The following is a 57,671-nucleotide window of genomic DNA, read 5'->3' on the forward strand; positions in this document are numbered from 1 at the left end:
AAAGCCGCTGGGCTCGGCCTCAGCCAGCTTGCTCACCGGCGCCACCAGCAAAACCCCGGCCGCATAGGCCGGCTCCACACCCACCAATTGCATCGGCTGGGATACCGCGGGCGCACCGCTTTTTTGCGCACGCTCAAGAACCGAGCGGCGAAGCGGCTGGGCCAACAGGTCGAAACCGAGCGGCGAGCCCAGCAGGCTTTGGGTTTGGCTATACAACACCGGCACGTATTCATCGCGCTCGGCGGCAGGCGCCAACTCCCCTGACGAATTCAGTTCACGGATGGCAAAGGGCGTGCCGCGCTGGCGCGAGATCTCCTGTTCAAACGGCTTGCGCTGATCGCGAAAAATCCGCGGTGCCCAGGCATAGGCGCGGGCGCGCAACAGCAAGGGTTGAGCAAACCCATCGAACTCGGCGCGGGACACATCATTTGAGTTGACGAAGAAGCGCTGCAGGCTGGCCAGGCGTTGCTCCTGGTCTTCGAAGCGCTCCTGCAGGCGGCTGTAGCGTTCATTGACCAGCAGCTGAAAACGCTGGCGAACCTGTTGCTGATAGAGATCGGCAGCGGCCCAGGCAACAATCACCGTCAGCGCGCAACCTGCCAATAACACCACCAATGCCACCAGCCAAGCCGACGCCTGCTCACTGATAAAGCCTAGGATTTTTGGGCGTACGGCATGCATCGGCATAGGCAACACTCACAACGCCAGCGTGCGGGGCTGTCACTTTGGCTAGGGCTTAAGTTATAGCCATGAGGCCACTGTTTGACCAGCGCAAAAAAGCCGCAAGCCCGGAATACGCCAGGCTTGCGGCTTTTTTGTTCCAACTGTGTGCAGCAATCAGCGCGCGGTGATTTTCCACGCCCGGTGAATCTTCGCGTTACGTGCAAAATCCGGGTCGAGGGTCTTGTCGCTGATTTCCTCGACCGCATAGCGTTCGCTGAGGTTGTCCTCGAGCACAAACTTGCGGAAGTTGTTCGAGAAGTACAACACGCCGCCCGGTGCCAGACGCGCCATGGCCAGGTCGAGCAACTGCACGTGGTCACGTTGCACGTCGAAGATGCCTTCCATGCGCTTGGAGTTGGAGAAGGTCGGCGGATCAATGAAGATCAAGTCGAACTCATCGCGGCTGGCTTCCAGCCACGCCATCACGTCGCCCTGCTCCAGACGGTTCTTGTCGGAGAAACCGTTGAGCGAGAAGTTGCGACGTGCCCAGTCCAGGTAGGTCTTGGACAAGTCAACGCTGGTGGTGCTGCGCGCGCCACCCTTGGCCGCGTGCACACTGGCGGTAGCGGTGTAGCAATACAGGTTGAGGAAGCGCTTGCCGGCCGCCTCCTTCTGGATGCGCATGCGCATCGGGCGGTGGTCGAGGAACAGGCCGGTGTCCAGGTAATCGGTGAGGTTGACCAGCAGCTTCACGCCGCCTTCGTTGACCTCGGTAAACTTGCCCTGGGCACTCTGGCGCTCGTACTGCTTGGTGCCGCTTTGACGCTCGCGGCGCTTGACCACCACGCGGCTCTTGTCGACGTTCAGCGCCTGGGGAATCGCGGCCAGGGCGTCAAACATCCGTGCGGAAGCTTTTTCCGGGTCGATGGATTTCGGCGCGGCGTATTCCTGCACGTGCACCCAGTCGTGGTAGAGGTCGATGGCCATGGAGTATTCCGGCATATCGGCGTCGTACACACGGTAGCAATCCACGCCTTCGCGCTTGGCCCACTTGCCCAGCTGCTTGAGGTTTTTCTGCAGGCGGTTGGCGAACATTTGCCCGCCTTCGCTCAGGCGCGCCTGCTCAACTACCGGGGCCGGGGCTGGCTTGATCGGGTTACCGTTCTTGTTGTACTGGCGTTCGACCGGCTCGGTCGGGGCCTGATCGTAAGCAGCTTGCTCACGTTCGGCCTGACGCTGCTCCGGGGTGCGGCGCTCGCCAGTGACGAACTGGTCCGGGTTGACCTTGATCAGCAGCAGTTTGCACGGCAAGGCGCCGTTCCAGAACGAATACTGTTTGTGGCTGCGGATGCCCATGCGCTTGCCCAGGTCCGGCGCGCCGGTGAACACCGCCGCTTCCCAACCCATGCAGGCCTGACGCAGACGCTCGCCGAGGTTCTGGTAGAGATACAACAGACTGGCTTCGTCACCCAAACGCTCGCCGTACGGCGGGTTGCAGATCACCAGGCCTTTCTGGTTCTGGTCCGGGCGCGGCTCGAAAGTGCCGACTTCGCCCTGGTACACCTTGATCCAGTGGCTCAAGCCGGCGCGCTCGATGTTATTGCGCGCAGGTTGAATCAAGCGTGGGTCGGCTTCATAGCCTCGCACCCACAACGGCGGCTTGTTCATGCCGATGGCAGCCCGCTCGGTCGCTTCGGTGTGCAGCTTCTTCCACAGCGCCGGAACGTGGCCGAGCCACGTGGTGAAGCCCCACAGTTCGCGATTGAGGTTGGGGGCCATGTCGGCGGCGATCATCGCGCCTTCGACCAGGAAGGTACCCACGCCACACATCGGGTCCGTCAGCGCGCCGCCTTCGGCCGCAATGCGCGGCCAGCCGGCGCGAATCAAAATCGCCGCCGCCAGGTTTTCCTTCAACGGTGCCGCGCCCTGCTGCAGGCGGTAACCGCGCTGGTGCAGGCTGTGGCCCGACAGGTCGAGCGAAAGGATCGCTTCGCCGCGGTCCAGACGCAGATGAATACGCAGGTCCGGGTTGATCTTGTCGATGGAGGGGCGTTCGCCGGTCGGGGTGCGCAGTTTGTCGACAATCGCATCCTTGACCTTCAGCGCGCCGAAGTGAGTGTTGTCGATGCCCGAACCGTGGCCGCTGAATTCCACCGCCAGGGTGCCATCCGGGACCATGTGGTCGGCCCATTCGATGTCCAGCACGCCATGGTAAAGGTCTTCAGCGTCCTTCATCGGGAAGCGCTTGAGCACCAGCAACACGCGGTTGGCCAGGCGCGACCAGAGGCACAAGCGGTAGGCGGTTTCCATGTCGGCCATGCCGCGCACGGCCGAGGTGTGCTCGCGTGCGTCCTCAAGGCCAAGCCCGACGGCTTCCTCGATCAGCAGGCCTTCGAGGCCCTTGGGGCAAGTGAGGAAGAGTTCAAAACGGTCCGACATGGGGCATTCCAGGCTTTTCAGCAATAAATGAACAGGCGACGCATCGCCGGCTCGGTTTTTAATCAAGCACTTTTCTCGAAGAGTGCTCGCGTGGCACGAATGTGCCGTCCCACCCCGGCTGCCGGGCCTTTGGGCCAGAATTTCCGGGGCAGAGAAATAATTGATTGCAACAAAAAGAAATATTCCGACCCTTCGTCGAATAATAAACGACTGCAACGGGCGGACATTCTCACTAAAGGATTAAACCCATCCTCTATGCAGGGCACATCATAGCTGGCTTTGCCCAATAAAAGGGGCGAAAAGCCATCCCAGCTTATGGCTATAGCATCGTTATCGTTACGTGCTTATGACAAAACGATCATTGAATCCATGTGACCTATTGGTTAGAACTCAACACAGGTTGGCGCCGTAACGACGCCGACACGTTGGCTCGCCACGCCGGCAGCGAGCCCACCAACGGCAGAAAAACTCTGCCCGGCCTCAGACGAGGCCGAAGGATATCAAGACAGTCAACAAGTGAGGGAAACACCCTATGAGAAGACTTAAGCGTGATCCGTTGGAAAGAGCATTTTTACGCGGATATCAATATGGCGTTCATGGCAAATCCCGTGAGCTTTGCCCATTTACTCTACCGTCGGTACGCCAAGCCTGGATCAATGGCTGGCGAGAAGGACGCGGCGACAACTGGGACGGTATGACTGGCACTGCGGGAATCCACAGACTCAACGAACTTCACGCCGTCGGCTAACACAGGGCACTTAATCCGACACACCACCTTGAATATGTAACGACTTAACCACGCACGCCCCATCAGGGCGGCGGGCTTCGGCCCAGGGGCTCCTTTAGGGAGCCCTTTTTATTGCTCCGACGGCGACATGGCCTACACACTCACAGGTGTACTTTTGGCCTGCCATCGCCAACAAGCCGGGCCTACCTTTTTGGCAAAGCCGCAATCGCATCCACCGACTCGCGAATCAGCGAAGGCCCCTTATAGATAAAACCGGAATACAACTGCACCAGGCTTGCACCGGCGGCGATTTTCTCGGCCGCGTGCTTGCCTTCGGTGATGCCGCCCACGGCGATGATCGGCAAGCGCCCGGCCAACTCAGCCGCCAGCACCTTGACGATGTGAGTGCTTTTGTCGCGCACTGGTGCGCCCGACAGCCCACCCGCTTCATCACCATGCGCCAGCCCTTCGACACCCACACGGCTGAGGGTGGTGTTGGTGGCGATCACCGCATCCATGCCCGAATCCACCAGCGCCTGAGCGACCAGCACGGTTTCTTCATCGCTCATGTCCGGCGCAATCTTGATGGCCAACGGCACACGTTTGCCATGACGTACGGCCAGGTCTTCCTGGCGCTGACGCAAGGCTTCGAGCAGTTGCTTGAGCGAATCACCGAACTGCAGGCTACGCAGACCCGGCGTATTCGGCGAGCTGACGTTGACGGTGACGTAGCTGGCGTGGGCGTAGACCTTGTCCAGGCAAATCAGGTAATCATCGACGGCGCGCTCTACGGGCGTGTCGAAGTTCTTGCCGATATTGATGCCGAGGATGCCCTTGTATTTCGCGGCTTGAACCCGTGACAGCAGATGATCGACGCCCAGGTTGTTAAAGCCCATGCGATTGATGATCGCCTCGGCTTCCGGCAGGCGGAAGATCCGGGGTTTTGGGTTGCCCGGTTGCGGGCGTGGCGTCACGGTGCCAATTTCGACAAAACCGAAACCCAGTTGCGCAAACCCGTCGATGGCCGCGCCGTTCTTGTCGAGGCCGGCAGCCAGCCCGACCGGGTTGGGGAAGTCGAGTCCCATCACCGATACCGGCATTTTTGCCGGTGCCTTGCATACCAGGCCATTGAGCCCCAGACGACCACCGGCACCGATCAGGTCCAGGGACAGATCGTGGGAGGTTTCCGGAGAGAGTTTGAACAACAGCTGGCGGGCCAGGGTATACATGGGCGGGCTAGACTCGGATGGCGGCGAAAGGTGGCGCCGATTATAGCCGGGGTGGCGCGCCAGGTGCGAGGTGCGCCGTCCAATCGTCAATGACGTTGTGCCACCAACGCCTCATACCGCGCCCATATTTTTTCTGCGTAACGCAAACGCAACGCTTCACGCTCAGGTGCTGCGCCGGCGTTGTAGGAGCCCACGGCTGTCCAGTTGTAACCGAAACGCTGGACAAACCCGGCAAGAATCGAAGCGCCCACCTCGACCGACAAACAGGGCTCACTCAACAACCTCTCTTCGGTAATGCCCTGCTTGGCCAGGCGAGGCAAGTGCATGCTGTTGATCTGCATCAGGCCAATATCCCGAGAGCCATCGCTGTTGAGCGCGTTCACGGCGTGCGCACGGTAACCCGATTCCACGGCGGCGATGGCCTGTAAAAGCTCAGGTTCGAGGTCATAGCGGCTAGCCACCTCTTCCCAGCAATCGGCCCAGGCCTGATGGCTGCCCATCAACAGGCTAAACACCAACGCTTTGCCCAATCGACTAATCATGTGTCACCTGCCCACAAGCCGAGCAGATGCGTTGCACGCGCCCTGGCCCCGTCTGGAGAATTGCGCGCTGCTCGGCTTTCACGGCACAGGTAAAGCGATACCCCCTGCCGTAAATTGTTTTGATAAAGCCCTTGTCCTTCTTAAGCTGCTTGCGCAATGCGTAGATACAGCGCGTCAGCGATTCCTCTGCCACCTCCCCTCGGGGCCAGACCAACTCAAGCAGACGATCCTTGGTCATCAATGCTCCGTCAGACGCCAACAGCAGCCGCAGCACGTGCCACTCCTTGGGCGGCAACTGAATATCCGCGCCTTCGCCGATCAATCGGCCATCGCCCTGCAAGGTCCACCCGGCAAACACCCAGGCAGCCGTCAGCCCATCATTCACGAGGGTCATGCACACCTCTGCACCCGACTACTGACATTGAATTCCTTGTTTCCAGAAACGGCCGATACGCCAACATCACGACTATAAAAACCTGAGCCGCGAACAACGTTAGGAAAAAGCCCATGTAATCGAGGCTTTCGGCGGGCGCCACGTAGGACTTTTCGCAGTCGCCGCCCACAAGCGTTTCAGGGCTCTGACCAACGGGTTATGTCACTCAAGGACTTCACGGCTTTCGCGCACAAACGCACGCTGTACGCGCTCATATTGGCTAGGGGTCAGCGGCGGCGGGCCGACAGCGCCGGCCAACATCCGCGGCTCACTGCCGACCGCCCGCGCCTGGATCACAAAGAGCCGTACCTGCGCGCGTCGACCATGGCGGGGCGCCTCGCCCTCACGGTGGAAACCACCCAGCCACAAGCGTCTGCCTTGAGGTACACGCACCACAGAGCTGACGGCCATTCGCCCCACCGCCCCTGCCGAGCCTGGCTTGAATTGGCTGTCCATCTGACGGCCATCCTCGAGGTTCACCAGCATCTCGATCTGATGCGCTCCGGCAAAGCGCGGGAGCACACTGGCTTCAACGCCATAACGCACGGGCTGCCAATCACCCTTATCGTCGCCAGGCCGTGGCAGGTAAAACGTATGGTTATCCTGGAAAACCGCAGGCACGTTTTCCTGGGTAAGGATGATGGGAAAGGCGACGACCCTGGCCTTGCGCCGGCGCTCCAGCACACCGAGCTGTGCCATCAAGCGGTTGTCTTCCAAAGGTTCCAGTACGCGCGTCACGAAAGCCCCGGTATCGGTTTCCTGAGCCCAGGCTGCGCCCATCTTGGCGAATTCACTGCGCTCCACATCCACTTGCCACAGCGACACCTCAATCGGCCGCTTGGGCTTGTCGAGCTCCGCCACCAGTTCCTCGAGCACCTTCACCTGGGCAGGTTTGCCCTTGATCAACAGGCTGTTTGAATCCGGATAGGCCATCACCACCAGGCTCTTGTCGGCCAGTAAACCCGGGGGGCGTTGCGTGTCGTTCTTTTGCTCGCTGGCCAGCACGGCTTCGATCATTGAGGCCATACCCGGAACGTTGACCTGGTCGTCGCCCATCGAATACGTGCGATCCGCCACGTGGGTGTTGAACACCTGCACCACGCCGAAGGTTTGTGCGCCGACGCGTACCTCAGTGCGCTGCTTGTCCATCAGTTGAGTCAGGTGCAATACCTGGTCGACATAGTTAGGTGGCCCGGACACATAGAACATTCGCCCGCCGCTTTCCCTCAGGGGAAAACGCGATTCATCGAGCCCGGAACGGCGCATGAACCCGCGCAACCTGTCGACCGAGATATGCCGCAGCGCTACTGCCGAGCTTTTTGCTTCACCGGCGTCGTACAGGTACAGCACCTGCCCGTCGCTATACCAGATCAGGCCTTGCTGCTCGGCGACAGTTTCCAGCGTGTGCTGCGCCGCCCCCAGGTCGAATTGGCCGGTGATGGTTTTACGCGCCACCTCGCGGCTGACAACGACAGGCAAGCCCAAGGGCACCGACAGCGCGGTAAAAAAGGTATGCAGGCTTTCATCCCGCGCCTGATAGCTATCCCCCAGGGCGCACGCGTTTGCCAACAGCAATGCACCGCACACCAGCCAACGGCATAACCTGCGGTAACGGCTGATGGTTGGGGAATTGATAGACACCGTGGATGTTCCTCGCCGCCTGGCGCAAAGAGGCGGCCATACTGGAAGGCGGCTGAGTTTCAATCTTGATGGAAAGCTGACGGCGGACTGCGCCTGGATCTCCGTGGCATGTGCCTTGCTACGGGCTCTGTATCAAAGCCTGCACCAACGTCGGAGCAGGCTTACGGACAATGGCGTCGTTTCCCTGCAATGGCTTGCGCTGCCACCCGCGCAACCCTCAAGGGTTACGACGCTTTTTTTTGAGCAAAGGTGAGTGTTGATGAACGATTCGGTCGGCAACAACCCGGTGAACCATTCGCTGGCCTGGGTAAACGGCAGTGACGCCCCGGAAAAGAGCAGCCTCGACCTGGGCTTCATGGCGCTGACCGATTGCGCCTCGCTGGTGGTCGCCGCCACCCAGGGTTTCGCGCAACCCTACGGCCTGACGCTGAACCTCAAGCGCCAATCGTCCTGGGCCAACCTGCGCGACAAACTGGTCAGCGGCGAACTGGATGCCGCCCATAGCCTCTATGGGCTGATCTATGCCGTGCACCTGGGCATCGGTGGCGTAGCGCCGACCGACATGGCCGTTCTGATGGGGCTCAACCAGAACGGGCAGAGCATCAACCTGTCCCACGGCCTGCAACAGCAAGGCGTGATCACTCCTGAGGCACTGGACCGCCACGTGCACCAAAGCCGCACAAAACTGACCTTTGCACAGACATTTCCCACAGGCACTCACGCCATGTGGCTGTATTACTGGCTGGCGAGCCAAGGCATTCATCCGTTGCACGACGTCGACAGCGTGGTGGTACCGCCGCCGCAGATGGTCGCGCACCTGCAAGCCGGGCGCATCGACGGGTTCTGTGTCGGCGAGCCCTGGTGTGCCAGCGCGGTCAAGCAAAACCAGGGGTTCACCCTGGCGACCACCCAGGCCATCTGGCCGAATCATCCGGAAAAGGTTCTAGGTTGCACCCAGGCGTTTGTCGATCAATATCCGAACACTGCGCGCATCCTGGTGATGGCGATTCTCGAGGCAAGCCGCTTTATCGAGCAAAGCCAGGAAAACCGCCGCTCCACCGCACAATTACTCAGTGCTCGCGACTACCTCGATGCGCCGCTCGACTGCATCGAGCCACGCCTGCTGGGTGCTTATGACGACGGCCTCGGCCACCAGTGGCAAGACCCACATGCCCTGCGGTTTTTCGGCGATGGCGAGGTGAACCTGCCGTACCTTTGCGACGGCATGTGGTTCATGACCCAGTTTCGGCGCTGGGGCTTGCTGCGCGAAGATCCGGACTACCTGGGCGTGGCCCGCCACGTGCAGCAACTGGCTTTATACCGTCAGGCCGCTGCCGCCGTCGGCGTCAATGCAAACGCAGCGGACATGCGCAGCAGCCAACTGATCGACGGCAAAATCTGGGACGGCTCCGACCCCGCCGCCTACGCGCGCAGCTTTCGACTGCACGCCATGGCAGACCACTCCAGCCACCAGGCGCAGCGCTGACAGGACGACCTTTATGTTACGCATCCTGTTGATCAACGATACGCCGCGCAAGGTCGGGCGCCTCAAGGCCGCATTGATCGAAGCCGGGTTCGAGGTGATCGATGAGTCCGGCCTGACCATCGACCTGCCCGCGCGCGTCGAAACGGTGCGCCCGGACGTGATCCTGATCGATACCGAGTCACCTGGCCGAGATGTAATGGAGCAGGTGGTACTGGTCAGCCGCGATCAGCCCCGGCCGATCGTGATGTTTACCGACGAGCACGACCCGAACGTGATGCGCCAGGCCATCAAATCCGGGGTCAGCGCTTATATCGTCGAAGGCATTCAGGCCCAGCGCCTGCAGCCGATCCTGGACGTGGCCATGGCCCGTTTTGAAAGCGATCAGGCCTTGCGCGCCCAGCTCCAGGCGCGCGACCAGCAACTGGCCGAGCGTAAACGCATCGAGCTGGCCAAAGGCATGCTGATGAAAATGAAGCACTGCAACGAAGAAGAGGCCTACACCCTGATGCGCCGCCAAGCCATGAGCCGCCAACAGAAACTGATCCAGGTGGCGGAGCAGATTATCGCCATGAGCGAGTTGCTCGGCTGATCTGGCGCAGCTCTTGCTAAGCATTCACCACAGGTAACCAACGGCGGTTGCCCCTTCCACGACAAAGACGTCGCACATCCGGTTTGCCCTCGCGAGCCCGGTGGCGGCGTTTTTTCGTTTTGGCCCCAGAGCCTGGGGCCGGTGGGGTGGCCTTTAGCCGGCGGCCCCATCACTTGGCCTTCTTACAAGACCCCAACCGTTGAGGTGCGTGATGAAATCAAGCTTCTGGAAATCCGGGCACACCCCGACACTGTTTGCCGCGTTCCTGTATTTCGACCTGAGCTTCATGGTCTGGTACCTGTTGGGACCGCTGGCGGTGCAGATCGCCGCCGACCTGCACTTGACCACTCAACAGCGCGGACTGGTAGTGGCCACGCCGATCCTGGCCGGCGCGGTGCTGCGTTTTCTGATGGGCATGCTGGCCGACAAACTGTCGCCTAAAACCGCCGGGCTGATCGGCCAGGTCATTGTGATTGCCGCACTGTTCGGCGCCTGGCAACTGGGCATTCACAGTTACGAGCAGGCCCTGTTGCTGGGCATGTTCCTGGGCATGGCGGGCGCCTCGTTTGCGGTCGCCCTGCCGCTGGCCTCTCAGTGGTATCCCGCTGAACACCAGGGCAAGGCCATGGGCATCGCCGGTGCTGGCAACTCCGGCACCGTGTTTGCTGCATTGCTGGCACCGGTACTCGCCGCCGCGTTTGGCTGGAGCAATGTGTTCGGCTTCGCGCTGATTCCATTGGTCATCACGTTGGTTGTCTTCGCCTGGCTTGCGCGCAATGCCCCGGAACGCCCGAAGGCCAAATCCATGGCCGACTACTTTAAAGCCCTGGGCGACCGCGACAGCTGGTGGTTCATGTTCTTTTACAGCGTGACGTTCGGCGGCTTTATCGGCCTGGCCAGCGCCCTGCCCGGCTACTTTAACGACCAATACGGCTTGAGCCCGGTGACCGCGGGCTACTACACCGCGGCCTGTGTGTTTGGCGGCAGCCTGATGCGCCCGTTGGGTGGCGCCCTGGCGGACCGTTTCGGCGGGATTCGCACCCTGCTCGGCATGTACAGCGTGGCGGCGATCTGCATCGCAGCGGTGGGTTTCAACCTGCCAAGTTCTTACGCTGCGTTGGCACTTTTCGTCTGCACCATGCTCGGCCTCGGCGCAGGTAATGGTGCAGTGTTTCAACTGGTGCCCCAGCGTTTTCGCCGCGAGATCGGCGTGATGACCGGCCTGATCGGCATGGCCGGCGGGATCGGCGGCTTTGCCCTCGCGGCAGGCATGGGCGCGATCAAGCAAAGCACCGGCAGTTATCAAATGGCCCTGTGGCTGTTCGCCAGCCTCGGCGTGCTGGCCTGGTTCGGCCTGCACGGGGTCAAACGTCGCTGGAGAACCACCTGGGGTTCGGCTGCCGTGACCGCCGCACGCGTCTGATGGGCTTGCAACTGAGTGTCGCGCAGGCCAGCGCCATTGGCCCTCGCGCCGAAAACCAGGACGCCCTGCGCGTCGTCACCCCCGTGGCGGAGCTGGCGGCGAGTAAAGGTTACCTGTGCGCCATCGCCGATGGCGTCAGCCAATGCGCCGATGGCGGCCTGGCGGCGCGCTCGACCTTGCAGGCGCTGGCGCTGGACTACTACGCCACGCCGCAAACCTGGGGCGTGGCCCAGGCGCTCGAGCGTCTGTTGCTGGCGCAGAATCGCTGGTTGCAGGCCAACGGCGGCGGCCAGCCGCTGCTGACCACCTTGAGTGCACTGGTGTTTCGCGGCCAACGTTTCACCCTCGCGCACGTCGGCGATTGCCGGGTGTATCGCTGGCTGGAAGGCGAGTTGCAGCGCATCAGCGAAGACCATGTGTGGGAACAGCCGGGCATGCAGCACGTGCTCAAGCGCGCGCTCGGTCTGGACCAGCACCTGGTGCTGGATTTTCTCGACGGTGAACTGCGCGCAGGCGAATGTTTTTTATTGCTCAGCGATGGTGTGTGGGCCGCCTTGGGTGAGCACAGCATCAGTGCGATCCTGCGCGAGCAAACTGACCTCGATGTGGCGGTCAACACGCTGGTCAACGCCGCGCACCTGGCCGCCAGTCAGGACAATGCCAGCGCCCTGCTGGTGCGCATCGACCAGCTCGGCGCCGCCACCCTTGGCGATGCGCTGGTGCAGTTGCAGCAATGGCCGCTGCCACCGCCGCTCAAACCTGGGCAACGCTTTGAAGGCTGGCAGGTTGAAAGCCTACTGGCGCAGAGTCGACAGTCGTTGCTGTACCGGGTACGTGATGCCCAGCAGCAACCCTGGCTGCTGAAAACCTTGCCGCTCAACCGCGACGATGACAGCGATGCCGGCCAAGCGCTGCTATCTGAAGAGTGGTTTTTGCGGCGGGTTGCCGGGCGCGCGTTTCCTGAAGTTCACGCGGCCAGTGGGCGCCAGCACCTGTACTACGTGATGCGCGAATACCCGGGGCAAACCCTTGCTGAACTGTTCCGACAACAGGGCCCATTGCCCCTGGCGCAGTGGCAGTTCATCGCCGAGCGGCTGCTGCGGGCGATGGGCCTGCTGCATCGGCGACAAATCCTGCACCGCGATATCAAGCCGGAAAACCTGCTGCTGGGTGACGATGGCGAACTGCGCGTGCTGGATTTCGGCCTGGCCTATTGCCCGGGGCTCTCCGAAGACCGCGCTCATTTGCTGCCCGGCACGCCAAGTTTTATCGCACCCGAAGCGTTCAGCGGCGAGCGGCCTACGCCGCAGCAGGATTTATACAGTGTTGGCGTTACCTTGTATTACCTGCTGACCGGGCATTATCCCTACGGCGAAATCGAAGCTTTCCAACGGCCGCGTTTCGCCCAGCCCGTGAGCGCCAGCCGCTACCGTCCCGACCTGCCTGACGGGTTGCCACTGAATCTGGAACGCGCCGTGGCGGCCTCACCCGCGCAACGTTATGAAACCGCCGAAGAATGGCTGCTGGTGCTGGAGCAGGCCGACCGCCGTGAATTGAGCGTGCGACCACGGCCCTTGCTGGAGCGCGAACCGCTCAAGGTCTGGCAAAGCCTGGCCGCCGTGTCGCTGCTGGTCAATCTGGTGCTGCTGTACTGGCTGTTGCACCACTAGAGGGCAAATCCCCAGGCGGCGTTGACTCAAAGCCCCAATAAACCCGCAGGCTGGCCAACTTGGCACAGCCACTGCATTAGCTTCCCCAACAACACACATACAGCCGCCCCTTCAACGTCGAAGGGCGAGCTTCCCGAGAGAACGGGACCAGGACAAAGGCGTCCTCGCTAGATCACTAGCGGGGACGCCTTTTTTTGTTTGCGCGTAATTGGTCGAGCCATTGCGGAGAACGACATGAAAAAAATCAAATTGGTGATGATCGGCAACGGCATGGCCGGGGTTCGCACCCTTGAAGAATTGCTCAAACTGAGCAGCGACCTGTACGACATCACCGTGTTCGGCGCCGAGCCCCACACCAACTACAACCGCATTCTGCTGTCGCCGGTGCTGGCCGGCGAGCAAACGTTCGAAGAGATCGTGCTCAACGATCTCGACTGGTACCTGGATAACCACATCAAGCTGTTGCTCAACCGCAAAGTGGTGCAGATCGACCGTGTCAAACGCCTGGTCATCGCCGAAGACGGCACCACAGCCGAATACGATCGCCTGCTGATCGCCACCGGTTCGACGCCGTTTATCCTGCCGATCCCCGGTAACACCTTGCAGGGCGTGATCGGCTACCGCGACATCGCCGACACTCAGGCCATGATCGACACCGCCAAGACCCACACGCATGCTGTTGTGATCGGCGGTGGCCTGCTCGGCCTGGAGGCCGCCAACGGCCTGATGCTGCGCGGCATGCACGTGACCGTGGTGCATATCGGCGAATGGCTGTTGGAGCGGCAACTGGACAAGACCAGCGGCCAATTGCTGCAAACCGAACTGGAAAGCCGTGGCCTGGTGTTCCGTCTGCGTGAACAGACCCAGGCACTGCACGACGCCGGCAACGGCCGTGTCGGCTCGGTGCAATTCAAGAATGGCGACGTCATCCCCGCTGACCTGGTGGTGATGGCTGCCGGCATTCGCCCCAACACCGAACTCGCAGAAAAATCCGGCATCCCGTGCAACCGCGGGATTCTGGTCAACGACACCTTGCAGACCTACGACCCACGCATTTATGCCATCGGCGAATGCGCCAGCCATCGTGGCATCGCCTATGGCCTGGTTGCGCCACTGTTCGAGCAAGCCAAAGTCTGCGCCAATCACCTGGCGCAGCTGGGCTTTGCCACCTACAAGGGCTCGGTCACCTCAACCAAATTGAAGGTCACCGGTATCGACCTGTTCTCCGCCGGCGACTTTATGGGCGGCGAAGGCACCGAAACCATCACCCTCAGCGACCCAATTGGCGGCGTGTACAAAAAACTGGTGATCAAGGACGACATCCTGGTCGGTGCCTGCCTGTACGGCGATACCGCTGACGGCGGTTGGTATTTCCGTCAGATCCGTGAGAACCATGCGATAGGCGAGATCCGCGACCACCTGATGTTCGGCGAAAACGCATTAGGCGATGTCGGCCATCAAGGCCAGGACAAGGCCATGAGCATGGCCGACAACGCCGAAGTCTGCGGTTGCAACGGCGTATGCAAGGGCACCATCGTCAAGGCCATCCAGGCACACGGGCTGTTCAGCGTTGACGAGGTCAAGAAGCACACCAAGGCCGCCAGCTCCTGTGGCTCCTGCGCCGGGCTGGTGGAACAGATCCTGATCAATACCGTTGGCGGTGCCGCGGACGTCAAACCGAAGAGCGAAAAAGCGATCTGCGGTTGCAGCGACCTCAACCACGGGCAAATCCGCCAGGCCATCCGCGATCAGCACTTGCTGACCATCACCGGCACCATGAGCTACTTGAACTGGCGCACGCCCAACGGCTGCGCCACCTGCCGCCCGGCCCTCAACTACTACCTGATTTCCACCTGGCCGGGCGAAGCCAGGGATGATCCGCAATCGCGCCTGATCAACGAACGTGCCCACGCCAATATTCAGAAAGACGGCACCTACTCCGTAGTACCGAGGATGTGGGGCGGTGTGACCAATCCGTCAGAGCTGCGGCGTATTGCCGACGTGGCCGACAAGTACAACGTGCCGATGGTCAAGGTCACCGGCGGTCAACGCATCGACCTGCTGGGTATCAAGAAACAGGACCTGCCAGGGGTTTGGAAGGACCTCGACATGCCTTCCGGTCACGCCTATGGCAAATCCATCCGCACCGTGAAGACCTGCGTCGGCAGTGAGTTCTGCCGTTTTGGCACACAGAATTCGACGCAGCTGGGCATTGAGCTGGAGCATGACCTGTTCAATATGTGGTCGCCGCACAAGGTCAAGTTGGCGGTGTCCGGTTGCCCACGCAATTGCTCGGAAGCCGGCATCAAGGACGTGGGCATCATCGGCGTGGACTCCGGCTGGGAGATGTACATCGGCGGCAACGGCGGGATCAAAACCGAAGTCGCGGAGTTCTTCGTCAAGCTGAAAACCGCCGAAGAAGTCCGTGAATACAACGGCGCCTTCCTACAGCTTTACCGCGAAGAAGCCTTCTACCTCGAGCGCACCGTGCACTACCTGCAACGCGTGGGCATGGAGCACATCAAGAAGGCCGTACTGGAAGACCCGGCTCGCCGCCAATCCCTCAACGAGCGTCTGCAGTTTTCGCTGTCGTTCGAACAAGACCCTTGGAAAGAACGCCTGGAACAGCCGCTGCTGAAAAAGGAATTCGAGGTCATCCCCGTCAAACAGCTGGAGGTGTCGGTATGAACTGGCTGGATATCTGCGCACTCGATGAAATCAACGCCCTGGGCTCGCGCATCATCAATGGGCCCAAAGGTGATATCGCGATTTTTCGCACCAGTGATGACGAAGTGTTCGCCCTCGATGACCGCTGCCCGCACAAGGGCGGTCCGTTATCCCAAGGCCTGATCTACGGCAAGCGCGTGGCCTGCCCGCTGCACAACTGGCAGATTGATCTGGCATCCGGCGAAGCCCAGGCACCGGACATCGGCTGCGCGCACCATCACCCCGCCCGCGTGGAAAACGGCCGGGTCATGTTGGCCCTGCGGGACGCGGGTTGATGAACCGCCAGGTCACCGCGTCCACCTGCTGTTATTGCGGGGTGGGTTGCGGCGTGCTGATCGAGCACGACGGCGCGCAGATCCTCGGTGTACAAGGCGACCCGAACCACCCGGCGAACTTCGGCAAGTTGTGCAGCAAAGGCTCAAGTCTGCACCTGACCGGCGACCTGGCGGCCCGCGCGTTGTACCCGGAGCTGCGTCTGGGCAAAGGCTTGGCGCGAGCACGCACCGACTGGGAAACCGCACTGGAGCACGCGGCCAACGTGTTCGCCGAGACCATCAGCGAACACGGGCCGGACAGCGTGGCATTCTACATTTCCGGGCAATTGCTGACCGAGGACTACTACAGCTTCAACAAGCTCGCGCGCGCGCTGGTCGGCACCAACAACATCGACAGCAACTCGCGGCTGTGCATGTCCTCGGCAGTGGTGGGCTACAAGCGCAGCCTGGGCGCCGATGCGCCGCCGTGCAGTTATGAAGACCTGGAGTGCAGCGACTGCGTAATGATCGTCGGCAGCAACATGGCCTACGCCCACCCGGTATTGTTCCGACGCCTTGAGGAAGCCAAAACGCGGCGCCCGCAGATGAAAGTGCTGGTGATCGACCCACGCCGCACGGACACCTGCGATTTGGCTGACCTGCACCTGGCCATCCTGCCTGGGACGGACGTGGCGTTATTCCACGGGATTTTGCATCTGTTGCTGTGGGAAGACTGGATCGACCGAGACTTCATCCAGGCGCATACCGATGGGCTGGCCGAGCTGAAACGGCTGGTGCATGACTACACGCCGCAAATGGTCACGCAGCTGTGCGGAATCAGCGTCGAACAGCTGCGCCTGTGCGCCGAATGGGTCGGCACCTCCAGCAGTTTTCTGTCGCTGTGGTGCATGGGGCTCAACCAATCCACCGCCGGCAGCGCCAAGAACAGCGCACTGATCAATTTGCACCTGGCCACCGGCACGCTTGGCCGAGCAGGATGCGGGCCGTTTTCCCTGACGGGCCAGCCGAATGCGATGGGTGGGCGCGAGACCGGCAGTTTGTCGAATTTGCTGCCCGGCCATCGCGAGGCGGCCAACCCGGACCATCGGGCCGAAGTGGCCGCGTATTGGGGTGTTGAACAACTGCCAGCCAGCACCGGGCTGACAGCCATCGAACTGTTTGAACAGGTACAGGCCGGCAAGATCAAGGCCTTGTGGATCGCCTGCACCAACCCGGCCCAATCCTTGCCCGACCAGAACACCGTGCGCATGGCCTTGGAGACGTGCCCTTTCGTGGTGCTACAGGAGGCTTTTCGTACAACCGAGACAGCCCGTTTCGCTGACCTGCTGTTGCCAGCGGCCAGTTGGGGCGAGAAAGAAGGCACGGTGACCAACTCTGAACGGCGCATTTCCCACGTGCGACGGGCAATCGCCCCACCAGGGGAGGCGCGTCCGGATTGGGCAATCACTGTGGATTTTGCCCAGCGCCTGGAGCGACGTCTTTGTCCCGGAAAACCGGGTCTTTTCGCCTTTGAACACCCCTCGCAGATCTTTGATGAGTACAAACTGCTGACCCGCAACCGCGACCTTGACCTGACGGGCATCAGCCATACCCTGCTCGATCAGATAGGTCCGCAGCAATGGCCATTTCCCACAGGCGCGCAATCTGGAACTGCGCGCCTGTACACCGACGGCGTGTTCCCCACCGAGAGCGGCCGCGCGCACTTTGTTGCCGACCCCTACCGCGCCGCCAAAGAGCAGCGCGACGCACGCTTCCCGCTGACGCTGATCACCGGCCGTCTGCGTGATCAATGGCACGGCATGAGTCGCACAGGTACTGCAGCCCAGTTGTTTGGGCATGTGAACGAAGCACTGCTGAGCCTGCACCCGGATGAGTTGCGCCGCCATCGCTTCAAGGACGGTGACCTGGTCAACCTCAAGAGCCGTCGCGGCAGCGTGATTGTTGCCATCAACAGTGATGACAGCGTGCGCCCCGGGCAAGCGTTCCTGCCAATGCATTGGGGTGACCGTTTTCTCAAGGGGGGCGTAAATACGTTGACCCAGCCAGCCTTCGACCCTTTGTCGAAACAGCCGGAACTCAAACACAGCGGTGTGCGACTGGAGGCTGTGCAGCTGCCGTGGCAGCTGTTTGCGTTGATCGAAGGCGATGTGCAGCAACACGTCGAGGCACTGCGCCCACTGTGCGAGGGCTTTACCTACGTGAGCCTGAGCCTGGCCGGGCGCGAACGGCCGGCACTGGTGGTGCGCGCGGCACATACCGAGGCGCCCGACCTGCAACTGCTGACGCGTATCGACGCCTTGCTGGGGCTCAACGACGGTCCTGTGATGGCGTATGACGACCCGCGCCGCTCGATCGGTAAACGCGTAAAAATCGAACAAGGCCGGATTACCGCGTTGCGCCTGGCCGGCGAAACCCTGGCTCGGCATTGGCTGCAAAGCCTTTGGCTGGAAGGCCGCACTGACGATCAATTGCGACGCTGGCTGCTGGCACCGCTCAGCGCGCCACCGGGCGGTGCGGCAGCCAGCGGCAAGATTGTGTGCAACTGCAAGAACGTCAGCGAAAACTCCGTGTGCGCAGGCATCACTCGCGGCCTGGACCTTAACGGGCTCAAACAGGCGCTGGGCTGCGGCACGCAATGCGGCTCGTGCGTACCGGAAATCAAACGTCTTTTGGCCAGCAACCCGCGGCCAATCGCAATCAGTGTGTGAGGAAAAAACATGAGCGCAAAAGTCTGGCTGGTGGGTGCAGGGCCCGGTGATCCTGAACTGCTGACCCTGAAGGCGGTGCGGGCGCTCCATGAGGCCGACGTGGTGTTGATTGATGACCTGGTCAACCCGGCTGTGCTGGAACACTGCCTTGACGCGCGGATTATCAGCGTAGGCAAACGCGGTGGCTGCCGTTCGACGCCACAGGATTTTATCCATCGCCTGATGCTGCGTTATGCCCGGCAAGGCAAATGCGTGGTGCGATTAAAAGGTGGTGACCCGTGCATTTTCGGGCGTGGCGGCGAAGAAGCGATGTGGTTGCGCGAACGTGGCGTGGCCGTGGAGTTGGTCAACGGGATCACGGCGGGCCTGGCCGGTGCGACAAACTGCGATATCCCGCTGACGTTGCGCGGGGTCAGTCGCGGTGTAACGCTCATTACGGCGCATACCCAGGACAACAGCAGCCTGAACTGGCGTGCACTGGCCGAAAGCGGGACGACGTTGGTGGTGTACATGGGCGTGGCGAAGCTGGAGGAGATCCGTCAGCAGCTGCTGGAAGGCGCCATGGCAGAGGATATGCCGGTGGCGATGATCGAAAACGCATCGCTGCCTCAACAGCGAGAATGCCGTAGCACGTTGGGGCAGATGCACAAGGATGCGCAGACGTTCGCCTTGAAGAGCCCGGCAATCCTGGTCATCGGCAGTGTCGCCGCGGCGGCACAGGCGGCATGCGTGGCCGTATCCGCCAGCGCTTGAAGTAAACGCCAGACGAAAAAAAGCCCGGCCTAAGCCGGGCTTTTTTTTACCACTCAGTAATTACTGAGCAGCTTGAGCTTCTACCGAGGCTTCTACGCGACGGTTGATAGCACGGCCAGCTTCAGTTGCGTTGTCAGCAACTGGGCGGGATTTGCCATAACCAACCGAGCTTACACGGTTAGGAGCAATACCGTCTTTGACCAGAACTTGCTTGACCGCGTCAGCACGACGCTGGGACAGCTTCTGGTTGTAAGCGTCAGGACCGACGGAGTCAGTGTGACCTTCAACAACGGTGGTGGTTTGTGGGTACTGTTTCATGAAGTCAGCGAGGTTTTTCACGTCGCCGTAGCTGTTAGGCTTAACAACCGCCTTGTCGAAGTCGAACTTCACGTCCAGCTCAACACGAACAACCTGAGCAACTGGAGCTTCTGGCTCTGGAGTTGGCTCTGGAGCTGGTGCTGGGGTAGGAGCTGGAGCTACTGCGCCAGCGTTACCGCCGAAGTTTACGCCCAGGCCAACCAGTGCGGAGTAATCCCACTTGCCGTTGTCCAGGTTGTAGTCAGACTCAACACCGGCACGTGCGAACAGGTTGTTGGTGAAGTAGTACTTCACACCAGCGCCAGCGATAGCCAGAGTGGACTGGTCGCGACCTTTGTGGCCGTCAACTTCAACGTTGGTACGGCTCTGGTGACCGAAACCACCTTCAACGTATGGACGCAAGGAGTCAACACCAGCCTGACCGAAGTGGTACTGAGCAGTCACGCTGCCAGTGTCACCTTTGATCTTCTGGCTGCCAGTACCGTCGTTCGAACGGGTGTGGTTGGTGGTGTCGTAGTTCAGGTTGATCGACACGTCGTCGGTCAAGAAGTAACCGATGCTTGCGCCAGGGTTGAAGCCGTCTTCGATGTGCTTAACGCTATCGTTGTACTGCTTCTTGTAGAACAGCTGGCCTTCAACTGCGCCTTGGCCTTGTGCCAGAGCGCCGAAAGAAGTGGCAGCAATAAGAGAACCAATGGCAAAGCCCAAGGTGTTTTTCAGTTTCATCCGTTAAATCCCCATCTGGTGATTGTAAAGCAGTCCCACAAACCGGGGGACAACTCGGCGACAAGTCTAACAGAACTTGCCTACACGTAAGAGATATTTGCCACGCACTAAGTTTCAGTCTCGCCCGCAAATTTCTCACGTAATTTATCAAGAGCACGCTTGTAACGCATTTTTGTAGCACTCAAACCCATGTGCATGATGTCAGCAATTTCCTGAAACTCCAGCTCTGCGACAAATCGTAGCACCAAAATTTCGCGGTCAATTGGATTCACATGCACCAACCAGCGATCAAGTCCGCCCTTTTCCTCGGGTGCTGGCGCCTTTTCTTCAGACGCTTCCTCAAGGGGGTCCAGACTCAAAGCGTCCATCAACCGACGCTTTCGCCGCTCCTTACGATACTGCGTGATGCACTCGTTGTACGTGATGCTGTAGAGCCATGTCTTGAACTTCGATTTGCCCTCGAAGTTCTTCAGGCCATACAGCACCTTGAGCATCACTTCCTGACAGACATCGTCCGCATCTCTATCGTTCCCTAAATACCTTGAACAAACGTTGAACAGAGTGCGTTGATATCTGCGCATCAATTCTTCGTACGCGCGTGTTACGTGAAACAGCTCCGTGTGTGCGCGCGCGACCAACTCCTCATCAGAGAGCTCACGGGGGTCATAGCGCGTGGACAGCGTTTGGGCTTTATTCAAAACAAGTCGTGCCGGCAGTCAGGTCAATGTCCGCTGCAGCCCGGTTACCCGGGTTTGCGGCGGCGTACATTAGCAGGGTTTGCCGGATTAGCGGCTACTGACCTGCTGCTCCAGAAGAATCCGATTGGACAGCGATACCAGCTCACCGTCATCGGTCAGCACGGTCGTCTTGACTGTGCCGATCTCCTCGATTTGCCCTTCGACCTCGCCCACACGCACCTGTTGCCCCACCTGATACAGCTCACGCACATAGATTCCCGCAAGAATCTGACCGGCAATTTCCCGGCTTCCCAGCCCCATGGCCAGCGCAACGGCCAGACCAACGGTAATCAAAACAATCACAATCACATGGTTGAGCAGGTCAGTTTTGACCTCGAGCTGGCTGATCGCAACGGAAATACTGATGATGATCACCAGCCCCTGAGCGATCCGCCCCAGGCCCGCAGCATAGTCCAGCCCCACGCCTTCAGCGGCTCCGCGCACCAGCCCATTGGCCAGTTGTGCCAGTAAAACGCCTACGAGCAGCACCAGCGCGCCACCGAAAACTTTCGGCAAATACAGCGCCAGCATGTCGAGCGTAGCTGAAACTCGCTCAAGTCCAAGGGATTGAGCAGCAGAAACCAGAAAAATAAGTAAAACGAACCAATAAACGATCTTCCCGATGAGGGTCGAGATCGGTACTTGCAGCCCGGCACGACCCAACAGCTTGGTCAGGCCCGTGCCTGCCATCAAGCGGTCCAGGCCCAGTTTTGCAAGCAATTTGGACAGCAGGGTGTCGAGCAGCTTGGCCACGACAAAGCCCAGCAAGACCAAAACCAGAGCACCAAACAGGTTGGGAATGAAATTCGCCACCTTGGTCCACAATGCAGTCATCGCAGTGACCAGGCTCTGGGTCCAGAGATCAAGTTCCATATTCAATCAGCCTTATCAGCAGTGCGAGCAAGAGGTTTACGACGGGAAACCGGCGATACATGGGCCGAACCGTTGTTCAAAGCCATCATCAGCGCCGGCAGCCAGCGACCGAGCAGCCCGAACAGATCTCCCGCACCGACCTGACGGTTGGCGGTTTTCAACACGCGACCCAGGCAAGCGTCGTCGTCACGGTTGGACGGCGAAGCATTAAGCATGTCACGCAAAGACTGTTCGAACGGATCGTGCATAAAGACCTCTCGCAAGTGATTTAAAAGACGAGGGTTAAATTCCCGGGGTCACATATACCCCCTACTACGTTCAGGTCATATTCAGGTCAAACCCAACGCAATCGTCGAAACAGCCACCATTGTCCCAACGCGACGGCCACCATCATCAGGCACGCAATCATGAATCCGTAGGGGCTGGCGGAGAACGGAATACCGCCCACATTTATGCCCAGCAAACCGGTGAGAAAACTCATCGGCAAAAAAATCCCGGTGATGATACCGAAGCGGTACATGGTGCGGTTCATCCGCAGGCTCAATCGCCGGTCTTCGGTCTCAAGCACAAGCCCCACGCGCTCTCGAGCCAATTCGAGCTCTTCCAGGTAACGCGTCAGGCTGTTGTGTAATTCGTTCCAGTAGTCAGCATCGTCATCACAAAACCACGGCAATTTGGTTCGCGTCAGTTGGGCAAAAATATCTCGCTGAGGGGCGAGAAAACGTTTGAGCCCTGCCGCGCGCCGACGGATCTGCAGGACGCTGCCATGTTCCGGAGTATACCGTTCGTCGGCATCCAGTTTTTCTTCTTCGATATCGACAACTTCAGACAGGTCGGTAACCAGATCCTGCACTTTGTTGGTCAGGTACTGCGCCATATAAAGGATGAGTTCCGAAGCGGTTTTCGGTCCTTTCCCCTCCGCCAGTTGCACCAGCAACTCATCCGTGGCGCGCAGTGGACGCAGGCGCAAGGAAATCACGCGATCGGCCGCTGCGAAGATACGCACCGACACCATGTCTTCCGGTTCGGCGCCCGGGTTCAGGTTGACCCCGCGCAGAAACAGCAGCAATTGGGCTTCGGGCAGCGGCAACAGGCGCGGACGGGTATTTTCCTCCAGCAGCAAGTCGCAGGCAAACTCGCTCAAGCCGCTGGATTTACGCAGCCAGGTCTGGGTCTGCGGATGGCTGCGATCCCAATGCAGCCACAGGCTTTCCTGAGGCTGCAGTTGCAAGTCGTCGAGCTCAGTCCGGGCAATCGAACGCGCACCGCCTTTACCGTCCAGCACTAGGGCATGCACCAGCCCCCATTGCGCGTTTTCTTCCTCGAACATCCTCACCCCTATCGGCTACAGCAGTTTATTCAGGCATTGTCAGCGGGCTGGGCGAGACGATCACGCCGTTATTGTCCGCATAGATGTACTCACCGGGGCGGAACGTCACGCCGGCGAAGGTCACTGCCACGTTCAGGTCGCCAATGCCGCGCTTGTCGGTCTTCATCGGGTGAGTTGCCAGCGCCTGCACGCCCAGATCGGTTTGGGCAATGACATCGACATCCCGGATGCAGCCGTAGATCACCAGCCCTTCCCACCCGTTCTTTGCGGCTTTCTCGGCAATCATGTCACCGAGCAACGCGCGACGCAGCGAACCACCACCGTCGACCACCAGCACCTTGCCGGCGCCCGGCTGATCGGCCTGTTCCTTGACCAGGGAGTTGTCCTCGAAGCATTTGATGGTGACGATCTCGCCGCCAAAGGAATCCCGGCCACCGAAATTACTGAACATCGGCTCAACCACCTGCACCAGCTCCGGGTAGGCATCGCACAGATCGGGCGTCACGTAATGGTTCATCGAGAAACTCCTGTCATCAAATAAGAGGTCGAACATCCCACGGTGTACATCAGAAAAACGTGTCGCAACAGGCAATCTTTAACGGTTCACCGGTTGGCGGCGGCCATGATCGGACTCACTTCGTCGCAACGCAATAGCGACTGCGCGACTGAATATGACCAGAAGCGTTTAACGCGTCATATCTTAGCCGCAACCACACACGAGTGAAACGCCCTTGGCAGAGCGCTTGATCAAACAGCTGCCAGTACCTGCGGGTGCGCACCGGCCAAGGGTGTCAATGGATCGTTCAACCACCGCGCTACCATTGGCCATACCTCGGCTTGAGCGGCTTTGCTGACCAGCATCTCGACATGCCCGAAATCCCCGCTGAAGCCCTGCTGGCGCCCCAGACACAAGTATTGGCGGTGCTCGGAGCCGACTTGCTCGAACAACTTGCGGCACGCCCAATCCGGGTCCTGCTGGTCACCGGCGGCACTCACCGCCAACAACGGCACATCGACTTCCGCGAGGCCCTTCCACCAATCCTGTTTCCCATCGCCAAAGCGACCGAACAGGCCGTTCCAACGCATGGCTTCGATCATCACGCCCGCAGGCTCATCCTCCGGACCACGCTTAAGCCGCGCGCCGGACACCTCGCCAAAACGTTTCAGGAGCAAACGAGCGGTCCACTCCACCGGGGGAATTTTCAACGGCCAGTGGGTACGGCTGACCTGGCAACCAAACAACGCCACCGAGGCCACCGCTGGCGCCCCCAGGTACTGCCCGCCGAGGGCTGCAGCCAGTGCGGTACCGCCCAGGGAATGCCCGATCCAGTGCGGGATTTGTGCACTTTGCTCACGCACAAACGCGCCGATGGCCGGCAAATCGTAACGCGCGTAGTCGGCAACGCGATTGCTCGCGTAGTCATGGTTGCGCTTGGACAAGCCATGCCCGCGCATTTCCGCAATCCACACATCAAAGCCCTGGCGCGCCAGATAGGCGCCCAAACCGATGCCTTTGGGCGAGTACCAGAAACGCCGGTTGGAAAAACTACCGTGCAATAAAATTACCGGCGTGCCCCGGTTTTCCGGGACATCGGCCAGGCCCAAACGCGTTACGGCCAGCTCGACGGTGCCGTCGGGGCTGTTGCCGGGTTTGAGGCGGTACACGTCTTCACTCAGGTCGCCGCGACGTTCAGCACTGATCAGGGCGACGGGAAACAGGTTGCTGCTGCTTTGCATAATGCTCTTGCACAAAAAAGGGCGGCGTCCGGAAGGAGTTCCGCCCTGCACAGATAAGAATGCCGGTCACCCTTGAGGAGTGACCGGCACTTTTTAAGTCACGACCTTAGGCGGACGCTTGCCCTTCCGCCAGGAAGAACCAGGTTTCCAACACGGAATCGGGGTTCAGCGAGACGCTCTCGATACCCTGTTCCATCAGCCATTTGGCCAGGTCCGGGTGGTCGGAAGGGCCCTGGCCGCAGATGCCGATGTACTTGCCGGCCTTGTTACAGGCCTGGATGGCGTTGGCCAGCAGCTTCTTGACCGCAGGGTTACGCTCATCGAACAGGTGGGCGATGATCCCCGAGTCACGGTCCAGGCCCAGGGTCAGCTGAGTCAGGTCGTTGGAGCCAATGGAGAAACCGTCGAAGAACTCCAGGAACTCTTCGGCCAAAATGGCGTTGGACGGCAGCTCGCACATCATGATGACGCGCAGGCCGTTTTCACCACGGCTCAGGCCGTTTTCTGCGAGCAGGTCGACCACTTGGCTCGCTTCGCCCAAGGTACGCACGAACGGCACCATGATCTCGACGTTGGTCAGGCCCATCTCATTGCGCACGCGCTTGAGAGCACGGCACTCAAGCTCGAAGCAATCGCGGAAGGCCTCGCTGATGTAACGCGAGGCACCACGGAAGCCCAGCATCGGGTTTTCTTCTTCCGGCTCGTAGAGCTTGCCGCCGATCAGGTTGGCGTATTCGTTGGACTTGAAGTCCGACAGCCGCACGATGACCTTTTTCGGGTAGAACGCCGCCGCCAGGGTGCTGATGCCTTCCACCAGCTTCTCGACGTAGAAGCCCACCGGATCGTTGTAGCCGGCGATGCGCTTGTCGACGCTTTCCTTGATGTCCAGCGGCAGGCCGTCGTAGTTCAGCAGAGCCTTGGGGTGCACGCCGATCATGCGGTTGATGATGAACTCCAGGCGGGCCAGGCCCACACCGGCGTTCGGCAACTGCGCAAAATCAAAGGCGCGGTCCGGGTTGCCGACGTTCATCATGATCTTGAACGGCAGGTCCGGCATGGCATCGATGGAGTTTTGCTTGATGTCGAAGCCCAGCTCACCTTCAAAGATGAAACCAGTGTCGCCTTCAGCGCAGGATACGGTCACGCCCTGGCCGTCCTTCAACAGTTGGGTCGCGTTGCCGCAGCCCACCACTGCCGGAATACCCAGCTCGCGGGCGATGATCGCCGCATGGCAGGTGCGCCCGCCACGGTTGGTGACGATGGCGCTGGCGCGCTTCATCACCGGCTCCCAGTCCGGGTCGGTCATGTCGGACACCAGCACGTCGCCCGGCTGGACTTTGTCCATCTCGGACACGTCCTTGATGATCCGCACCTTGCCGGCGCCGATGCGCTGGCCGATGGCACGACCTTCCACCAGCACGGTGCCGGTTTCTTTCAGCAGATAGCGTTCCATAACGTTGGCAGAGGTGCGGCTTTTCACGGTTTCAGGACGCGCCTGCACGATGTACAGCTTGCCGTCATCACCGTCCTTGGCCCACTCGATGTCCATCGGGCACTTGTAGTGCTTTTCGATGATCATCGCTTGTTTGGCCAACTCGCTGACCTCAGCGTCGGTCAGGCAGAAACGCGCGCGCTCGGCCTTGTCGACTTCAACGGTCTTTACCGAGCGACCGGCCTTGGCCTCGTCGCCGTAGATCATCTTGATGGCCTTGCTGCCCAGGTTGCGGCGCAGGATCGCCGGGCGACCGGCCTCAAGCGTGTGTTTGTGTACGTAAAATTCGTCCGGGTTCACAGCGCCCTGTACCACGGTTTCGCCCAGGCCGTAGGCGCCGGTGATGAACACCACGTCACGGAAACCGGATTCGGTGTCCAGGGTGAACATCACGCCGGCGGTGCCGGTTTCCGAACGCACCATGCGCTGCACACCGGCAGACAGGGCCACCAGCTTGTGGTCGAAACCCTGGTGTACGCGGTAGGAAATGGCGCGATCGTTAAAGAGGGAGGCAAATACTTCCTTGGCCGCGCGGATCACGTTTTCGACGCCGCGGATATTCAGGAAGGTTTCCTGCTGACCGGCAAAGGAGGCGTCTGGCAAATCTTCGGCGGTGGCCGAAGAGCGCACGGCGACGGCCATGTCCGGGTTGCCGGCCGACAATGTAGCGAAGGCGGTACGGATTTCTTCGTTGAGCTTCTCGGGGAACTCGGCGTCCATGATCCATTGACGGATCTGGGCACCGGTCTTGGCCAGGGCGTTGACGTCATCGACGTCCAGGGCGTCCAGCGCGGCGTGGATCTGGGCGTTGAGGCCGCTCAGCTCGAGGAAGTCGCGGTAAGCCTGGGCCGTGGTGGCGAAACCACCGGGCACCGAGACACCAGCGCCTGCAAGATTACTGATCATCTCGCCGAGGGATGCGTTCTTGCCCCCCACATGCTCTACATCATGGACGCCGAGCTTATCGAGGGAAACTACGTACTCTACCAAGGTGATCTCTCCACTTTCTGTGTTGGAAAAGCTCAGGACGCCGGCGGCTCAGTAGGAGCAAACGCCAGCGCTTGTGGCCTGGACCTGGAAAATAAGTGAGAATGCGGCCCACTGCGGGACGGCAAAATCGCGCCTATCATATCCAAGATTCGCCATCAGCTTAAGGCCCAGGGCTCAAATGAAACGATCTGCTTTCTTTATCTCCGACGGCACCGGCATCACAGCCGAAACATTGGGTCAGAGCCTGCTCGCGCAGTTCGAAAACATTACCTTCGCCAAATTCACGCGGCCCTATATCGACAGCGTGGATAAAGCGCGGGCCATGGTACAACAAATCAATCTGGCGGCTGAAAAAGACGGTTTTCGCCCGATCATTTTCGACACCATCGTCAATCAAGACATCCGTGAGATCCTCGCCACCTCCAATGGTTTCATGATCGACATCTTCTCCACGTTCCTGGCGCCCCTGGAACAGGAGTTGAGTGAACACTCCTCCTATTCAGTAGGAAAGTCCCATTCCATTGGCCACAACTCCAACTATATGGAGCGTATCGAGGCGGTAAACTTTGCCCTCGACAACGATGACGGCGCCCGCACTCATTATTATGACAAGGCCGATTTGATCCTGGTGGGTGTGTCCCGCTGCGGTAAAACCCCGACGTGCCTGTATATGGCCATGCAGTTCGGTATCCGCGCGGCCAATTACCCGCTGACCGAAGACGACATGGAACACCTGACGCTGCCGGCCGCCCTGCGCGCGCACCAGCATAAGCTGTTCGGTCTAACCATCGACCCGGACCGCCTCACGGCGATTCGTAACGAACGCAAGCCCAATAGCCGCTATTCCAGCTACGCACAGTGCGAGTTCGAAGTGCGCGAGGTGGAAAATCTGTTCCGTCGCGAGAATATTGCGCACATCAATTCCACGCATTTTTCGGTGGAAGAGATTTCGGCGAAGATTCTGGTGGAAAAAGGCGTGGAGCGCCGATTCAAATAACTGCGGTGCCTGGGCCGGCCCCTTCGCAGGCAAGCCAGCTCCCACATTTGAATGCATTCCCGTGTGGGGGCTGGCTTGCCTGCGATGAACGTTAACGCGGTAAACCGGCCTACAGGTGAAACCGCCCCCCCCCCTGCCCCAACGCCGTGGCCAGCGCATCAAACCCCGCCCGCAACAATTGATCGTCACCCGACGTATTACAGATACTCGCCCGAATAAACTGCGGCACCGCCGTTTGCCCTACGGCAAAGGCCTCGGCCGTGGCGATCAGGTAATTATTCTGCTTGAGTTCCGCTTCGATTTCCGACGCGCGCCATGGCTCCGGCACTTCAATCCAAAAATGCGGACTGTTGAGGTGGGTGCGGTACTCAAGGCCGGTCAGCAGGTCGCGCACCAGGGCTTTGCGGCGGCTGATCTCGTTGATCTGCTGACGTAGCAGGTATTCCGCCGTGCCGTTTTCGATCCACTGGGTCGCCAGCTCCAGGGTGACTGGCGTGGCCATCCAGCACGTCGAGCGCAAGGCCGCCGAAATACGGCTGACCAGCGCCGGTGGCGCGTGCACATAGCCCACCCGCAAACCTGCGGACACCGCCTTGCTCAGGCTACTGATCAAAATCGTACGTTCAGGCGCGAAATGGCTGAGGGGCGGCGGCCGATCTTCTACCAATACGCCGTGGGCTTCGTCTTCCAGAATCAGCAGATTGTGCTCGCGACACACCTTGACCAACGCTTCCCGGCGCGCGACCGACAATACCGCCGTGGTCGGGTTCTGGATGGTGGGCGTGCAATACAACGCCGAAACCCGGTGATTACGACAGACTTCATCCAGCGCGCCCGGCAGCACGCCTTCTTCATCCATCTCCAGGCCGATCAGGCGCACGCCGAGCATGCGCGCGGCCGTGATCAGCCCTGGATAGGTCAGCTGTTCGGTAACCACCGTATCGCCCGCCCGCAGCAATGCCATCATCGCGCACAGCAGGCCATGCTGACCGCCGTTGACGCAGATGACCTGTTCGGGAATCGGATGAAAATCACGCTGCACCAGCCACTGCGCCCCGGCCTCACGGTAGCGCGGCAAACCGGCATCCGGAGTGTAGGCGCTGATGTCCTGGAGAAACTTGGCGTTGGTCGACAACGTTTGAAAGCTCTGGGCCAGAAACACCGTCTCCTGACCAGGAATATGCATGTTACGGCTCATGTCGAAGTAATGGCGCGGCTCCTCGCTGACGTTGCGAAAACCTTCATCACGCTGGCGCTCCATCCCACGCTTGCGCACGAAAGTGCCGTCACCCACTCGCGCCACCACCAACCCAAGGCGTTCCAGTTCGCCGTAGGCTCGGCTGATAGTGCCGATGGTCACACCCAGATTGTCGGAAAGCACCCGATGGGGCGGCAGTTTTCGTCCGGGTTCAATCAAGCCTTCAAGGATGCCCCGTTCCATCACATCGGACAGGCGCTTGTACTTCACGCCCTGACCGCTGGACAACCCCTCACGCATAATTGACACCATGTCAATATTTGTTTTGACAGCCATCATTCGCCCTAATAGTGTGCTTTTACGGGTTCAATCACCGGATGAAACAACTTAATACACAGTCAATATAGAGTTCAATTCCGGCTCAGGGAAGCAATAAACGATGCCAATGTCCGCCGTTCTTGAAAACACAACAAAAACAAAAACTCAGAAACAGTGGTTGGCCGGCCTGGTAACCAGCGTGATGTTTCTTATCGTGTGCCTGAGTTGGGGCACTACATGGCTGGGGATTAAGATCGCCGTCGAAAGCGTGCCACCGCTGACCTCCGCGGGCCTGCGCTTCCTGATCGCCTTCCCGCTGTTCCTGTGTTTCGCCCTGGTGCGCCGCGAGCCCATCCTGTTCCCGCGTGAAAGCCGCTGGTTCTTCGTATTCGTGACGCTGTCCTACTTCAGCGTTCCCTATTACCTGCTCAACTACGGCGAGATGCATGTTTCTTCAGGCCTCACCGCGCTGCTGTTCAGCTGCATGCCGGTGTTTATCCTGATTTTTTCCGCGCTGTTTCTGCGCGAGCGCATCTATTTTTCCCAGGTGGTCGGCATCGGCATCGGTTTCGGCAGCCTCTACATGATCATCAAGAGCCAGGGCCTGCACCTGGACCACGCCGAGTTCTTCGGGGTGCTGGCGATTCTGACCGCCGCGATCATGCATGCCTTGTGCTACGTCATTACCAAGCAAAAAGGCAGCGCCATCAGCGTGATCACCTACAACACACTGCCCATCGGCATTGCCGGGTTGATGCTGTTCGTGGCCGGCCTGTGGTTTGAAACTCCAACCTTTGAAACCATCACGCTGCGTTCCTGGAGCGCGCTGTTCTACCTGGGGCTGGTGGCGTCGGTGGGCGGGTTTATCGTGTATTTCATGCTGCTCAAGCGCTTGAGTCCGATCATTCTGTCGTTCGTGTTCATCATCTTCCCGGTATTCGCGGTGATCATCGGCGCCTGGTACGAAGGCGTGGAAATTTCCCGTGACCTGATGCTGTATTCCGCCATCCTGCTGGCTGGTTTTGCGATCACCAAGCTGCCTGTCGAAAAACTCCTGGCCAAGAAAAATTGAGCCTCCTGACCCACCCCTATCAGCAACGCGAGAGAAACATGGACGTCCTCCGCCCCAATGCCCTGGAGCAGATCTATGCCCACGCCAGCCGCAGCTACCCAGAGGAATGCTGTGGTTTTGTCTTCGCCGACGGCAGCGTGTACCTGGGCAGCAATATCCAGAACGAATTGCACCGCAAGAACCCCCAGATGTACTCGCGCAGCGCGGCCAACGGCTACACCTTCTCGGTGGCCGACACCCTGTTGATGAACAAGGCGTTGCGCAGTGATAACCCGGTGGTGGTGATCTATCACTCGCACCCGGATGTCGGCGCCTATTTCAGTGACGAAGACCAGGACAAGGCGCTGTTCCTGGGTGAGCCGATCTACCCCGTGAGCTACCTGGTGGTGGATGTACGCCAGGGCAAGGCCCTGGGCTCAAAGCTGTTTGCCTGGGACGGCAAGCATTTCGCCCCTCAACCCTTCAACGACCTGCACACGGAGTTGTCCATGAACGCTGTCTCTTTCCCCGACATTCTGGTTCGCGTGGCCAAGCTGCCGGAATCGACCCTCGAGGGCACCGGATCGACATTGCGCGAAGTCATTGAAAACCTCTGCAGCAGCCATCCGCAGCTGCGCCCGCACCTGTTTCACGAGCAGAACAATCAGCTCAAGGAACACTTCCTGTTCACGGCCGAGGAAGAACTGATCGACGCCGACGAACCCTTGCCGGAAAAAGCCAGAATCGAAGTGCTGCTCGCCACCTCGGGCGGCATGGACGTGGAGGCTTTAAGCAATGAAGAAGTGCAGCGCTACGTGCGCCATATCACTCTGCCTGGCGTCGGGCGCGAAGGTCAGTTGAACCTGAAAAAGGCCAAGGTATTGATCATCGGCACCGGCGGCCTCGGCTCGCCCATCAGCCTGTACCTGGCGGCGGCCGGCATTGGCACCCTGGGCCTGGTGGACTTCGATGTGGTGGAAAGCAGCAACCTGCAACGCCAGATCGTTCACGGCAACAGCACACTGGGCATGCCCAAGGTCGAGTCGGCCAAGCAGCGCCTGCAGGATCTGAACCGGCACATCCAGATCAACGCGCACGACACCGCCCTCAACGCCGACAACGCCCTGGAGCTGGTAGGCGCCTACGACCTGGTGATCGATGGCACCGATAATTTCGACACGCGTTACCTGGTCAACGACGCCTGCGTGCAGCTGGGTAAGCCGCTGGTCTACGGCGCCATCTACCGCTTCGACGGGCAGATCAGTGTGCTCAACTATAAAGGTGGGCCGTGCTACCGCTGCCTGTTTCCCTCTGCACCGCCTGCCGAGCTGGCACCCAACTGCAGCGCCGGCGGCGTAATCGGCGTCTTGCCGGGGGTGGTCGGCATGATTCAAGCCACCGAGGCCATCAAGTTGCTGATCGGCATTGGCGAGCCGCTGTCCGGTCGGTTGATGCGCTTCGATGCGCTGGCGATGAAATTCAGCGAAATCCGCTTCAAGCGTCGCGCCGACTGCCCGTGCTGCTCGGCGCTGCGTCGCAGCGAACCCGTGGCGCCGACAGTGTGTGCCGATGCCGTGCCCAGCCAACCGTCACTGGCCGAAGAACGCTACATCAAGCCGCGAGTACTCAAGCAAGTGCTTGAACACCACCGCAGCGCCGATGTGCTGCTGGACGTGCGTGACGCCACTGAACTGGAGGTGTGCAAACTGCCAGGCGTGGTGCATATCCCCCTGGCCGAACTGGATGAGCAACTGCATAGCCTCAGCCGCGACAACACCCATTACCTGATCTGCTACGCCGGCTCCCGCGCCGAGCAAGCCGCCAGCACCTTGCTGGCCGCCGGTTTCGCCAACACCAAAGTCCTGCAGGGCGGCATGAAACACTGGGTTCGCGACGTCGAACCCGACATGCCTTTGTACTGATCCGGGGGCTGACCGATGTTGCATAACTCCATTCTTGACGTGATCGGCCACACGCCGATCGTGCGTCTGGCGCAGTTTTCCGAAGACCTTGGCATCGAGGTCTACGCCAAGCTGGAATCCCTCAACCCAGGTGGCAGCCACAAGGCACGCATCGCCCTGGGCATGATCCTCGACGCCGAGCGCCGCGGTGTGCTGATGCGTGATTCCGGGCAGACCATCATCGAGCCCAGCGGCGGCAACACCGGCATTGGGCTGGTGATGGCCGGCAACGTGTTGGGTTACAAAGTGGTGCTGGTGATCCCGGACAACTACAGCCCCGAAAAACAGAAACTGCTGCGCCTGTACGGTGCCAGGGTGGTGCTGTCGGACAGCCGTCTGGGGAACAACTCCCACGGCGAAAAGTGCATGGAGCTGCAGCTGGAAAACCCCAGCTACGTGATGCTCAACCAGCAGCGTAACGGCGCCAATCCGCAAACCCACCGCGACACCACCGCCCCGGAAATCCTTCGCGTGTTCGGTGAACGGCGCGTGGATTATTTCGTCAGCGGCATCGGCACCGGCGGCCACCTCACGGGCATCGGCGAAACGCTCAAGGCCGCCTGGCCTGCACTGCGGGTCATGGGCGTGGAACCGGAGGAATGCGACCTGCTGAAAAACCAGCACGCGCCGCACCATATCCAGGGCCTGTCGATTGGCTTGATCCCGAGCATTCTCAACCTGGACGTGATCGACGGCATGCTCAAGGTGTCGCACCAGGCCTGCATCGACATGATCAAACGCATCATGCGCACCGACGCCATCAGCCTGGGCTTGTCCTCGGCCGCCAACATGGTCGCCATCGCCCAACTCGCCCCCGAACTGCCGCCCGAAACGGTGGTGTTGACCATGGTCTACGACAATGCTGACAGCTACCTGCCCAGTTTCGAATAACCGGTTTCCCAACCATCCAGAACGCGGGGGTGCCTCCATGGGGGGCTTTATCGACATGCAACAGCTGCACGATGAGTTGCTCACCCACCTCATCAAGACCTTGACGCCTGCGCAGATCAAGCAGCTGGAACCGCACCTGGCGCCGCTGATCCAGAACGCCGCCCAGGCGGTGGCCGAAGACTTGATCGCCTATGCCTACCGCGACCCGGCGTCACGCGGGCGCGGCGAGTTGATTCTGGAATCCTATGCCTCGTTCAAGGCCGTGCTGTTTTACCGCCTTGCGCACCTGGTATGGCATTTCCCCGATCAAACCAATGGCGAGTTTTCGCGCATGGCTCTCAAGCTCAGCAACCAGGGCAAAATCCTCTCTGGAGCCGAGATCCATCCCGCTGCGCGCATAGGCCGGCGCTTCGTGCTGGACCACGGTTACGGCACAGTGATCGGCGAAACCTGCGAGATCGGCAACGACTGCTACATCCTCTGCGGCGTGACACTGGGCGCCCGCGGGATCGCCAACAACCCGGATGGCAAACGCCACCCGCGCCTGGGCAACAACGTCGAGGTCGGCGCCGGCGCCCGCGTGTTGGGTTATGTGCTGATCGGCGACAACGTGTTTATCAGCCCTTCGTGCGTCATCACCCAGGACGTGCCTGCAGGGACCAAGGTCAAGGTGGTTAATCAGGTTCAACTGCAGAAAAACGATGAGTCAGACCACAGCAACTACCTCGGGGCGTTTGCCCTGGACGAGCGTTTGCATGTGGTCGGTGAAGTGAATGCCAGCCACAAGGTCACGGTGCTCGACGCCGACTTTCACCCGTTGCAGGGGCTGATGCTGGAGCCCACGGTGAAAGAGCGTCATCACCTGCAGTTTCGCCTGCGCCGCCTCGACGTCGGCGAGCAGCTGCCACGCTTGCCGCTGAACCTGAAAATCTGCGGGCCGGAATTTGAAATCACCCTGCTCTCCCCCCCTGGCTTGAGTGCGATGGTGCGCCACCTGTTGCAAGCCAGCCCACTGATTGTCGGAGGTTGAACATGTCTGTGCACACCATGGAAACCCTGGCGCTGTTCGACAGCGCGCCCTATCAGAATGCCTTCAGCGCGCGGGTAATTGCTGTCAGCGAACACGGCATTGCCCTGGAGCACACGCTGTTCTACCCCACCGGCGGCGGCCAGCCGGGCGACACCGGGCACCTGACACTGGCCGATGGCACGCGCGTCGAGGTGATCGGCACTGTACGCGACCCGGTGCTGCGTTCGATCATCTGGCATCAAGTCGAAGAGTGTCCGCCGCAGTTGACTGCCGGGGTCCAGGTGGACGCGGGTCTGGACTGGGAGCGCCGCTACCAGCATATGAAGATGCACACCTGCCTGCATTTGCTGTGCTCGATCATTGATGCCCCCGTCACCGGTTGCAGCATCAGCGCAGACAAAGGCCGGCTGGATTTCGACTTGCCGGAAATGACCCTCGATAAAGACAGCATCACCCGCGACCTCAACGCCCTGATCGAGCAGGCCCACGTGGTAAAAACCCTGTCGATGCCCGCCTCGGAGTACTCAACCCTGCTGCAGATCACCCGTACCCAGGCGGTAGCGCCGCCGGTGATTCAGGGTTCGGTGAGGGTAATTGAAATCGCCGGCATCGATATCCAGCCATGCGGTGGCACCCATGTGATCAACACCGAGGAAATCGGCCGGGTGTTCTGCGAGAAAATCGAGAAGAAGAGCAAGCACAACCGCCGGGTGATCCTGCGGTTCGAGGGATAGATCAACCCTGACGCGGCCCGTATGGGGTGCCCCCATACACGGCCGACGCGGTGCAGCCCTTATTGCTTTTGCTCGCTGATTTTCTTGCTCAAGGCTTCGATCTGCGCCTGAAGCTGCGCAACCACGGCCTTGAACTGCGCTTCCATCTGATCAAGCCCAGCCTGGAGCTGGGCGTTTTCGCTCATGAGTGCTTCGACGCCACGCGCAGAAGTCGCGTCTGGCTCATCGCTCGGGACCGGCGTTGAGTCACTCGCGGGCGCAGTTGCGTCGGGTGACGGACCCGTCTCAGCGGAATTGTCCGGCTCAGAAGGCACCGCGTTCTGAGGCGTGCCAATCGCGTCAATGCGTTGAGCCAAGCCCTGAATTTGCTCTTGCAGTTGCTGAATCACCGTCTTGAGCTCCCCGAAAAACGCTAACACTTCCTGACGAAACGCTTTGCTCTCACGGTTCAACGCTTCAAGGCTTTGAGCCTGGCCCGGCTCAGTTCCCGATGGGTCCTGTGTAACCGGCGTAGCCTGCGACGGCGCAGTGTGCTGCTCACCTGCAGAACGGTTCTGCGGCGCAGCCTCAGGCTCATTCGAGGAGGGTCGAGTGGTATTGAGTTGCTGAGTCAGGTCGACGACTTGCTGTTGGAGGCTCTGGATCTGCGGCCCAACCTCGGCGGCAAACCCCTGGAACTTGGCACGAAGCGCTATATTTTTTTGCGTCAGTTCTGCCAGCAAGTCCGTTGCCTCCGAGCCCTGTGACGTTGGCGGGTTCACGATGGCGCTATGACTTGAGAACTGGCCGCGCTGCTCGGGCGTCATCGCGGGACGCAGCGGCGCCGAATCGGGCGGGGTACTGGTGCGTTCGGATGCGTGGGCGCTGTCCTGGTAGCTGATGGGCGACGGCTTTTGAGGCTGTTCATAGCCAACCGTGTAGGGTGCTGGTCGAGTGTTTACGCTAGTCATAGGGACCTTCCCGGATTCAGATAGTGGAGGGGTGATTGCCGATTCGAAGGCCTGCGTTCGCACGCCGTCTGGTTACCTGATTGGCGTTTCTCTGAAAGAGGGTTCCGGAACCGTAGGGCGGGTAAGTGGCTATTTGTATCTCAGGCAAAAAACAGTGGTGTCTTGCGGTTGTGTCAGGGCGCACGCCCGGTGCACCACCACATAAGCCGCAGTTCGTACAGGAAACTGACAGCAAATTTATGTGCTTGTAACATTCAGAAACGTACAATCCCGCCAGCAACGCCTCGTTGCCCCTGACTCACGAAAACAGCGCCCGCCCTTCTCGGTGGGTCATTCGTGCAGCAGCTAAGCTCACTCCCATCACGCCCCTGAACGCTGCAGGACTGACTGCCTATGAACAGAGTGTTTCGTCACTATTTACCGGCGTCCACGCTGCGCTTGCTGCCCAATCGCTGGGATTTGGTCGCCTTGCCGTTGGTGATCGGCTTTTTATTGTTTTTCTCCATTACGGCGCGGGAAACCTGGGCACCGATCGCCACGTTGCAAAGTGAAGTCATCTCCCTCGACCCGGCCAACCTGCCGGAATACGCCATGCGCACCACCCTGCGCATGCTGGCGGCGATGGTCGCCGCGCTGGTCTTCACCCTGTTGTACGGCACCCTGGCCGCCAAAAGTCGGCGTGCCGAGAAACTGCTGGTGCCGGTGCTCGACATCCTGCAATCGGTGCCGGTGCTCGGCTATATCTCGTTTACCGTGACGTTTTTCCTGTTGCTGTTTCCCGGGCGTGTACTGGGCGCCGAGTTCGCCGCGATCTTTGCGATTTTCACCAGCCAGGCCTGGAACATGACGTTCAGTTTCTACCAGTCGCTGCGCATGCTGCCCCACGACCTGGTTGAAGTGTCGACCAACCTGCGGCTCTCCGGCTGGCAGAAGTTCTGGAAGCTCGACGTGCCCTTCGCCATGCCCGGGCTGGTCTGGAACATGATGATGAGCATGTCCGGCGGCTGGTTTTTTGTGGTCGCCTCCGAAGCCATTACCGTCGGCGACAAGACCATCACCCTGCCGGGCGTGGGTTCTTACCTGGCCCTGGCCATTGCCCAGAAAGACCTGCACGCCGTGGGTTACGTGATCCTGGCGATGATTGTGGTCATCTTGATGTATGACCAGTTCCTGTTCCGCCCGCTGGTGGCCTGGGCCGACAAGTTCCGCATGGAGACCACGGCCTCTCAGGGCGCCGCGCCGCAATCCTGGCTATTGAACCTGATCCAGCGTACGCGCGTGGTTCAGCGCATCCTGCGCCCGATCACCCGTGCCATCAGCCGTATCGGTAACAAGCGTTTCAGCCTTGCGGGCGGTGCGCTCAAGGCATTGCCGGCAGAAACACCGAAGGCGTCAAAAGTGATCGATTGGGTGTGGGGCACACTCATAGCGCTGCTGGCCGCGTATGCGCTGTATCACATCGTGCAGTACGTCGGCACCGAAGTGACCTTTGCCGAGGTCGGCCATGTGTTCGTGTTGGGCCTGATCACGCTGCTGCGGGTAACCGGGCTGATCCTGATCGCATCACTCATCTGGGTGCCGCTGGGCGTGATGATCGGCCTGCGCCCCAGCCTGGCGGAGAAAATCCAGCCCCTGGCGCAGTTCCTCGCCGCCTTCCCGGCGAACCTGCTGTTCCCGGTATTCGTCATCGTGATCCTGCACTACAAGCTCAACCCGGACATCTGGCTGAGCCCGCTGATCGTGCTGGGCACCCAGTGGTACATCCTGTTCAACGTGATCGCCGGGGCCAGCGCGTTTCCCAATGACTTCAAGGAAGCTGCCGCCAACTTCCGCATTCGCGGCTGGTTGTGGTGGCGCAAGGTGATGCTGCCGGGGATCTTCCCCTATTACGTTACCGGGGCCATTACGGCTTCGGGCGGCGCGTGGAACGCCAGTATCGTTTCCGAGTACGTGTCCTGGGGCCAGGACAACGTGGTCGCCCACGGGCTGGGCGCCTACATTGCACAGACCACCGCCGCCGGCGACTTCCCGAAAATCGCCCTGGGCGTGGTGGTGATGTCGATCTTTGTGGTGGCCTTCAACCGCGCAGTCTGGCGGCCGATGTACGCCCTGGCTGAAAACAAACTTCGCTTGAATTGACGGGATTCGCTGTGATGAATACCAATACCGAACACGCTGCTGATACCCCGCAAATCTACTCGCTGAAAAACGTCAACCGGGTTTTCGGCAAGGGCAAAGACGAGCTGCAAGTGCTCAGCGGCGTGGACTTGAGCCTGCACGAAGGCGAGATCGTCGGCATGCTCGGGCGCTCCGGCTCGGGCAAGTCCACCTTGCTGCGCATCATCGCCGGGCTGATTCAGCCGTCGTCGGGCGAAGTTCACTACAACGGCGTGCCGCTCAACGGCCCGGCCGAAGGCGTGGCCATGGTGTTCCAGACCTTTGCGCTGTTCCCCTGGCTGACCGTGCTGGAAAACGTGGAAGCCGGCCTGCAAGCCTTGCAAGTCGAGCGCAAGGAAAGCCGCCGCCGTGCCCTGGCCGCCATCGACCTGATCGGCCTGGACGGGTTCGAAAACGCCTACCCGCGCGAATTGTCCGGCGGCATGCGCCAGCGCGTGGGCTTTGCCCGTGGCCTGGTGGTTAACCCGACGCTGCTGCTGATGGACGAACCGTTCTCGGCCCTCGACGTGCTCACTGCCGAAACCCTGCGCACCGACTTGCTGGACTTGTGGAGCGGCAAGCAACTGCCGATCAAATCGATCCTGATCGTGACCCACAACATCGAAGAAGCGGTGCTGATGTGCGACCGCATCCTGGTGTTGTCGTCCAACCCTGGCCGCGTGGTCGCCGAAATCAAAGTGCCATTCGCGCACCCGCGCAACCGCCTGGACCCGACCTTTCGGCAAATGGTCGACGACATTTATGCCTTGATGACCGACCGGCGCAGCGCCGATGCCAAAGGCATCCCCGAGTTGAAAATGGGCAGCCTGCTGCCGGAAGTGTCGACCAACCTGATGGCCGGCCTGATCGAAACCCTCGCCGCCGAGCCTTACAACGGCCACGCAGGTTTGCCCACGGTGGCCGAGCGCCGTTTGCTGGAAGTGGACGATTTATTCCCGGTGGCCGAGATGCTCGAGCATTTGGGTTTCGCAGAACTCAAGGACGCCGACATCACCCTTACCGACGCCGGCAAACTGTTCGCCGACTACGGCACCCAGGAACGCAAAACCCTGTTCGCCGAGCATTTGATCCGGCACGTGCCACTGGCCGCGCGCATTCATCAGGTGTTGCTTGAGCGCAGCGGGCACCGCGCGCCACGGGTGCGCTTCGAGCAGGAGCTGGAGGACTCGATGACCGAAGCCTTTGTGCAGAAAACCCTGGAAAGCGTGGTGGCGTGGGGCCGGTATGCGGAGATTTTCTCCTATGACGACCATACCGAGACCTTCAGCCTGGATGATGTGGAAGGCAGTATGTAGGCTTCCACAGAAAAGCAGATCACCACGGCCTTGCACTTGAACTCGGTCAAATTGTGGGAGCGGGCTTGCTCGCGAATGCGCTGGGTCAGTGACAGATGAAATGCCTGGCACTCCGCTTTCGCGAGCAAGCCCGCTCCCACATTGGCGCGGTGGTGTTTGTCAGATTACAAATAAGTCCACAAATCGATTCACCGGCGTAGCCTCAAGCCGCGCCTGATCCTTGCACAACGCAAATATCTCGTCACTGCGCTGCGCGGTAAACCGCGTGGCCAGGTTGGCCTTGAACTTGTCTTCCAGCAATGGAATGCCATCCACCCGACGCCGACGATGGCCAATCGGGTACTCCACCGCCACCTGCTCGGTGCTGGAACCATCCTTGAAAAACACCTGCACCGCGTTGGCGATGGAGCGTTTGTCCGCCTCCAGGTATTCGCGGCTGTAGCGTGGCTCTTCGACGATCACCATCTTCTGGCGCAATTCATCGATGATCGGGTGGGCCGCGTGAAACGCGTCCTCGTACTGCTCGGCCACCAGATTGCCGAAGGCCAACGGCACCGCGGTCATGTATTGCAGGCAGTGGTCGCGGTCGGCGGCGTTGGCCAACGGGCCAACCTTGGAGATGATACGAATCGCCGACTCGTGGGTGGTGATCACGATGCGCTCGATTTCATGCAGGCGAGCTTTGACCTGCGGGTGCAATGTCACTGCGGCTTCGCAGGCGGTTTGCGCATGGAATTCGGCGGGGAAGCTGATCTTGAACAGTACGTTTTCCATCACATAAGTGCCGTAGGGCTGCGACAGGCGGAACGCGCGTTTGTCCTCAGGTTTGAGCGCCAGGTCGTTGTTGGTGTGACTGAACAGCACGTCATAGAAGCCCCACTGCGGCGCACTCAACACACCCGGAATGCCCATCTCGCCGCGCAAGGCGATATCGGCCAGGCGCACGCCACGGCTCGACGCATCCCCGGCGGCCCAGGATTTGCGCGAACCGGCGTTTGGCGCGTGGCGGTAAGTGCGCAGTGCCTGGCCGTCGACAAACGCATGGGACAAGGCCGCGAGCAACTGCTCGCGGTTGGCGCCCATCAGCTTGGCGGAAACCGCCGCGGAGGCGACTTTCACCAGCAACACGTGGTCGAGGCCGACACGGTTGAAGGAGTTTTCCAGGGCGATCACGCCCTGGATTTCGTGGGCCATGATCATCGCTTCCAGCACCGCGCGCACGGTCAGCGGCGCGTCGCCATTGGCCACGCGCTTTTGCGAAAGGTGGTCGGCCACGGCGAGGATGCCGCCGAGGTTATCCGAAGGGTGGCCCCATTCGGCGGCGAGCCAGGTGTCGTTGTAGTCGAGCCAACGCACGATGCAGCCGATGTCCCAGGCGGCTTTGACCGGGTCCAGGCGGAACGAGGTGCCCGGCACGCGCGCCCCGAACGGCACGACGGTGCCCTCCACGAGTGGCCCCAGGTGCTTGGTGCACTCGGGAAAACGCAGGGCCAGCAGGCCACAGCCGAGGGTGTCCATCAGGCAGTGGCGGGCGGTGTCCAATGCGGCCTGGGAGTCGATGCGGTAATCGAGGACATAATCGGCGATGTCCTGCAGGACCTGGTCGTAGTCGGGGCGGTTGTTCTGGTCGACGTTGGCGCTCATGGCAGTTCTCCAAACAGTTAGGGGTTGTTCCATCCTCAGGGTCAGGGTTGATCATGTGTTGGCAGGTCTGAGTGCCTGCTTATAAGTGTTGGGTAGCGCTTAAGCCCTTGTGGGCGCGGGCTTGCTCGCGAATGCAGTGGGCCCGTCAACTTATGTGCAGCTGACACACCGCATTCGCGAGCAAGCCCGCTCCCACACAAGCCCACTCCCACAGGGGTTCGGTGCCGGGGATTAAAAGGCGTCGCCGGGCACGCGTACGAAACCTTCCATCAATACCCGCGCGCTGCGGCTCATGATGGCTTTCTTAACCACCCATTCGCCGTTCACCTGGGTCGCCTCCGCGCCCACACGCAAGGTGCCGGACGGATGCCCGAAGCGCACCGCGTTACGTTCCACACCACCGGCTGCGAGGTTGACCAAGGTGCCGGAAATCGCCGCCGCCGTGCCAATCGCCACCGCCGCCGTGCCCATCATCGCGTGGTGCAACTTGCCCATCGACAAGGCGCGCACGAGCAAATCCACATCACCGGCCTTGATTGCCTTGCCGCTGGACGCCACGTAGTCCAAAGGCTTGGCCACAAAGGCGACCTTGGGCGTGTGCTGACGCTGGGCGGCTTCGTCAAGATGCTTGATCAGGCCCATGCGCAATGCGCCATAGGCCCGCACGGTTTCAAACATCGCCAGGGCTTTGGGGTCGCTGTTGATCGCGCCTTGCAGCTCGGTGCCGGTGTAGCCGAGGTCTTCGGCATTGATGAAAATCGTCGGGATGCCCGCGTTGATCAGCGTCGCCTTGAAAGTGCCGACACCGGGCACCTCCAAGTCGTCGATCAGATTACCGGTGGGGAACATCGAGCCACCGCCGCCCTCCTCTTCCGCCGCCGGGTCCATGAACTCCAGCTGCACTTCGGCGGCCGGGAAGGTCACGCCGTCGAGTTCGAAGTCGCCGGTTTCCTGCACCGCGCCGTCGGTGATCGGCACATGGGCGATGATGGTCTTGCCGATATTGGCCTGCCAGACCCGCACCACGGCCACGCCGTTGCGGGGCACGCGGGCGGGGTCGACCAGCCCGGCGCTGATGGCGAACGAACCCACCGCCGCCGACAGGTTGCCGCAGTTACCGCTCCAGTCGACAAAAGGCTTGTCGATGGAGACCTGGCCAAACAAATAGTCCACGTCGTGATCGGCGCGGGTGCTCTTGGCCAGGATCACGGTTTTGCTGGTGCTCGAGGTGGCGCCGCCCATGCCGTCGATTTGCTTGTCGTAGGGATCGGGGCTGCCGATCACCCGCAACAGCAAAGCGTCGCGCGCGGCGCCCGGCACCTGCGCGGCTTCGGGCAGGTCCTTGAGGCTGAAAAACACGCCCTTGCTGGTGCCGCCACGCATATAGGTGGCGGGGATTTTGATTTGCGCTGCGTGTGCCATGGTTATCCCCTTAAGCCGTCGCCGCCGATTCCAGGAAGTCCTGGGCAAAACGTTGCAACACGCCGCCCGCCTCGTAGATCGACACTTCTTCGGCGGTGTCCAGGCGGCACGTCACCGGCACTTCGACACGCTCACCATTTTTGCGGTTGATCACCAGGGTCAGCTGCGCACGCGGGGTGCGTTGGCCAACCACGTCATAGGTTTCGCTGCCATCGATGTTCAGGGTGTGGCGGTCGGTGCCCGGCAGAAACTCCAGCGGCAACACGCCCATGCCCACCAGGTTGGTGCGGTGAATACGCTCGAAGCCTTCGGCGGCAATGGCCTCCACACCGGCCAGGCGCACGCCCTTGGCCGCCCAGTCGCGGGACGAGCCCTGGCCATAGTCGGCACCGGCAATGATGATCAGCGGCTGCTTGCGCTCCATGTAGGTTTCAATGGCTTCCCACATCCGCGTGACCTGGCCTTCCGGCTCGATACGCGCGAGGGAACCCTGCTTGACCTTGCCGTTTTCCTGGACCATTTCGTTGAACAGTTTCGGGTTGGCAAAGGTCGCGCGTTGCGCGGTCAAGTGGTCGCCGCGGTGAGTCGCGTAGGAGTTGAAGTCGACTTCCGGCAAGCCCATTTTCGCCAGGTACTCGCCGGCGGCGCTGTCGAGCATGATCGCGTTGGACGGCGACAGGTGATCGGTGGTGATGTTGTCCGGCAGCACCGCCAACGGGCGCATACCTTTAAGCGGCCGCGCACCGGCCAGCGCGCCTTCCCAATACGGCGGGCGGCGGATGTAGGTGCTTTGCGGGCGCCAGTCGTACAGAGGGGCGACTTTGGGGCCGGTGTCTTCGTGAATCGCAAACATCGGGATGTAAACGGCGCGGAACTGCTCCGGCTTGACCGAGGCCTTGACCACTGCGTCGATCTCTTCATCGCTCGGCCAGATGTCCTGCAGGCGGATTTCCTTGCCGTTGGCATCGAAGCCGAGCACGTCCTTTTCAATGTCGAAACGGATGGTGCCGGCAATCGCGTAAGCCACGACCAATGGCGGCGAAGCCAGGAACGCTTGCTTGGCATAGGGGTGAATGCGCCCGTCGAAGTTGCGGTTGCCCGACAACACGGCGGTGGCGTACAGGTCGCGGTCGATGATTTCTTGCTGGATCACCGGGTCGAGTGCGCCGGACATGCCGTTGCAGGTGGTGCAGGCAAACGCCACAACACCAAAACCCAGCTGCTCCAACTCGTGGGTCAAGCCCGCTTCGTCGAGGTACATCGCCACGGTTTTCGAGCCGGGCGCCAGCGAGGATTTGACCCACGGCTTACGCGTCAGCCCAAGCTTGTTGGCGTTACGCGCCAGCAGGCCGGCGGCGATCACGTTGCGCGGGTTACTGGTGTTGGTGCAACTGGTGATAGCAGCGATGATCACCGCGCCATCCGGCATTTGCCCTGGCACTTCGTCCCACTGGCCGGAGATGCCCTTGGACGCCAGATCGCTGGTGGCCACGCGCGCATGCGGGTTGCTCGGGCCGGCCATGTTGCGCACCACGCTGGACAGGTCGAAGGTCAGGCCGCGCTCGTATTGCGCGCCCTTGAGGTCATCCGCCCATAGGCCGGTGTGACGCGCGTATTGCTCCACCAGGGTGACTTGTTCGTCTTCGCGGCCGGTGAGTTTCAGGTAGGCGATGGTCTGCGGGTCGATGTAGAACATCGCCGCGGTGGCACCGTATTCCGGGGCCATGTTGGAGATGGTCGCGCGGTCGCCCAGGGTCAGCCTGGAGGCGCCTTCGCCGAAGAATTCCAGCCACGCACCCACCACTTTCTGCTTACGCAGGAATTCGGTCAGCGCCAGCACCATGTCGGTGGCAGTGATGCCAGGCAGCAGCTTGCCGGTGAGTTCGACGCCGATGATTTCCGGCAGGCGCATCCACGACGCGCGACCGAGCATCACGCTCTCGGCCTCCAGGCCGCCGACGCCGATGGCGATCACGCCCAGCGCATCCACGTGCGGCGTGTGGCTGTCGGTGCCGACGCAGGTATCCGGGAACGCCACGCCGTCACGCACCTGAATCACCGGAGACATTTTCTCCAGGTTGATCTGGTGCATGATGCCGTTGCCCGGCGGGATCACGTCGACGTTCTTGAAGGCCTTTTTGGTCCACTCGATAAAGTGAAAACGGTCTTCGTTGCGGCGGTCTTCAATGGCGCGGTTTTTCTCGAACGCGTCCGGGTCCGAACCACCGGCTTCAACCGCCAGGGAGTGGTCGACGATCAACTGGGTGGGCACCACCGGGTTGACCTGGGCCGGGTCACCGCCTTGCAGGGCGATGGCGTCGCGCAGGCCGGCAAGGTCGACCAGGGCGGTCTGGCCGAGGATGTCGTGGCACACCACACGCGCCGGGAACCAGGGGAAGTCGAGGTCGCGCTTGCGTTCGATCAGTTGGCTCAAGGAAGCGTTGAGCGTGGCCGGGTCGCAACGGCGCACCAGGTTCTCCGCGAGCACGCGGGAGGTGTACGGCAAAGTGGCGTAGGCGCCGGGGGCGATTGCATCGACAGCCGCACGGGCGTCGTAGAAATCCAGGCGGCTGCCAGGGAGCGGTTTGCGAAATTCAGTGTTCATCGTCAGGACTCGGTCACGGTAGTTACAAAAGAAGAACCGAAGCAGATCCAGAATTGGAATGTGATCAAAATGTGGGAGGGGGCTTGCCCCCGATGGCGGTGGTTCAGTGCCAGCTGTATCAACTGACAGACTGCTATCGGGGGCAAGCCCCCTCCCACATTTAACCTCATACCCATTCCCGGCTCGTCGGTCTCCTCATTCAGCGACGTTCGATTGGCACGAACTTGCGCTGCTCAACGCCGATGTACTCGGCGCTTGGACGGATGATGCGGTTGTTGGCGCGCTGCTCGAACACATGCGCAGCCCAGCCGGTGAGGCGTGAGCAGACGAAGATCGGCGTGAACAGCTTGGTCGGGATGCCCATGAAGTGGTACGCCGAGGCATGGTAGAAGTCGGCGTTGGGGAACAATTTCTTCTGCTCCCACATGGTCTTGTCGATGGCTTCGGAGACCGGGAACAGCACCTTGTCGCCCACTTCGTCAGCGAGTTTTTTCGACCAGCCCTTAATCACTTCATTACGCGGGTCGCTGTCTTTGTAGATCGCGTGGCCAAAGCCCATGATCTTGTCCTTGCGCGCCAGCATGCCGAGGGTGCCTTCGACGGCTTCTTCGGCCGAGCCGAAACGCTCGATCATTTCCATCGCCGCTTCGTTGGCGCCGCCGTGCAGCGGGCCGCGCAGCGAACCGATGGCGGCGGTGACGCAGGAATACAGGTCGGACAGGGTCGAGGCACACACACGGGCGGTGAAGGTCGAGGCGTTGAACTCGTGCTCGGCGTAGAGAATCAGCGACACGTTCATGACCTTCTCGTGCAACGCGCTCGGCTTCTTGCCATGCAGCAGGTGCAGGAAATGGCCGCCGATGCTCGGCTCGTCGGTCACGCAATCAATCTTCTTGCCATCGTGGCTGAAGCGATACCAGTAGCACATGATCGCCGGAAAAGCGGCAAGCAGGCGGTCGGTGACATCGCGCTGCACACTGAAGTCTTTTTCCGGCTCGATATTGCCCAGGAACGAGCAGCCGGTGCGCATCACGTCCATCGGGTGGGCGTCGGCGGGGATGCGCTCCAGCACTTCTTTGAGCGCCTGCGGCAGGTCGCGCAGCTTGCCGAGTTTGGCGGTGTAGGCCGCCAGTTCGGCTTTGGTTGGCAATTCGCCGTACAGCAGCAGGTAGGCAACTTCTTCAAATTGCGCATCGGCGGCCAGTTCACGCACGTCGTAGCCGCGATAGGTCAAGCCGGCGCCGGCCTGGCCCACGGTGGACAGTGCGGTCTGCCCGGCCACCTGGCCACGCAGGCCGGCGCCACTCAATACTTTTGCTTCAGCCATGGTTGTTCTCCAATTTTGTAGTTATTCAGGGAGCGTGTGGGAGCGGGCTTGCTCGCCCCCACAGGGTTTATTTTTTCGCGGCGAACAGCGCGTCGAGCTTCTGCTCGAAGGTGTGGTAGTCGATGCGATCGTATAGCTCCATGCGGGTTTGCATGGTGTCGATCACATTCTGTTGAGTGCCATCGCGACGGATCGCGGTGTAGACATTCTCGGCGGCCTTGTTCATGGCGCGGAAGGCCGAGAGCGGGTACAGCACGATGGAAACATCGGCAGATTTCAACTGTTCGGTGGTGTACAGCGGCGTCGCGCCGAATTCGGTAATGTTGGCCAGGATCGGTGCCTTCACGCGGGAGGCGAAGAGCTTGTACATCTCCAGCTCAGTGATGGCTTCGGGGAACACCATGTCAGCGCCGGCCTCGATGCAGGCGGCGGCGCGTTCCAGTGCCGATTCCAAACCTTCGACGGCGAGGGCGTCGGTGCGCGCCATGATCACGAAACTGTCATCGGTGCGCGCATCCACGGCGGCCTTGATACGGTCGACCATTTCCTGCTGGGACACGATTTCTTTGTTCGGGCGATGGCCGCAGCGCTTGGCGCCAACCTGGTCTTCGATATGGATGGCGGCGGCGCCGAACTTGATCATCGACTTGACCGTGCGCGCCACATTGAAGGCCGAGGAGCCAAAACCGGTGTCCACGTCCACCAGCAGCGGCAGGTCGCACACGTCGGTGATGCGGCGCACGTCGGTCAACACGTCATCCAGGCCCGTGATGCCCAGGTCTGGCACACCCAGAGAGCCCGCCGCCACGCCGCCACCCGACAGGTAAATCGCCTTGAAACCGGCGCGCTTGGCCAGCAGCGCGTGGTTGGCGTTGATCGCGCCAACGACCTGTAGCGGATGTTCGCTGGCAACCGCGTCACGGAAACGCTGGCCGGGTGTACTTTTATTGTTAGAACTCATGACTCACCTCTTCAGGAAGTGCCGTCGGGGAAGTGACGGGCAATGTTGCGTTTGGAGGCGCCGATATGCCGGCGCATCAACAATTCGGCCAGTTCACCGTCACGATCGGCAATTGCGTCAAGAATGCGGTGGTGCTCGGCAAAAGCCTGGCGTGGACGATTGGGCGTGGCGGAGAACTGGATGCGGTACATGCGCACCAACTGGTACAGCTCGCCGCAGAGCATTTGGGTCAGGGTGCGATTGCCGGCGCCTTGAATTATCCGGTAATGAAAATCGAAGTCGCCTTCCTGCTGGTAGTAGCCCAGGCCGGCCTGGAACGCTTCGTCGCGCTCATGGGTATGAAGCACCTGGCGCAGCTCTTCGATTTCCGCGTCGGTCATGCGCTCGGCGGCCAGGCGGCAGGCCATGCCTTCCAGGGACTCGCGGATTTCATAGAGTTCGATCAGCTCGGCATGGCTCAAGGACACCACTCGCGCGCCAACGTGAGGCACGCGCACCAGCAGGCGCTGGCCTTCCAGGCGGTGGATGGCTTCGCGCAACGGGCCACGGCTGATGCCGTAGGTGCGGGCCAGTTCCGGCTCGGAAATCTTGCTGCCGGGGGCGATTTCGCCTTTGACGATGGCGGCCTGGATGCGCCGGAAGACGTTCTCGGACATGGTCTGGGAATCGTCCTGCACCACCACTGGGGTTTCCAGTTGATCCAGCATATTGTCGACACCTTTAAAAGCAGTGCCGCAAAAACTAGCCACTCAGACCCAAATAGTCAAAGAATAAATCAACATTGTCGACAATCGTCTAATAACCCCGTGTGCGCCGAATAGGGGCATGGCCGCCTGCCAGCGCTGGCGCCAAAAAAGCATCATGTTAGAATGCCCGCCGCTTTTGCCTGACATCACTTGATGAAACGGCGCACCCGAGATTGCGCAGCAATGCCAGTCGCCTTGAATTAAACATCGCACTGCAGCGCCTCAGGATCTATGAGACTCAAGCCCTTCCTTTTAATGTTTTGCCTAGCGTGCATACCGAGCCTTGGCGGCGCCGCCGAGAAGACCGTGTATGGCCTGAATGAATACGCGAAACTGGCGGGCATAGACCTGGAAGTGGCGGCCAAACTCGACACCGGCGCCAAGACCGCCTCGTTGAGCGCCCGCGACATCAAGCGCTTCAAACGCAACGGTGAATCCTGGGTACGTTTCTACCTGGCCATCGACACCGCCCATTCCCACCCCATCGAACGCCCCCTGGCCCGCGTCAGCAAAATCAAACGCCGCGCCGGTGACTACGACCCCGATGAGGACAAGAACTACACCGCCCGCCCAGTGATCGCCCTGGACATCTGCATGGGCACTGCTTTACGCAGCATCGAAGTGAACTTGACTGACCGCAGCGCATTCCAATACCCGCTGCTGATCGGCTCCGAAGCCTTGAAACGCTTTGATGCGCTGGTCGACCCCAGTCTTAAATACGCAGCGGGCAAACCTGCCTGCGCCGCTGACGCTCCTACCGCCGAGTAAACCGAATGCGCTCTCTGACCCTGCACCTGAAAATCCTCATCACCATTTTGGTGGTGTTGGGTATTTCGGTCACCGCCTACCAGATTTTCGTGCTGGGGATTCCCGTCACCGAGGACGCCACCGACGACCTGTGGAACATCGACGCCAAGGTCGAGTTTGTCGCCAGCCCCAAAGACCCGGTGAAGATCTCGATGTTCGTGCCGCCCCTGAGCCGCGACTTCGTCAGCCTCAACGAGAGTTTCATCTCCAATAACTACGGCGTGAGCGTCAACCGCACCGACGGCAACCGCAAGGTCACCTGGTCGGCGCGCCGCGCCAAGGGCAATCAGACGCTGTATTACCGCCTGGTGCTGACCAAGCGTTACAGCGGCGAAAAGGTCAAGGTCAAAGGTCCGACCTTCCGCGACAGCATTGCCGTGGAAGGCCCGGAGAAAATCGCCGCCGAAGCCTTGCTGGCGCCGATCCGCCAGCATTCGGCCGACGTCGAAACCTTTATTACCGAAGCGATCAAGCGCACCAACAACCTCAACGACGACAATGTGAAGCTGCTGCTGGCGGGCGACCCGTCGACGCCGCACAAGGCCAAGATCGTCGAGTTATTGCTGTCCATCGCCCATGTGCCGGTGGAAAAAGTCCACACCATCCGCCTCGTCGCCGACCAGCCGCAAACCCCGGAACTATGGCTGCGCAGCTTCAATGGCAATGACTGGCTGTATTTCAATCCGGAAACCGGCGAGCAAGGCCTGCCCGCTGACCGCCTGCTGTGGTGGACCGGCGATGAAAACCTGATCACGGTGGATGGTGGCAAGAAAGCCATGGTGACCTTCAGCCTGAACAACAGCGAAATGAACGCGATTCGCCTGGCCAAGCTGACCGACGAGAACACCGACGCCAACTTCCTCGAATACTCGCTGTACGGCCTGCCGCTGCAAACCCAGCAGACCTTCATGATCATGGTGATGATCCCGATTGGCGTGCTGGTGATTCTGATCCTGCGCAACCTGATCGGCCTGCAGACGCTGGGCACCTTCACGCCGGTATTGATCGCCCTGGCGTTCCGCGAGACGCAGTTGGGCTTTGGCATTGTGCTGTTCACCATTATTACCGCGCTGGGCTTGTCGCTCAGGTCGTACCTGGAACACTTGAAGCTGCAGATGCTGCCGAGGCTGTCGGTGGTGCTGACCTTCGTGGTGGTGCTGATTGCAGCCATCAGTTTGTTCAGCCACAAGCTGGGCCTTGAGCGCGGGCTGTCGGTGGCGCTGTTCCCGATGGTGATTCTGACCATGACCATCGAACGCCTGTCGATCACCTGGGAAGAACGCGGCGCCAACCATGCGCTGAAAGTGGCGATCGGTACGCTGTTCGCCGCCTCGCTGGCGCACATCATCATGAGCGTGCCGGAGCTGATCTACTTTGTGTTCACCTTCCCGGCAGTCCTGTTGATCCTGGTGGGCTTCATGCTGGCCATGGGTCGTTATCGCGGCTACCGCCTGACCGAACTGGTGCGTTTCAAGGCCTTCCTCAAGGCTGACTCGTAATGTTCGGCTTCTGGAAGACCTGGAAGGCCCTGGAAGCGCGGGGCATCATGGGCATCAACCGGCGCAACGCCGACTACGTGCTCAAGTACAACAAGCGCAGCCTGTACCCGATTGTGGATGACAAGATCATCACCAAGGAACGGGCGATGGCGGCCGGTATTCACGTGCCGGAAATGTACGGGATCATTTCCACCGAGAAAGAAATCGACAAGCTCGACGAGATCATCGGCGGGCGCAGCGACTTCGTGATCAAGCCGGCCCAGGGTGCCGGCGGCGATGGCATCCTGGTGGTGGCCGACCGTTTTGAAGGGCGCTATCGCACGGTGTCCGGCAAAATCATCAGCCATGAAGAAATCGAACACCAGATTTCCAGCATCCTCACCGGCCTGTATTCCCTGGGCGGCCACCGTGACCGCGCGCTGATCGAGTACCGCGTGGTGCCCGACCAGATCTTCAAGAGCATCAGTTACGAAGGCGTGCCGGACATCCGCATCATTGTGCTGATGGGTTACCCGGTAATGGCCATGCTGCGCTTGCCGACGCGCCAGTCCGGCGGCAAGGCCAACCTGCACCAGGGCGCGATTGGCGTGGGTGTCGACCTGGCCACGGGCTTGACGCTGCGCGGCACCTGGCTGAACAACATCATCACCAAACACCCCGACACCACCAACGCGGTGGATGGCGTGCAACTGCCCAACTGGGACGGTTTCATGAAGTTGGCGGCCAGCTGTTATGAGCTGTGCGGGCTGGGTTACATCGGCGTGGACATGGTGCTGGACCAGGAAAAAGGCCCGCTGATCCTCGAGCTGAACGCGCGGCCGGGGCTCAATATCCAGATTGCCAACGACTGCGGCCTGACGTTGCGCACCCATGCGGTGGAAGCGCGGTTGGAAGAACTGAAAGCTGCAGGCGTGACGGAAACGCCGGAAGAGCGGGTTAAGTTCGTGCAGGAGATGTTCGGGCATATTCCCGCCGTTGAAGGCTGACGCCACTCAACTGTGGAAGCGGGCTTGCTCGCGAAAGCGGAGTGACATTCAACACAACCGGGACTGATACGCCGCCGTCGCGAGCAAACCCGCTGCCCCATTTAAACCGCGCTCTAGGACCAAACCCTTCGGGGGACTACAATCGCCTCCCCCAAGCCAACAGCTGATCCACCCCGCATGTCGACCTGTTCTGTACACCCGCTGCCCTACCGGGCCAACCCCGCCGACTACTTCGCGGCGATTCGTCACGCTCCCGGCGCAGTGTTGCTCGACAGCGGCCGCCCGGCTGCCGAACGCGGGCGCTATGACCTGCTCAGCGCCTGGCCAGTGGAAACGCTGACGGTACGGCCTGACGAAAACGGCAGTGATTTCCTGCAACGCTTGCGCGAAAACCTCACGCAGTTGGGTGAGGCGGGGTTGCCTGCGGGTTATGAGTTGCCGTTCGCTGGCGGCTTGATCGGTTACCTGAGCTACGACTTCGGCCGCCACCTGGAACACATGCCGCACTTGGCGGTGGACGACCTGCACCTGCCGGACGCGCGCTTTGGGCTGTATGCCTGGGCGCTGATCAGCGATCACCAGGTGCAGAGCAGTCAGCTGGTCTTCCACCCTTCGCTGATCGACAGCGAGCGACGACGCTTGATTGCGCTGTTCAACGTTGACGCAGTCGACAGCCAGGCCAGCTTCAAACTGCACGGCCCCATGGTTGCGGACCTGACCGCCGACGCTTACCGGCAGGCCATCGTGCGCATTCAGGACTACATCCAGGCCGGCGACTGCTACCAGGTCAACTTTGCCCAGCGTTTTCGCGCGCCGTGCGTCGGCGATCCGTGGGCGGCTTACTGCGCCTTGCGAGAGGCGTGCCCTACCCCGTTTTCCGGGTTCCAGAGCCTGCCGGACGACGGCGCCGTGCTGAGCCTGTCGCCGGAGCGCTTTGTGCACATCAGCGAGCGCCGCGTCGAAACCCGCCCGATCAAAGGCACCCGCCCGCGTGGCCTGACACCCGAAGAAGACGCAGCCCACGCCGCCGAGCTGATGGCCAGCCCCAAGGATCGCGCCGAAAACCTGATGATCGTTGACCTGCTGCGCAACGACCTTGGCCGCACCTGCCGGACGGGCTCGGTGAAAGTGCCGCAATTGTTCAGCCTGGAAAGCTACCCCAACGTGCATCACTTGGTGAGCAGCGTCACTGGCATCCTGGCCGACGACAAAGACGCCCTCGACCTGATCGCCGGCAGCTTCCCCGGTGGCTCCATCACCGGCGCACCGAAGATTCGCGCCATGCAGATCATCGACGAGCTTGAACCCACGCGGCGCGGGTTGTACTGCGGCTCGTTGGTGTACCTGGATGTGCGCGGCGAGATGGACAGCTCTATCGCGATTCGCAGCTTGCTGGTCAAGGATGGGCAGGTGTGCTGCTGGGGCGGTGGCGGGATCGTGGCGGACTCGCAGTGGGAGGCGGAGTATCAGGAGTCGCTGACGAAAGTGCGGGTGTTGTTACAAACGTTGGAAGGCTTGTAGCAGCCCGGCCCTGCCTGAGGCTCAGACGCAGAGCCGCGCTGCCGAAAAAGCCTGCATGAGGGCTTGAGTATTCCTTATGATCGGTTGCTCGCAGGGGCCTGACCTGGCTGTACCGGCCCTGTCGCAGGCAAGCCAGCCACCACACATTCAACTGTGTGAACCCGATCACATGTGGGAGCGGGCTTGCCTGCGAAGGGGCCATCAGCAGCGCTGAAAAACTTACAGGCTCAACGCCCGATTTGACGCCTTGAGGAACGCTTTCTTCAAATCCTCAAACGTATGCACCGCTGGAAATTGCGGGAACTCGCGAATCACATTCTGCGGCGCATGGAACAGAATCCCACAGTCAGCTTCGCCCAGCATGGTGGTGTCGTTGTAGGAATCGCCGGCGGCGATCACGCGGTAGTAGAGGGTCTTGAATGCCAGCACGGATTGGCGCTTCGGGTCCTTTTGACGCAGTTGGTAACTCACCACCCGGTCGTTTTCGTCGGTGATCAAGCGGTGGCACAGCAAGGTCGGAAAGCCCAGCTGGCGCATCAGCGGTTGGGAGAATTCGTAGAAGGTGTCGGACAGGATCACCACCTGGAAACGCTCGCGCAGCCAGTTGACGAACTCGATGGCGCCGTCCAGCGGCTCAAGGGTGGCGATCACTTCCTGGATGTCGGCAAGCTTGAGCCCATGCTCGTCGAGGATGCGCAGGCGTTGCTTCATCAGCACGTCGTAGTCGGGAATGTCGCGGGTCGTGGCGCGCAGGGATTCAATACCGGTTTTTTCGGCGAAGGCGATCCAGATTTCCGGAACCAGCACCCCTTCCAGGTCAAGACAGGCAATTTCCACAAGACACTCCCATTTAGATGTTGTTAGTTGAGCGAGCAAAAGGACTGCCGAACTCTAGCGACTCAAGCTCTGCGCCGCAACGCAGGGCGGATTTTGGTACCATCGCTTCCCTATAGAGCGCTCAGCGCCACTGACCTGTAGGAACCGTCCTGATGAACCAAGCCTTCGACGTCGTTGAACTCGCCACGACTTACGCCAACAAATCCGCCCAGGACATTCTCAAACTGGCGTTCAGCCAGTTCGGTGACGACCTGTGGATTTCCTTCAGCGGCGCCGAGGACGTGGTGCTGGTAGACATGGCTTGGAAGCTGAACAAGAACGTCAAGGTGTTCAGCCTCGACACCGGGCGCCTGCACCCGGAAACCTACCGGTTCATCGAACAGGTGCGCGATTTCTACAAGATCGACATCGAGTTGATCTCGCCGGACCAGAGCAAACTGGAACCCTTCGTCAAGGAAAAGGGCCTGTTCAGTTTCTACAAGGACGGCCATGGCGAATGCTGCGGTGTGCGCAAGATCGAACCGCTGCGGCGCAAACTGTCCGGCGTGAGCGCCTGGGCCACCGGCCAACGCCGTGACCAGAGCCCCGGCACCCGCAGCCAGGTGGCGGCGCTGGAAATTGACACGGCGTTCTCTACACCCGAGCGCACCCTGTACAAATTCAACCCGCTGGCGCAAATGACCAGCGAGGAAGTCTGGGGTTACATCCGCATGCTTGAGCTGCCGTACAACAGCCTGCATGAGCGCGGGTTTATCAGCATCGGCTGCGAGCCGTGCACCCGGCCAGTATTGCCGAACCAGCATGAGCGTGAAGGCCGCTGGTGGTGGGAAGAAGCCACGCAGAAGGAATGCGGGCTGCACGCCGGGAATATCATCAGCAAGGCCTGAGGTCTGTCGCAGTAAAAAATGTGGGAGCGGGCTTGCTCGCGATGAGGGTGTGTCAGTCAATGAATTGTTGGCTGATAGATCGCTATCGCGGGCAAGCCCGCTCCCACATTTGCTTTGTGAGGGACAAAATTTTGTACACACCTATGTAACTATCGGTGCCATTTATGTGTGCAATTCATATTTAACCGCACCAAAACGTAACACTCCTCCCCACGTGCTGTTTGCCTATCCAATAGCGCGCCTCCCCATTCAAAAATAAATACCTGTTCAAACGGTCAATTTATATCGCTTTAAATTCAGTTAGTTATTTTAATAATTAGTAAAAACGAAATTAAACACCATTTTTATAGATCGAAAACTGGCACGCATGTGGCTTAAGGTGAATTACGCTTTGTATACAATAAATACAAAACCTACATACACTTTGCCATCTGCGACGTTGCAGCAGATGCGCCGGAGCCTGCCGGAATGCGTACAAGCCTCTCGAATAACATCGCACTGGATCTGCCCTCCTCCGTCCTGAACCCTGTGGCCGCAAACCCCGGCCCGCTCGTGCTCAGCGCGCGCTTGCACAACAAAGACCTGGCGCCCACCAAGGTTGAAGGCCGACGTTGGGGCCGCTACAGCATCTTTGCGCTGTGGACCAATGACGTGCACAACATCGCCAACTATTCGTTTGCCATCGGCCTGTATGCCTTGGGCCTTGGCGGCTGGCAGATTCTGATGTCGCTGGGGATCGGCGCAGCGCTGGTGTACTTCTTCATGAACTTGTCGGGGTTTATGGGCCAGAAGACCGGAGTGCCCTTCCCGGTGATCAGCCGCATCAGTTTCGGCATCCACGGGGCACAGATTCCGGCGCTGATTCGTGCGGTCATTGCGATTGCCTGGTTTGGTATCCAGACCTACCTGGCCTCGGTGGTTTTCCGCGTGCTGCTGTCGGCCATTCATCCAGGATTTGCCGACTATGACCACAACTCCATCCTCGGCCTATCGACCCTCGGTTGGGCGTGTTTCGTGGCGATCTGGTTTGTGCAACTGGTGATCCTGGCTTACGGCATGGAAATGGTGCGCCGCTACGAGGCGTTCGCCGGGCCGGTGATTCTGGTGACGGTGGCCTCGCTCGCCGGTTGGATGTACTTCCAGGTCGGCGGCAATATTGCCTGGTCGATCCGCGAGCCGCTGAGCGGCGGCGAGATGTGGCGCAATATCTTTGCCGGTGGCGCGTTGTGGCTGACGATCTACGGCACGCTGATCCTCAATTTCTGCGACTTCGCCCGCTCCTCTCCCTGCCGCAAGACCATTCTGGTCGGCAACTTCTGGGGCTTGCCGGTGAATATCCTGGTGTTTGCCGCAATCACCGTGCTGCTCTGCGGCGGGCAGTTCCAGCTCAATGGCCGGGTGATCGAAAGCCCGACCGAAATCATCGCAGCCATTCCCAATACCTTCTTCCTGGTGCTCGGCTGCCTGGCCTTCCTGATCGTTACCGTGGCCGTCAACATCATGGCCAACTTCGTCGCCCCCGCGTTCGTGCTCAGCAACCTGGCGCCCAAGTACCTGAACTTTCGGCGCGCCGGGTTGATCAGCGCCACGCTGGCAGTGCTGATCCTGCCGTGGAACCTCTACAACAGCCCGCTGGTGATCGTGTATTTCCTCTCGGGCCTGGGCGCACTGCTGGGGCCGCTGTACGGGGTGATCATGGTCGATTACTGGCTGATCCGTAAAAGCCAGGTGGACGTATTGCAGTTGTATAGCGAAGACCCAAATGGCGTTTATTACTACAGCCGCGGAGTCAATTTACGTGCGGTCGCGGCGTTTATTCCCGCAGCGGTGATCGCAATTCTGCTGGCGCTGTTGCCCGGTTTTTCCAGCGTCGCCCCGTTTTCCTGGCTGTTTGGCGCCGGTATTGCAGGGCTGTTGTACCTCTTAATCGCCAAGCGTCGGCCGCACTACGCCGATGTCAGCGGCGAAAGCATTGCAGTCGATAACGTCAGTCATTAATCAAGGACATTCCATGCGTATCCTCGTGGTCAACGTCAACACCACCGAATCCATCACTGAAACCATTGCCCAGCAGGCGCGGGCCGTCGCCTCGCCAAGCACTGAGATTGTCGGGCTCACGCCGTACTTCGGCGCCGAATCAGTGGAAGGCAATTTCGAAAGCTACCTGGCCGCCATCGCGGTGATGGACCGCGTGATGGCCTACGACCAGCCGTTTGATGCGGTGATCCAGGCCGGCTATGGCGAACATGGCCGTGAAGGGTTGCAGGAGCTGTTGAACGTGCCAGTGGTGGACATCACGGAAGCAGCCGCCAGCACAG

General features: G+C 60.4%; 47 protein-coding genes (2 of these 47 running past the window's edge). 24 read left to right on the forward strand and 23 right to left on the reverse strand.

Annotation, left to right across the window (positions count from 1 at the left end; genetic code table 11):
* Both AACW30_RS13235 and rlmKL read right to left on the reverse strand, forming a co-directional pair.
* Positions 1–687, reverse strand: the 5' end (the start) of a protein-coding gene (locus tag AACW30_RS13235; RefSeq protein ID WP_200622789.1) for a sensor domain-containing diguanylate cyclase. Its footprint begins 1,698 nt before the window's first position; only the first 687 of its 2,385 coding nucleotides appear in the window; it begins with the start codon at positions 685–687; the stop codon falls past the left edge of the window.
* A 150-nt stretch (positions 688–837) separates the two neighbouring features.
* The gene (gene rlmKL, locus AACW30_RS13240; RefSeq protein WP_200622792.1) at positions 838–3,102 is read right to left on the reverse strand and encodes a bifunctional 23S rRNA (guanine(2069)-N(7))-methyltransferase RlmK/23S rRNA (guanine(2445)-N(2))-methyltransferase RlmL; all 2,265 of its coding nucleotides are present in this window, start codon (positions 3,100–3,102) and stop codon (positions 838–840) included.
* A 532-nt stretch (positions 3,103–3,634) separates the two neighbouring features.
* On the opposite strand from rlmKL, the gene rmf reads away from it, so the two are divergent.
* Positions 3,635–3,850 carry a ribosome modulation factor gene (rmf, locus tag AACW30_RS13245; RefSeq protein ID WP_002553055.1) on the forward strand — a complete coding sequence of 72 codons (216 nt, stop codon included), beginning with the start codon at positions 3,635–3,637 and terminating at the stop codon, positions 3,848–3,850.
* Positions 3,851–4,032: 182 nt separating this feature from the next.
* Here rmf and AACW30_RS13250 read toward each other — a convergent pair whose 3' ends face one another.
* The 4 genes from AACW30_RS13250 to sctC all read right to left on the reverse strand — a co-directional run bounded on the left by AACW30_RS13250 (position 4,033) and on the right by sctC (position 7,674).
* Positions 4,033–5,058, reverse strand: a complete 1,026-nt coding sequence (locus AACW30_RS13250) for a quinone-dependent dihydroorotate dehydrogenase (RefSeq protein WP_106576314.1) — start codon at positions 5,056–5,058, stop codon at positions 4,033–4,035.
* A gap of 86 nt (positions 5,059–5,144) precedes the next feature.
* Positions 5,145–5,600 carry a transglycosylase SLT domain-containing protein gene (locus AACW30_RS13255; protein ID WP_179609528.1) on the reverse strand — a complete coding sequence of 152 codons (456 nt, stop codon included), beginning with the start codon at positions 5,598–5,600 and terminating at the stop codon, positions 5,145–5,147.
* Positions 5,593–5,994 (reverse strand): winged helix-turn-helix domain-containing protein, encoded by a 402-nt coding sequence (locus tag AACW30_RS13260; RefSeq protein WP_106576312.1) that lies wholly within the window; start codon positions 5,992–5,994, stop codon positions 5,593–5,595. The genes AACW30_RS13255 and AACW30_RS13260 overlap by 8 nt, the downstream gene beginning before the upstream one ends.
* Positions 5,995–6,195: 201 nt before the next feature.
* Positions 6,196–7,674 carry a type III secretion system outer membrane ring subunit SctC gene (gene sctC / locus AACW30_RS13265; protein WP_200622798.1) on the reverse strand — a complete coding sequence of 493 codons (1,479 nt, stop codon included), beginning with the start codon at positions 7,672–7,674 and terminating at the stop codon, positions 6,196–6,198.
* Between the two features lie 259 nt (positions 7,675–7,933).
* Between sctC and AACW30_RS13270 the strand changes: the two genes are divergently transcribed.
* The 8 genes from AACW30_RS13270 (at position 7,934) to cobA (ending at position 19,305) form a co-directional block, all read left to right on the forward strand.
* Complete coding sequence (locus tag AACW30_RS13270; RefSeq protein ID WP_106576310.1) at positions 7,934–9,160, forward strand: CmpA/NrtA family ABC transporter substrate-binding protein; 1,227 nt, start codon at positions 7,934–7,936, stop codon at positions 9,158–9,160.
* A gap of 13 nt (positions 9,161–9,173) precedes the next feature.
* Positions 9,174–9,749, forward strand: a complete 576-nt coding sequence (locus AACW30_RS13275; RefSeq protein ID WP_083357333.1) for an ANTAR domain-containing response regulator — start codon at positions 9,174–9,176, stop codon at positions 9,747–9,749.
* A gap of 211 nt (positions 9,750–9,960) precedes the next feature.
* Positions 9,961–11,172 carry a nitrate/nitrite transporter gene (locus AACW30_RS13280; protein ID WP_124418244.1) on the forward strand — a complete coding sequence of 404 codons (1,212 nt, stop codon included), beginning with the start codon at positions 9,961–9,963 and terminating at the stop codon, positions 11,170–11,172.
* Positions 11,172–12,842, forward strand: a complete 1,671-nt coding sequence (locus AACW30_RS13285) for a bifunctional protein-serine/threonine kinase/phosphatase (protein WP_200622799.1) — start codon at positions 11,172–11,174, stop codon at positions 12,840–12,842. The genes AACW30_RS13280 and AACW30_RS13285 overlap by 1 nt, the downstream gene beginning before the upstream one ends.
* A 234-nt stretch (positions 12,843–13,076) precedes the next feature.
* A complete protein-coding gene (nirB, locus tag AACW30_RS13290; RefSeq protein WP_200622800.1) occupies positions 13,077–15,530 on the forward strand; it encodes a nitrite reductase large subunit NirB in 2,454 nt (817 codons plus the stop codon).
* On the forward strand, positions 15,527–15,844 hold the full coding sequence (nirD, locus tag AACW30_RS13295; protein WP_017134764.1) for a nitrite reductase small subunit NirD: 318 nt from the start codon (positions 15,527–15,529) through the stop codon (positions 15,842–15,844). Before nirB ends, nirD begins: the two co-directional genes overlap by 4 nt.
* Positions 15,844–18,552, forward strand: coding sequence for a nitrate reductase (locus tag AACW30_RS13300; protein ID WP_200622802.1), 2,709 nt, complete (start codon positions 15,844–15,846; stop codon positions 18,550–18,552). Before nirD ends, AACW30_RS13300 begins: the two co-directional genes overlap by 1 nt.
* 9 nt (positions 18,553–18,561) lie before the next feature.
* A complete protein-coding gene (gene cobA, locus AACW30_RS13305; protein ID WP_200622805.1) occupies positions 18,562–19,305 on the forward strand; it encodes a uroporphyrinogen-III C-methyltransferase in 744 nt (247 codons plus the stop codon).
* 60 nt (positions 19,306–19,365) lie between these two features.
* On the opposite strand, the gene AACW30_RS13310 is transcribed toward cobA, so the two are convergent.
* The 8 genes from AACW30_RS13310 to ppsA all read right to left on the reverse strand — a co-directional run bounded on the left by AACW30_RS13310 (position 19,366) and on the right by ppsA (position 27,508).
* A complete protein-coding gene (locus AACW30_RS13310) occupies positions 19,366–20,349 on the reverse strand; it encodes an OmpA family protein (protein WP_200622806.1) in 984 nt (327 codons plus the stop codon).
* A gap of 107 nt (positions 20,350–20,456) precedes the next feature.
* Complete coding sequence (sigX, locus tag AACW30_RS13315; protein WP_034120675.1) at positions 20,457–21,047, reverse strand: RNA polymerase sigma factor SigX; 591 nt, start codon at positions 21,045–21,047, stop codon at positions 20,457–20,459.
* A gap of 87 nt (positions 21,048–21,134) precedes the next feature.
* Complete coding sequence (locus AACW30_RS13320) at positions 21,135–21,959, reverse strand: mechanosensitive ion channel family protein (RefSeq protein WP_003193288.1); 825 nt, start codon at positions 21,957–21,959, stop codon at positions 21,135–21,137.
* Positions 21,960–21,961: 2 nt separating this feature from the next.
* Complete coding sequence (locus AACW30_RS13325) at positions 21,962–22,207, reverse strand: hypothetical protein (RefSeq protein ID WP_005790375.1); 246 nt, start codon at positions 22,205–22,207, stop codon at positions 21,962–21,964.
* An 86-nt stretch (positions 22,208–22,293) separates the two neighbouring features.
* On the reverse strand, positions 22,294–23,289 hold the full coding sequence (locus AACW30_RS13330) for a zinc transporter ZntB (protein WP_106576303.1): 996 nt from the start codon (positions 23,287–23,289) through the stop codon (positions 22,294–22,296).
* A 25-nt stretch (positions 23,290–23,314) separates the two neighbouring features.
* The gene (rraA, locus tag AACW30_RS13335; protein WP_106576302.1) at positions 23,315–23,806 is read right to left on the reverse strand and encodes a ribonuclease E activity regulator RraA; all 492 of its coding nucleotides are present in this window, start codon (positions 23,804–23,806) and stop codon (positions 23,315–23,317) included.
* A 230-nt stretch (positions 23,807–24,036) separates the two neighbouring features.
* Complete coding sequence (locus AACW30_RS13340; RefSeq protein WP_124418250.1) at positions 24,037–25,026, reverse strand: alpha/beta fold hydrolase; 990 nt, start codon at positions 25,024–25,026, stop codon at positions 24,037–24,039.
* Between the two features lie 106 nt (positions 25,027–25,132).
* Positions 25,133–27,508 (reverse strand): phosphoenolpyruvate synthase, encoded by a 2,376-nt coding sequence (gene ppsA, locus AACW30_RS13345; RefSeq protein ID WP_106576300.1) that lies wholly within the window; start codon positions 27,506–27,508, stop codon positions 25,133–25,135.
* Between the two features lie 178 nt (positions 27,509–27,686).
* Here ppsA and ppsR point away from each other — a divergent pair, with 178 nt between their 5' ends.
* Positions 27,687–28,505, forward strand: coding sequence for a posphoenolpyruvate synthetase regulatory kinase/phosphorylase PpsR (gene ppsR, locus AACW30_RS13350; protein WP_058412273.1), 819 nt, complete (start codon positions 27,687–27,689; stop codon positions 28,503–28,505).
* Positions 28,506–28,614: 109 nt separating this feature from the next.
* Here the strand turns inward: ppsR and AACW30_RS13355 are convergent, their stop codons facing one another.
* Positions 28,615–30,039: an aminotransferase-like domain-containing protein gene (locus AACW30_RS13355; protein WP_106576709.1), complete on the reverse strand. Its 1,425-nt coding sequence runs from the start codon at positions 30,037–30,039 to the stop codon at positions 28,615–28,617.
* A 160-nt stretch (positions 30,040–30,199) separates the two neighbouring features.
* On the opposite strand from AACW30_RS13355, the gene AACW30_RS13360 reads away from it, so the two are divergent.
* From AACW30_RS13360 to AACW30_RS13380, 5 genes are read left to right on the forward strand one after another with little or no spacing between them, the layout of a single operon-like run.
* Positions 30,200–31,093, forward strand: a complete 894-nt coding sequence (locus AACW30_RS13360; RefSeq protein WP_164487959.1) for a DMT family transporter — start codon at positions 30,200–30,202, stop codon at positions 31,091–31,093.
* A 38-nt stretch (positions 31,094–31,131) separates the two neighbouring features.
* The gene (gene moeB, locus AACW30_RS13365) at positions 31,132–32,994 is read left to right on the forward strand and encodes a molybdopterin-synthase adenylyltransferase MoeB (protein WP_106576298.1); all 1,863 of its coding nucleotides are present in this window, start codon (positions 31,132–31,134) and stop codon (positions 32,992–32,994) included.
* 15 nt (positions 32,995–33,009) lie between these two features.
* Complete coding sequence (locus tag AACW30_RS13370; protein ID WP_200622807.1) at positions 33,010–33,924, forward strand: PLP-dependent cysteine synthase family protein; 915 nt, start codon at positions 33,010–33,012, stop codon at positions 33,922–33,924.
* A 37-nt stretch (positions 33,925–33,961) separates the two neighbouring features.
* Positions 33,962–34,954: a serine O-acetyltransferase gene (locus tag AACW30_RS13375; protein ID WP_106576296.1), complete on the forward strand. Its 993-nt coding sequence runs from the start codon at positions 33,962–33,964 to the stop codon at positions 34,952–34,954.
* A 2-nt stretch (positions 34,955–34,956) separates the two neighbouring features.
* Positions 34,957–35,688, forward strand: coding sequence for an alanyl-tRNA editing protein (locus AACW30_RS13380; protein WP_169367416.1), 732 nt, complete (start codon positions 34,957–34,959; stop codon positions 35,686–35,688).
* A 59-nt stretch (positions 35,689–35,747) separates the two neighbouring features.
* Here AACW30_RS13380 and AACW30_RS13385 read toward each other — a convergent pair whose 3' ends face one another.
* Positions 35,748–36,638, reverse strand: coding sequence for a hypothetical protein (locus tag AACW30_RS13385; protein WP_200622808.1), 891 nt, complete (start codon positions 36,636–36,638; stop codon positions 35,748–35,750).
* A gap of 393 nt (positions 36,639–37,031) precedes the next feature.
* Between AACW30_RS13385 and AACW30_RS13390 the strand changes: the two genes are divergently transcribed.
* Both AACW30_RS13390 and AACW30_RS13395 read left to right on the forward strand, forming a co-directional pair.
* Positions 37,032–38,777, forward strand: a complete 1,746-nt coding sequence (locus AACW30_RS13390; RefSeq protein ID WP_106576293.1) for an ABC transporter permease — start codon at positions 37,032–37,034, stop codon at positions 38,775–38,777.
* Between the two features lie 14 nt (positions 38,778–38,791).
* Positions 38,792–40,111: an ABC transporter ATP-binding protein gene (locus tag AACW30_RS13395; protein ID WP_200622809.1), complete on the forward strand. Its 1,320-nt coding sequence runs from the start codon at positions 38,792–38,794 to the stop codon at positions 40,109–40,111.
* A gap of 159 nt (positions 40,112–40,270) precedes the next feature.
* On the opposite strand, the gene prpD is transcribed toward AACW30_RS13395, so the two are convergent.
* The 6 genes from prpD to AACW30_RS13425 all read right to left on the reverse strand — a co-directional run bounded on the left by prpD (position 40,271) and on the right by AACW30_RS13425 (position 48,777).
* Positions 40,271–41,755, reverse strand: a complete 1,485-nt coding sequence (prpD, locus tag AACW30_RS13400; RefSeq protein WP_200622811.1) for a 2-methylcitrate dehydratase — start codon at positions 41,753–41,755, stop codon at positions 40,271–40,273.
* A gap of 231 nt (positions 41,756–41,986) precedes the next feature.
* Positions 41,987–43,177 (reverse strand): 2-methylaconitate cis-trans isomerase PrpF, encoded by a 1,191-nt coding sequence (prpF, locus tag AACW30_RS13405; protein ID WP_124418255.1) that lies wholly within the window; start codon positions 43,175–43,177, stop codon positions 41,987–41,989.
* Between the two features lie 10 nt (positions 43,178–43,187).
* Positions 43,188–45,782, reverse strand: a complete 2,595-nt coding sequence (acnD, locus tag AACW30_RS13410) for a Fe/S-dependent 2-methylisocitrate dehydratase AcnD (RefSeq protein ID WP_200622813.1) — start codon at positions 45,780–45,782, stop codon at positions 43,188–43,190.
* Between the two features lie 199 nt (positions 45,783–45,981).
* Positions 45,982–47,109, reverse strand: coding sequence for a bifunctional 2-methylcitrate synthase/citrate synthase (gene prpC, locus AACW30_RS13415; RefSeq protein WP_106576288.1), 1,128 nt, complete (start codon positions 47,107–47,109; stop codon positions 45,982–45,984).
* Positions 47,110–47,176: 67 nt separating this feature from the next.
* The gene (prpB, locus tag AACW30_RS13420; protein ID WP_025854214.1) at positions 47,177–48,070 is read right to left on the reverse strand and encodes a methylisocitrate lyase; all 894 of its coding nucleotides are present in this window, start codon (positions 48,068–48,070) and stop codon (positions 47,177–47,179) included.
* 11 nt (positions 48,071–48,081) lie between these two features.
* Positions 48,082–48,777, reverse strand: coding sequence for a GntR family transcriptional regulator (locus tag AACW30_RS13425; protein ID WP_200622815.1), 696 nt, complete (start codon positions 48,775–48,777; stop codon positions 48,082–48,084).
* 270 nt (positions 48,778–49,047) lie between these two features.
* Between AACW30_RS13425 and rloA the strand changes: the two genes are divergently transcribed.
* The 4 genes from rloA (at position 49,048) to pabB (ending at position 53,629) form a co-directional block, all read left to right on the forward strand.
* Positions 49,048–49,584: a retropepsin-like aspartic peptidase RloA gene (gene rloA, locus AACW30_RS13430; RefSeq protein ID WP_119742081.1), complete on the forward strand. Its 537-nt coding sequence runs from the start codon at positions 49,048–49,050 to the stop codon at positions 49,582–49,584.
* A gap of 5 nt (positions 49,585–49,589) precedes the next feature.
* Positions 49,590–51,122 carry an osmotic stress tolerance membrane protein RloB gene (gene rloB / locus AACW30_RS13435; RefSeq protein ID WP_106576285.1) on the forward strand — a complete coding sequence of 511 codons (1,533 nt, stop codon included), beginning with the start codon at positions 49,590–49,592 and terminating at the stop codon, positions 51,120–51,122.
* Positions 51,122–52,108 carry an alpha-L-glutamate ligase-like protein gene (locus AACW30_RS13440; RefSeq protein ID WP_106576284.1) on the forward strand — a complete coding sequence of 329 codons (987 nt, stop codon included), beginning with the start codon at positions 51,122–51,124 and terminating at the stop codon, positions 52,106–52,108. Before rloB ends, AACW30_RS13440 begins: the two co-directional genes overlap by 1 nt.
* Before the next feature lie 177 nt (positions 52,109–52,285).
* Positions 52,286–53,629, forward strand: coding sequence for an aminodeoxychorismate synthase component I (pabB, locus tag AACW30_RS13445; RefSeq protein WP_179609551.1), 1,344 nt, complete (start codon positions 52,286–52,288; stop codon positions 53,627–53,629).
* Between the two features lie 219 nt (positions 53,630–53,848).
* Here pabB and thrH read toward each other — a convergent pair whose 3' ends face one another.
* Positions 53,849–54,466 (reverse strand): bifunctional phosphoserine phosphatase/homoserine phosphotransferase ThrH, encoded by a 618-nt coding sequence (thrH, locus tag AACW30_RS13450; RefSeq protein ID WP_200622817.1) that lies wholly within the window; start codon positions 54,464–54,466, stop codon positions 53,849–53,851.
* A 152-nt stretch (positions 54,467–54,618) separates the two neighbouring features.
* Here thrH and AACW30_RS13455 point away from each other — a divergent pair, with 152 nt between their 5' ends.
* From AACW30_RS13455 to AACW30_RS13465, 3 genes are all read left to right on the forward strand, one after another.
* Entirely contained in the window at positions 54,619–55,353 is a 735-nt protein-coding gene (locus tag AACW30_RS13455; RefSeq protein ID WP_200622819.1) for a phosphoadenylyl-sulfate reductase, read from the forward strand.
* A 468-nt stretch (positions 55,354–55,821) separates the two neighbouring features.
* The gene (locus tag AACW30_RS13460) at positions 55,822–57,351 is read left to right on the forward strand and encodes an NCS1 family nucleobase:cation symporter-1 (RefSeq protein ID WP_200622820.1); all 1,530 of its coding nucleotides are present in this window, start codon (positions 55,822–55,824) and stop codon (positions 57,349–57,351) included.
* Between the two features lie 13 nt (positions 57,352–57,364).
* Positions 57,365–57,671, forward strand: the 5' portion of a protein-coding gene (locus tag AACW30_RS13465) for an aspartate/glutamate racemase family protein (protein WP_200622823.1). It continues 422 nt past the right edge of the window; 307 of the gene's 729 nt are visible here — the first part of the coding sequence; its start codon is at positions 57,365–57,367; the stop codon falls past the right edge of the window.

The organism is Pseudomonas sp. MF6747, from assembly GCF_963890955.1.
In the GTDB taxonomy this organism is placed as follows: domain Bacteria; phylum Pseudomonadota; class Gammaproteobacteria; order Pseudomonadales; family Pseudomonadaceae; genus Aquipseudomonas.

Coding starts and splice junctions, on each gene's coding strand:
- AACW30_RS13370 (WP_200622807.1), top strand. CDS start 33,010: ATGTTGCATAACTCCATTCTTGACGTGATCGGCCACACGCCGATCGTG.
- AACW30_RS13250 (WP_106576314.1), bottom strand. CDS start 5,058: ATGTATACCCTGGCCCGCCAGCTGTTGTTCAAACTCTCTCCGGAAACC.
- rloA (WP_119742081.1), top strand. CDS start 49,048: ATGAGACTCAAGCCCTTCCTTTTAATGTTTTGCCTAGCGTGCATACCG.
- AACW30_RS13275 (WP_083357333.1), top strand. CDS start 9,174: ATGTTACGCATCCTGTTGATCAACGATACGCCGCGCAAGGTCGGGCGC.
- nirB (WP_200622800.1), top strand. CDS start 13,077: ATGAAAAAAATCAAATTGGTGATGATCGGCAACGGCATGGCCGGGGTT.
- AACW30_RS13385 (WP_200622808.1), bottom strand. CDS start 36,638: ATGACTAGCGTAAACACTCGACCAGCACCCTACACGGTTGGCTATGAA.
- AACW30_RS13270 (WP_106576310.1), top strand. CDS start 7,934: ATGAACGATTCGGTCGGCAACAACCCGGTGAACCATTCGCTGGCCTGG.
- rraA (WP_106576302.1), bottom strand. CDS start 23,806: ATGAACCATTACGTGACGCCCGATCTGTGCGATGCCTACCCGGAGCTG.
- AACW30_RS13395 (WP_200622809.1), top strand. CDS start 38,792: ATGAATACCAATACCGAACACGCTGCTGATACCCCGCAAATCTACTCG.
- nirD (WP_017134764.1), top strand. CDS start 15,527: ATGAACTGGCTGGATATCTGCGCACTCGATGAAATCAACGCCCTGGGC.
- AACW30_RS13260 (WP_106576312.1), bottom strand. CDS start 5,994: ATGACCCTCGTGAATGATGGGCTGACGGCTGCCTGGGTGTTTGCCGGG.
- cobA (WP_200622805.1), top strand. CDS start 18,562: ATGAGCGCAAAAGTCTGGCTGGTGGGTGCAGGGCCCGGTGATCCTGAA.
- AACW30_RS13310 (WP_200622806.1), bottom strand. CDS start 20,349: ATGAAACTGAAAAACACCTTGGGCTTTGCCATTGGTTCTCTTATTGCT.
- prpD (WP_200622811.1), bottom strand. CDS start 41,755: ATGAGCGCCAACGTCGACCAGAACAACCGCCCCGACTACGACCAGGTC.
- ppsR (WP_058412273.1), top strand. CDS start 27,687: ATGAAACGATCTGCTTTCTTTATCTCCGACGGCACCGGCATCACAGCC.
- AACW30_RS13355 (WP_106576709.1), bottom strand. CDS start 30,039: ATGGCTGTCAAAACAAATATTGACATGGTGTCAATTATGCGTGAGGGG.
- rloB (WP_106576285.1), top strand. CDS start 49,590: ATGCGCTCTCTGACCCTGCACCTGAAAATCCTCATCACCATTTTGGTG.
- AACW30_RS13455 (WP_200622819.1), top strand. CDS start 54,619: ATGAACCAAGCCTTCGACGTCGTTGAACTCGCCACGACTTACGCCAAC.
- AACW30_RS13330 (WP_106576303.1), bottom strand. CDS start 23,289: ATGTTCGAGGAAGAAAACGCGCAATGGGGGCTGGTGCATGCCCTAGTG.
- AACW30_RS13325 (WP_005790375.1), bottom strand. CDS start 22,207: ATGCACGATCCGTTCGAACAGTCTTTGCGTGACATGCTTAATGCTTCG.
- moeB (WP_106576298.1), top strand. CDS start 31,132: ATGGACGTCCTCCGCCCCAATGCCCTGGAGCAGATCTATGCCCACGCC.
- rlmKL (WP_200622792.1), bottom strand. CDS start 3,102: ATGTCGGACCGTTTTGAACTCTTCCTCACTTGCCCCAAGGGCCTCGAA.
- AACW30_RS13255 (WP_179609528.1), bottom strand. CDS start 5,600: ATGATTAGTCGATTGGGCAAAGCGTTGGTGTTTAGCCTGTTGATGGGC.
- AACW30_RS13300 (WP_200622802.1), top strand. CDS start 15,844: ATGAACCGCCAGGTCACCGCGTCCACCTGCTGTTATTGCGGGGTGGGT.
- AACW30_RS13380 (WP_169367416.1), top strand. CDS start 34,957: ATGTCTGTGCACACCATGGAAACCCTGGCGCTGTTCGACAGCGCGCCC.
- acnD (WP_200622813.1), bottom strand. CDS start 45,782: ATGAACACTGAATTTCGCAAACCGCTCCCTGGCAGCCGCCTGGATTTC.
- prpB (WP_025854214.1), bottom strand. CDS start 48,070: ATGAGTTCTAACAATAAAAGTACACCCGGCCAGCGTTTCCGTGACGCG.
- AACW30_RS13340 (WP_124418250.1), bottom strand. CDS start 25,026: ATGCAAAGCAGCAGCAACCTGTTTCCCGTCGCCCTGATCAGTGCTGAA.
- AACW30_RS13440 (WP_106576284.1), top strand. CDS start 51,122: ATGTTCGGCTTCTGGAAGACCTGGAAGGCCCTGGAAGCGCGGGGCATC.
- rmf (WP_002553055.1), top strand. CDS start 3,635: ATGAGAAGACTTAAGCGTGATCCGTTGGAAAGAGCATTTTTACGCGGA.
- AACW30_RS13460 (WP_200622820.1), top strand. CDS start 55,822: ATGCGTACAAGCCTCTCGAATAACATCGCACTGGATCTGCCCTCCTCC.
- AACW30_RS13425 (WP_200622815.1), bottom strand. CDS start 48,777: ATGCTGGATCAACTGGAAACCCCAGTGGTGGTGCAGGACGATTCCCAG.
- pabB (WP_179609551.1), top strand. CDS start 52,286: ATGTCGACCTGTTCTGTACACCCGCTGCCCTACCGGGCCAACCCCGCC.
- AACW30_RS13375 (WP_106576296.1), top strand. CDS start 33,962: ATGGGGGGCTTTATCGACATGCAACAGCTGCACGATGAGTTGCTCACC.
- AACW30_RS13280 (WP_124418244.1), top strand. CDS start 9,961: ATGAAATCAAGCTTCTGGAAATCCGGGCACACCCCGACACTGTTTGCC.
- prpC (WP_106576288.1), bottom strand. CDS start 47,109: ATGGCTGAAGCAAAAGTATTGAGTGGCGCCGGCCTGCGTGGCCAGGTG.
- prpF (WP_124418255.1), bottom strand. CDS start 43,177: ATGGCACACGCAGCGCAAATCAAAATCCCCGCCACCTATATGCGTGGC.
- AACW30_RS13390 (WP_106576293.1), top strand. CDS start 37,032: ATGAACAGAGTGTTTCGTCACTATTTACCGGCGTCCACGCTGCGCTTG.
- AACW30_RS13285 (WP_200622799.1), top strand. CDS start 11,172: ATGGGCTTGCAACTGAGTGTCGCGCAGGCCAGCGCCATTGGCCCTCGC.
- AACW30_RS13320 (WP_003193288.1), bottom strand. CDS start 21,959: ATGGAACTTGATCTCTGGACCCAGAGCCTGGTCACTGCGATGACTGCA.